This window comes from Halioglobus maricola, from assembly GCF_009388985.1.
In the GTDB taxonomy this organism is placed as follows: domain Bacteria; phylum Pseudomonadota; class Gammaproteobacteria; order Pseudomonadales; family Halieaceae; genus Halioglobus; species Halioglobus maricola.
In genome coordinates, this window is sequence record NZ_CP036422.1 from 172,166 (window position 1) to 229,836 (window position 57,671).

The 57,671-nt window shown below is 54.5% G+C and carries 51 protein-coding genes (2 of these 51 running past the window's edge); 29 read left to right on the top strand and 22 right to left on the bottom strand.

Annotated elements, in window-relative coordinates; genetic code table 11:
* Nucleotides 1-180: the beginning of an alginate export family protein gene (locus EY643_RS00785; protein ID WP_152660408.1), read on the bottom strand. The gene continues 1,056 nt to the left of window position 1, outside the view; the window shows 180 of its 1,236 coding nt (coding positions 1-180); its start codon is at nucleotides 178-180; its stop codon lies off the left edge, out of view.
* A 399-nt stretch (nucleotides 181-579) separates the two neighbouring features.
* Here EY643_RS00785 and EY643_RS00790 point away from each other — a divergent pair, with 399 nt between their 5' ends.
* From EY643_RS00790 to EY643_RS00800, 3 genes are read left to right on the top strand one after another with little or no spacing between them, the layout of a single operon-like run.
* The gene (locus tag EY643_RS00790; protein ID WP_152660409.1) at nucleotides 580-2,547 is read left to right on the top strand and encodes a TonB-dependent receptor plug domain-containing protein; all 1,968 of its coding nucleotides are present in this window, start codon (nucleotides 580-582) and stop codon (nucleotides 2,545-2,547) included.
* Complete coding sequence (locus tag EY643_RS00795) at nucleotides 2,547-3,149, top strand: YfiR family protein (RefSeq protein ID WP_152660410.1); 603 nt, start codon at nucleotides 2,547-2,549, stop codon at nucleotides 3,147-3,149. The genes EY643_RS00790 and EY643_RS00795 overlap by 1 nt, the downstream gene beginning before the upstream one ends.
* Complete coding sequence (locus EY643_RS00800; protein ID WP_152660411.1) at nucleotides 3,146-5,221, top strand: sensor histidine kinase, YfiR-like protein-associated; 2,076 nt, start codon at nucleotides 3,146-3,148, stop codon at nucleotides 5,219-5,221. Before EY643_RS00795 ends, EY643_RS00800 begins: the two co-directional genes overlap by 4 nt.
* Here the strand turns inward: EY643_RS00800 and EY643_RS00805 are convergent.
* Nucleotides 5,214-6,974, bottom strand: coding sequence for a bifunctional protein-serine/threonine kinase/phosphatase (locus tag EY643_RS00805; protein WP_152660412.1), 1,761 nt, complete (start codon nucleotides 6,972-6,974; stop codon nucleotides 5,214-5,216). The two genes, EY643_RS00800 and EY643_RS00805, sit on opposite strands and share 8 nt — an antisense overlap.
* A 9-nt stretch (nucleotides 6,975-6,983) precedes the next feature.
* Nucleotides 6,984-8,450, bottom strand: a complete 1,467-nt coding sequence (locus EY643_RS00810; RefSeq protein WP_152660413.1) for a NarK family nitrate/nitrite MFS transporter — start codon at nucleotides 8,448-8,450, stop codon at nucleotides 6,984-6,986.
* 371 nt (nucleotides 8,451-8,821) lie between these two features.
* On the opposite strand from EY643_RS00810, the gene nirB reads away from it, so the two are divergent.
* From nirB to EY643_RS00830, 4 genes are all read left to right on the top strand, one after another.
* Nucleotides 8,822-11,356, top strand: a complete 2,535-nt coding sequence (gene nirB / locus EY643_RS00815) for a nitrite reductase large subunit NirB (RefSeq protein WP_152660414.1) — start codon at nucleotides 8,822-8,824, stop codon at nucleotides 11,354-11,356.
* Between the two features lie 14 nt (nucleotides 11,357-11,370).
* Nucleotides 11,371-11,700, top strand: a complete 330-nt coding sequence (gene nirD, locus EY643_RS00820) for a nitrite reductase small subunit NirD (RefSeq protein WP_205743114.1) — start codon at nucleotides 11,371-11,373, stop codon at nucleotides 11,698-11,700.
* Nucleotides 11,701-11,717: 17 nt separating this feature from the next.
* Nucleotides 11,718-12,926 carry an NnrS family protein gene (locus EY643_RS00825; RefSeq protein WP_152660416.1) on the top strand — a complete coding sequence of 403 codons (1,209 nt, stop codon included), beginning with the start codon at nucleotides 11,718-11,720 and terminating at the stop codon, nucleotides 12,924-12,926.
* Nucleotides 12,927-12,998: 72 nt separating this feature from the next.
* Nucleotides 12,999-14,087 (top strand): AI-2E family transporter, encoded by a 1,089-nt coding sequence (locus EY643_RS00830; protein ID WP_152660417.1) that lies wholly within the window; start codon nucleotides 12,999-13,001, stop codon nucleotides 14,085-14,087.
* Here EY643_RS00830 and EY643_RS00835 read toward each other — a convergent pair.
* Nucleotides 14,084-14,692 (bottom strand): hypothetical protein, encoded by a 609-nt coding sequence (locus EY643_RS00835; protein ID WP_152660418.1) that lies wholly within the window; start codon nucleotides 14,690-14,692, stop codon nucleotides 14,084-14,086. The genes EY643_RS00830 and EY643_RS00835 overlap by 4 nt on opposite strands.
* Before the next feature lie 12 nt (nucleotides 14,693-14,704).
* A complete protein-coding gene (locus EY643_RS00840; protein ID WP_152660419.1) occupies nucleotides 14,705-16,222 on the bottom strand; it encodes an AbgT family transporter in 1,518 nt (505 codons plus the stop codon).
* 82 nt (nucleotides 16,223-16,304) lie between these two features.
* On the opposite strand from EY643_RS00840, the gene EY643_RS00845 reads away from it, so the two are divergent.
* Nucleotides 16,305-17,357 (top strand): hypothetical protein, encoded by a 1,053-nt coding sequence (locus tag EY643_RS00845; RefSeq protein WP_152660420.1) that lies wholly within the window; start codon nucleotides 16,305-16,307, stop codon nucleotides 17,355-17,357.
* Here EY643_RS00845 and EY643_RS00850 read toward each other — a convergent pair.
* Genes EY643_RS00850 through EY643_RS00860 form a run of 3 tightly spaced genes read right to left on the bottom strand, consistent with a single transcriptional unit; the run spans nucleotide 17,347 to nucleotide 20,557 of the window.
* Nucleotides 17,347-18,099, bottom strand: a complete 753-nt coding sequence (locus EY643_RS00850; protein ID WP_240732786.1) for a DUF4956 domain-containing protein — start codon at nucleotides 18,097-18,099, stop codon at nucleotides 17,347-17,349. The genes EY643_RS00845 and EY643_RS00850 overlap by 11 nt on opposite strands.
* Nucleotides 18,096-19,355 (bottom strand): MFS transporter, encoded by a 1,260-nt coding sequence (locus EY643_RS00855; RefSeq protein WP_152660421.1) that lies wholly within the window; start codon nucleotides 19,353-19,355, stop codon nucleotides 18,096-18,098. The genes EY643_RS00850 and EY643_RS00855 overlap by 4 nt, the downstream gene beginning before the upstream one ends.
* A gap of 59 nt (nucleotides 19,356-19,414) precedes the next feature.
* Nucleotides 19,415-20,557 (bottom strand): aromatic ring-hydroxylating dioxygenase subunit alpha, encoded by a 1,143-nt coding sequence (locus EY643_RS00860; RefSeq protein WP_152660422.1) that lies wholly within the window; start codon nucleotides 20,555-20,557, stop codon nucleotides 19,415-19,417.
* A 165-nt stretch (nucleotides 20,558-20,722) separates the two neighbouring features.
* Between EY643_RS00860 and EY643_RS00865 the strand changes: the two genes are divergently transcribed.
* The 3 genes from EY643_RS00865 (at nucleotide 20,723) to EY643_RS00875 (ending at nucleotide 25,559) form a co-directional block, all read left to right on the top strand.
* Nucleotides 20,723-21,706: an alpha/beta hydrolase gene (locus EY643_RS00865; protein WP_205743115.1), complete on the top strand. Its 984-nt coding sequence runs from the start codon at nucleotides 20,723-20,725 to the stop codon at nucleotides 21,704-21,706.
* A gap of 192 nt (nucleotides 21,707-21,898) precedes the next feature.
* Nucleotides 21,899-24,376 (top strand): TonB-dependent receptor, encoded by a 2,478-nt coding sequence (locus EY643_RS00870; RefSeq protein ID WP_205743116.1) that lies wholly within the window; start codon nucleotides 21,899-21,901, stop codon nucleotides 24,374-24,376.
* Between the two features lie 70 nt (nucleotides 24,377-24,446).
* Complete coding sequence (locus tag EY643_RS00875; protein ID WP_152660425.1) at nucleotides 24,447-25,559, top strand: cobalamin-independent methionine synthase II family protein; 1,113 nt, start codon at nucleotides 24,447-24,449, stop codon at nucleotides 25,557-25,559.
* Between the two features lie 210 nt (nucleotides 25,560-25,769).
* Here the strand turns inward: EY643_RS00875 and EY643_RS19610 are convergent, their stop codons facing one another.
* Complete coding sequence (locus tag EY643_RS19610) at nucleotides 25,770-25,985, bottom strand: hypothetical protein (RefSeq protein WP_205743117.1); 216 nt, start codon at nucleotides 25,983-25,985, stop codon at nucleotides 25,770-25,772.
* A gap of 102 nt (nucleotides 25,986-26,087) precedes the next feature.
* Between EY643_RS19610 and EY643_RS00880 the strand changes: the two genes are divergently transcribed.
* Genes EY643_RS00880 through EY643_RS00895 form a run of 4 tightly spaced genes read left to right on the top strand, consistent with a single transcriptional unit; the run spans nucleotide 26,088 to nucleotide 30,538 of the window.
* Nucleotides 26,088-28,178 carry a hypothetical protein gene (locus tag EY643_RS00880; RefSeq protein ID WP_152660426.1) on the top strand — a complete coding sequence of 697 codons (2,091 nt, stop codon included), beginning with the start codon at nucleotides 26,088-26,090 and terminating at the stop codon, nucleotides 28,176-28,178.
* Between the two features lie 6 nt (nucleotides 28,179-28,184).
* Nucleotides 28,185-29,351: a glycosyltransferase gene (locus EY643_RS00885; protein ID WP_152660427.1), complete on the top strand. Its 1,167-nt coding sequence runs from the start codon at nucleotides 28,185-28,187 to the stop codon at nucleotides 29,349-29,351.
* 60 nt (nucleotides 29,352-29,411) lie between these two features.
* On the top strand, nucleotides 29,412-30,167 hold the full coding sequence (locus EY643_RS00890; RefSeq protein ID WP_152660428.1) for a glycosyltransferase family 2 protein: 756 nt from the start codon (nucleotides 29,412-29,414) through the stop codon (nucleotides 30,165-30,167).
* Nucleotides 30,164-30,538 (top strand): DUF2304 domain-containing protein, encoded by a 375-nt coding sequence (locus EY643_RS00895; protein WP_152660429.1) that lies wholly within the window; start codon nucleotides 30,164-30,166, stop codon nucleotides 30,536-30,538. Before EY643_RS00890 ends, EY643_RS00895 begins: the two co-directional genes overlap by 4 nt.
* 10 nt (nucleotides 30,539-30,548) lie before the next feature.
* Here EY643_RS00895 and EY643_RS00900 read toward each other — a convergent pair whose 3' ends face one another.
* A complete protein-coding gene (locus EY643_RS00900; protein WP_152660430.1) occupies nucleotides 30,549-31,097 on the bottom strand; it encodes a hypothetical protein in 549 nt (182 codons plus the stop codon).
* A gap of 187 nt (nucleotides 31,098-31,284) precedes the next feature.
* Between EY643_RS00900 and EY643_RS00905 the strand changes: the two genes are divergently transcribed.
* Nucleotides 31,285-32,307 carry a glycosyltransferase family 4 protein gene (locus EY643_RS00905; protein WP_240732924.1) on the top strand — a complete coding sequence of 341 codons (1,023 nt, stop codon included), beginning with the start codon at nucleotides 31,285-31,287 and terminating at the stop codon, nucleotides 32,305-32,307.
* Here the strand turns inward: EY643_RS00905 and EY643_RS00910 are convergent.
* Genes EY643_RS00910 through EY643_RS00925 form a run of 4 tightly spaced genes read right to left on the bottom strand, consistent with a single transcriptional unit; the run spans nucleotide 32,288 to nucleotide 36,356 of the window.
* A complete protein-coding gene (locus EY643_RS00910; RefSeq protein WP_152660432.1) occupies nucleotides 32,288-33,358 on the bottom strand; it encodes a sulfotransferase family 2 domain-containing protein in 1,071 nt (356 codons plus the stop codon). The genes EY643_RS00905 and EY643_RS00910 overlap by 20 nt on opposite strands.
* A 4-nt stretch (nucleotides 33,359-33,362) precedes the next feature.
* On the bottom strand, nucleotides 33,363-34,820 hold the full coding sequence (locus tag EY643_RS00915) for a glycosyltransferase family 4 protein (protein WP_170287217.1): 1,458 nt from the start codon (nucleotides 34,818-34,820) through the stop codon (nucleotides 33,363-33,365).
* A 10-nt stretch (nucleotides 34,821-34,830) separates the two neighbouring features.
* The gene (locus tag EY643_RS00920) at nucleotides 34,831-35,580 is read right to left on the bottom strand and encodes an ABC transporter ATP-binding protein (protein WP_152660434.1); all 750 of its coding nucleotides are present in this window, start codon (nucleotides 35,578-35,580) and stop codon (nucleotides 34,831-34,833) included.
* Nucleotides 35,577-36,356, bottom strand: a complete 780-nt coding sequence (locus tag EY643_RS00925) for an ABC transporter permease (protein WP_152660435.1) — start codon at nucleotides 36,354-36,356, stop codon at nucleotides 35,577-35,579. The genes EY643_RS00920 and EY643_RS00925 overlap by 4 nt, the downstream gene beginning before the upstream one ends.
* Nucleotides 36,357-36,570: 214 nt before the next feature.
* Between EY643_RS00925 and EY643_RS00930 the strand changes: the two genes are divergently transcribed.
* Complete coding sequence (locus EY643_RS00930; protein WP_152660436.1) at nucleotides 36,571-37,848, top strand: sulfotransferase; 1,278 nt, start codon at nucleotides 36,571-36,573, stop codon at nucleotides 37,846-37,848.
* Nucleotides 37,849-37,852: 4 nt separating this feature from the next.
* Here the strand turns inward: EY643_RS00930 and EY643_RS00935 are convergent, their stop codons facing one another.
* From EY643_RS00935 to EY643_RS00945, 3 genes are read right to left on the bottom strand one after another with little or no spacing between them, the layout of a single operon-like run.
* Complete coding sequence (locus tag EY643_RS00935; RefSeq protein WP_152660437.1) at nucleotides 37,853-39,601, bottom strand: CRTAC1 family protein; 1,749 nt, start codon at nucleotides 39,599-39,601, stop codon at nucleotides 37,853-37,855.
* Nucleotides 39,602-39,636: 35 nt separating this feature from the next.
* Complete coding sequence (locus EY643_RS00940; protein WP_152660438.1) at nucleotides 39,637-40,425, bottom strand: cyclase family protein; 789 nt, start codon at nucleotides 40,423-40,425, stop codon at nucleotides 39,637-39,639.
* 12 nt (nucleotides 40,426-40,437) lie between these two features.
* Nucleotides 40,438-41,985 (bottom strand): CAP domain-containing protein, encoded by a 1,548-nt coding sequence (locus EY643_RS00945; RefSeq protein WP_152660439.1) that lies wholly within the window; start codon nucleotides 41,983-41,985, stop codon nucleotides 40,438-40,440.
* 244 nt (nucleotides 41,986-42,229) lie between these two features.
* Here EY643_RS00945 and EY643_RS00950 point away from each other — a divergent pair, with 244 nt between their 5' ends.
* On the top strand, nucleotides 42,230-43,897 hold the full coding sequence (locus tag EY643_RS00950) for an ATP-binding protein (RefSeq protein ID WP_152660440.1): 1,668 nt from the start codon (nucleotides 42,230-42,232) through the stop codon (nucleotides 43,895-43,897).
* Between the two features lie 21 nt (nucleotides 43,898-43,918).
* Here the strand turns inward: EY643_RS00950 and EY643_RS00955 are convergent, their stop codons facing one another.
* Nucleotides 43,919-44,461, bottom strand: a complete 543-nt coding sequence (locus tag EY643_RS00955; protein WP_152660441.1) for a hypothetical protein — start codon at nucleotides 44,459-44,461, stop codon at nucleotides 43,919-43,921.
* 192 nt (nucleotides 44,462-44,653) lie between these two features.
* On the opposite strand from EY643_RS00955, the gene EY643_RS00960 reads away from it, so the two are divergent.
* On the top strand, nucleotides 44,654-45,265 hold the full coding sequence (locus EY643_RS00960) for an OmpA family protein (protein ID WP_152660442.1): 612 nt from the start codon (nucleotides 44,654-44,656) through the stop codon (nucleotides 45,263-45,265).
* On the opposite strand, the gene EY643_RS00965 is transcribed toward EY643_RS00960, so the two are convergent.
* Nucleotides 45,266-45,754, bottom strand: coding sequence for a DUF2846 domain-containing protein (locus EY643_RS00965; protein ID WP_152660443.1), 489 nt, complete (start codon nucleotides 45,752-45,754; stop codon nucleotides 45,266-45,268).
* 97 nt (nucleotides 45,755-45,851) lie between these two features.
* Between EY643_RS00965 and EY643_RS00970 the strand changes: the two genes are divergently transcribed.
* The 5 genes from EY643_RS00970 to EY643_RS00990 are packed head-to-tail and all read left to right on the top strand — an operon-like array spanning nucleotide 45,852 to nucleotide 50,324.
* Nucleotides 45,852-47,081, top strand: coding sequence for a glycosyltransferase (locus EY643_RS00970; protein ID WP_170287218.1), 1,230 nt, complete (start codon nucleotides 45,852-45,854; stop codon nucleotides 47,079-47,081).
* Nucleotides 47,078-47,644, top strand: a complete 567-nt coding sequence (locus EY643_RS00975) for a cupin domain-containing protein (protein ID WP_152660445.1) — start codon at nucleotides 47,078-47,080, stop codon at nucleotides 47,642-47,644. The genes EY643_RS00970 and EY643_RS00975 overlap by 4 nt, the downstream gene beginning before the upstream one ends.
* Nucleotides 47,645-47,655: 11 nt before the next feature.
* The gene (locus EY643_RS00980) at nucleotides 47,656-48,993 is read left to right on the top strand and encodes a hypothetical protein (RefSeq protein WP_170287219.1); all 1,338 of its coding nucleotides are present in this window, start codon (nucleotides 47,656-47,658) and stop codon (nucleotides 48,991-48,993) included.
* A complete protein-coding gene (locus tag EY643_RS00985) occupies nucleotides 48,990-49,721 on the top strand; it encodes a 3-keto-disaccharide hydrolase (protein ID WP_240732787.1) in 732 nt (243 codons plus the stop codon). Before EY643_RS00980 ends, EY643_RS00985 begins: the two co-directional genes overlap by 4 nt.
* A 54-nt stretch (nucleotides 49,722-49,775) precedes the next feature.
* Nucleotides 49,776-50,324 carry a DUF2058 domain-containing protein gene (locus EY643_RS00990; protein WP_152660447.1) on the top strand — a complete coding sequence of 183 codons (549 nt, stop codon included), beginning with the start codon at nucleotides 49,776-49,778 and terminating at the stop codon, nucleotides 50,322-50,324.
* A gap of 66 nt (nucleotides 50,325-50,390) precedes the next feature.
* Here the strand turns inward: EY643_RS00990 and EY643_RS00995 are convergent, their stop codons facing one another.
* The gene (locus EY643_RS00995) at nucleotides 50,391-50,861 is read right to left on the bottom strand and encodes an NADAR family protein (RefSeq protein ID WP_152660448.1); all 471 of its coding nucleotides are present in this window, start codon (nucleotides 50,859-50,861) and stop codon (nucleotides 50,391-50,393) included.
* Between the two features lie 147 nt (nucleotides 50,862-51,008).
* Between EY643_RS00995 and gad the strand changes: the two genes are divergently transcribed.
* From gad to EY643_RS01020, 5 genes are all read left to right on the top strand, one after another.
* On the top strand, nucleotides 51,009-52,406 hold the full coding sequence (gene gad, locus EY643_RS01000; protein WP_152660449.1) for a glutamate decarboxylase: 1,398 nt from the start codon (nucleotides 51,009-51,011) through the stop codon (nucleotides 52,404-52,406).
* 94 nt (nucleotides 52,407-52,500) lie between these two features.
* On the top strand, nucleotides 52,501-53,325 hold the full coding sequence (locus tag EY643_RS01005) for a DUF302 domain-containing protein (RefSeq protein ID WP_170287220.1): 825 nt from the start codon (nucleotides 52,501-52,503) through the stop codon (nucleotides 53,323-53,325).
* A gap of 29 nt (nucleotides 53,326-53,354) precedes the next feature.
* Complete coding sequence (locus tag EY643_RS01010; protein WP_152660451.1) at nucleotides 53,355-53,747, top strand: DUF4345 domain-containing protein; 393 nt, start codon at nucleotides 53,355-53,357, stop codon at nucleotides 53,745-53,747.
* A gap of 163 nt (nucleotides 53,748-53,910) precedes the next feature.
* Nucleotides 53,911-55,068: a GGDEF domain-containing protein gene (locus EY643_RS01015; protein ID WP_170287221.1), complete on the top strand. Its 1,158-nt coding sequence runs from the start codon at nucleotides 53,911-53,913 to the stop codon at nucleotides 55,066-55,068.
* Between the two features lie 100 nt (nucleotides 55,069-55,168).
* Nucleotides 55,169-55,987, top strand: a complete 819-nt coding sequence (locus EY643_RS01020; RefSeq protein WP_152660453.1) for an SDR family NAD(P)-dependent oxidoreductase — start codon at nucleotides 55,169-55,171, stop codon at nucleotides 55,985-55,987.
* A 90-nt stretch (nucleotides 55,988-56,077) separates the two neighbouring features.
* Here the strand turns inward: EY643_RS01020 and EY643_RS01025 are convergent, their stop codons facing one another.
* Both EY643_RS01025 and EY643_RS01030 read right to left on the bottom strand, forming a co-directional pair.
* Complete coding sequence (locus tag EY643_RS01025; protein ID WP_152660454.1) at nucleotides 56,078-57,481, bottom strand: glycosyltransferase family 2 protein; 1,404 nt, start codon at nucleotides 57,479-57,481, stop codon at nucleotides 56,078-56,080.
* On the bottom strand, nucleotides 57,478-57,671 hold the 3' end of the coding sequence (locus EY643_RS01030) for an FAD-dependent oxidoreductase (RefSeq protein WP_152660455.1). The gene runs 1,000 nt beyond the window's last position; 194 of the gene's 1,194 nt are visible here — the last part of the coding sequence; the start codon falls outside the window, past its right edge; the stop codon is at nucleotides 57,478-57,480. The genes EY643_RS01025 and EY643_RS01030 overlap by 4 nt, the downstream gene beginning before the upstream one ends.

The following is a 57,671-nucleotide window of genomic DNA, read 5'->3' on the forward strand; positions in this document are numbered from 1 at the left end:
GCGATCTATTCCATCCTGATCGACATATTCGTAGCGATAACGGAAATTGAAAGACGCCTTTCCTTCCGTGAACATGCTGGTGAAGGATGTGGAATCTGCTTCTTCGGCGTATGCGGGTGCTGTCATTGCACCGGCCACAGTGGCTGCCAGAATCGAGCGTCTCATGAAAGATACTGCCATTTTTCTACTCCTTAAAAACGACAAAAGCCCATGCGCAGCTCCGGGATTTCTCTCGGTATGCGCACAGGCTTCGTTGCCAGAAAAGTCAAATTGTTGGGACGCTCGTGCATTGCAAACTTCGGGCCAAATCTTGTAAACCTTGATTTTACACGGGTTTCGGGAGGGCGTAGAGCGGGCCGCAGGGCCGTAGTGCACCTGTGCCGGGCGTGGCTGCACTCAACTGGTTCGCGCGCTATCCGTCACCTGTAAGCACAATTTTTGTGTAAATTGCGACCTTCGGCACAGAGTTGCCCAATAACGGGTGCTTGATGTGTAGTATCCTCGCTGCTCGTTAAGGAGTGACGATCAGGGCCCGGTAATGCCGTTGGGCTAAAGAATAAAAAAGCGAAAAGAGACTCCATGGTTTTTTACAAGCGCGTGTCGATGGCCTCCAGTGCCCTGATATTGTCTGGATTGGCCTCATCAGCCTCCTATGCAGAAGATATTGTGGATATGTCTCTGCGCGATCTCATGGATCTGCAGGTGTTCACCTCGGCGACACGTGTTCCGACCCAGCTTACCAAGGCACCAGGAACGGTATTCAGGTTTTCACGCCAGGATTTTGCCCGTTTCGGTGCTCGCAACGTCACGGACCTGCTCGAGTTTGTGCCCGGCGTGCAGATTAACCAGTATCGCAAGCGGCATCGCTCCATCTGGGTGCGTGGACTGCTTGATCGCTACAATTCAAAAATGGTGCTCGAGGTAGACGGTGTTCGCACTCGCAGCCTCTACTACAATCACTTTTCACTCGACGATGCCTTTCCACTGGAGCAGATCGAGAGTGTCGAGGTGGTCCTTGGCCCGGTATCCAGCCTCTACGGCGCCAATGCATTTGCGGGTATTATTTCGATCAAAACCCGGGATTTTTCCGCGGATTCCAAGCTGCAAATGACCGCTGAAGTGGGCGACCATGAGCGGCGCAAGGTCTCGGGTCTTTACAACAGTGAGAAATTCCAGGCTTTCGGTAGCTATCTGGAACAGGACGCGCCGTTCAGGGAAGACCGAAAGAGTTTTATCGGCAGTGATGTACTGCAGCCTCTGGATGAGGACTACCAGAGCCTTCAGTTAAAATTGCGCCCTCTCGATGGACTCACACTGAAGCTGGATTACAAAAAAAGCGAAGTCCCGTTCCTTTTCATTCCTCCCACCCAGGATGGATTTATCGAGGAGGAGTCGACCCAGTTTACCGCGGCCTATGAAGTGGGGTCACTGGAGAGCGGTCGGCTGGAGGTGCATGCCTATCACAACAATCTCAATGCGCACGAGCATGAGGTTGAGCAAGAGACCCGTCAGCTGGGTTATCTGGAACATCAGGATGCAACGATGGCGGGCGCTTCTGCACTGTTCTTGCGCAGGTTCAGTGAACACACTCTGGCAGGCGGTGTGGTTTGGGAGCGGGAGGCTGCCGACAATACCAGCTATACCCGTTACTACTATTTCGCCGATGGCTTTCTGGACCCTCCGGAGCAGGGCAATCTTCTTTCTGAGCCTGATTTCGAGGCCGATAACCTGGCGGCGTACGCCCAGGACGTCTGGGTGCTTCCGTCGAAACTGGAACTCACGCTGGGTGTGCGCTACGACGACTTTGAGCACTACGGTGATCATCTGAACTACCGCGCCGCTCTGGTGTATGAGCCCAGCGAGCGACATACCGGAAAGTTGATGTACGGTACAGCGATTCGCACGCCAAACCTGCGTGAGTCGCTGAAGGTGCTTGAAGGGAATACTTTTGTGCCACCGGAACTGGAACCAGAGGAAATAAACTCTCTGGAGCTTGCCTATCTCTACCAACTGGATTGGGCCAACGTTAGCGTCACCCTGTTCCATAATGAGCTGGATAATTACATCCGTGAGGTGCCGTCGCCCGAGGATGAGTACTTCGCAAATATCTCGGAGACAGTGACCTTCGACGGAGTTGAATCTGTTGTAAACCTGCGCCCTCACGAGGCACTGGATATTCGTTTTGGGGTCAGCTACCTGAATACGGAAGATCCGGACGGGTACGACTTGCCTTATCTTTCGGAGTGGAACTCGAATCTGAAGTTTGAGTATCGGCTGAGTGAGCGGCATACACTCGGAGCAGCGTTTATTTATGGCAGCGACCGCGAAGATCTCAACTTCTTTGATGATGACGACGCGGACGCATTCGTCATCACCAATATTTTCGCCAGTGGCCAGATATCCAAAGGTCTTAGCTATTCCCTTGGCGTCGATAACCTCTTTGATGAGCGTATCTACGACCCGGCTGCTGATTTTGGCGGCCAGCACAACACCGAGCGCGCAGAGCGGGAGGTTTGGGCCCAGCTAGCCTGGACTCTGGATCTCTGATGTTCGCGATGATATCCCGGTCAGTGAGGGCAATGGCAGGGTACTGTCTGAATGCAGTGCTGCTGTGTCTGTTGGCAATATCTTCAAATGTCAGCGCTGCGGAAGCTGCGCCGGGACAGGTGGATACTGTATCCCGCGTTAAAGCAGCGTTTATATTGAATATCGCCAAGTTCGCAAAGTGGCCGGAAGCGCCCTCGCTAGACGTCGAAGAGGATTTCACCCTCTGCCTGTATCAACAAAACTCGCTGGGATCCGCAATTGAACTGATTGAGGGCCGAAGTGTGGGTGCTTTAAGTTTGCGCAGCCGGGTAGTGGATACCTTGTCTTACGAGGATCAATGCCATCTCCTGTTCGTTGCTGCAGCAGACCTTCCGGCATTCCATGAAGCCCTGCCTGCGGTCGGCTCGCTTCAGTCGCTGACCATCGTCGACCAGACCGCGTCGGATAACGGGGGTCCTATCCCCGAGGGTGTCGTGCTTGCACTGAAACGCCGGGGCGAGCGCATCGGCTTTGCGATCAATCTGGATACTGCTTCGCTGGCGGGCATCAGGTTCAGTTCCGAGCTACTGAAGTTGGCCGAGATTGAGGTGCGTGAACCATGATTGGTTCCTGGAGTGCCCAATCAATTCGCAAAAAATTGATACTGGTGATGCTGTTGGTAAGTGGCAGCGTACTGGTGTTGGCTTCACTGGCCTTTTCCATCTCAGACTGGATGACATCGCGTGGGCATCTCAATGAAAAGTTGCGCGCTGAGGCGGGCATCATTTCCCGTAATGTTGTTTCTTCTTTGGCGTTCAGTGATCCTGCTTCAGCCGGTGAAACACTGGCGAGCCTTGGTATAGAAAGGGAACTGGTTTTTGCGGTTCTCTATGACGAACAGGGCGAAGTGTTCGCGAGTTTTGCAAACGCAGATGCAGAGTATATGGTGCCATCGGCGCGGGATCTACAGATTCCCGACGGTGTGCTCAGCGTCACTGAACCCGTTTTGCTTGATGGTCGGACCATTGGCACTGTTGTGCTGGTATCCGAAATGAAAATCTGGCAACAGCAGCAATTGCGCAAAGGTCTGTTGGCACTTCTCGTTTATGCGGTCGGCTTGCTTGTGAGTTTGTTGCTGGCATCGAGACTTCATAGGCTAGTGACGCGTCCGATCATGGAGCTGGCAGCGACTGCAAAGAAAATCACCGCGACGCGAGACTACTCCCTGCGCGCTGCACAGCAATCCGAGGATGAGACGGGTAGCCTCGTTTCCAGCTTCAATGAAATGCTCGGGGAGATTCAGGCCAGAGATAACCAGTTGCTGGAAATTCGAGAGAAGTTGGAGCAGAAGGTCGAAGAGAGAACAGCTGAGCTGCGGCGCCTTGCCGATGAATATGCCCACCAGGCTTCGCATGATGCGCTGACCGGGCTGGCCAACAGAATCACATTTGAAGATCGTTTGCAGATGGCACTTTTGAATGCTGAACGCTATAAGCACTCGGCTGCTGTTTTGTTCCTCGATTTAGACCGATTCAAGACGATAAACGATACGCTGGGGCACTCGATTGGAGACCAGTTACTGCGGCGTGTAGGTGAAAACCTGGCAGAATGTATTCGCGAGAGCGATACGCTTGCTCGTCTTGGCGGTGATGAGTTCGCGCTATTATTGCCTCAGGCAGAGCCTGATTCGCTGAGCGATGTTGCCGAGAAGGTTATCGCTGCAGTGAACACGCCCGTTGTTATTGATGGGCATGGTCTACAGGTAAATACCAGTGTTGGCATCAGCCAGTTCCCCGAGGATGGGTGCACAACGGGAGAAATTATCAAGAATGCCGATACCGCTATGTATGCGTCCAAAGCGCTCGGTGGCAATCGATTTGCATTCTATTCCAGCGCAATGAATCAGCGAGCAGAGCGGCGTCTGGCTCTCGAGGTCAAACTTCGCCAGGCCTGGAGTGATGGGCGTTTCCACGTCCACTATCAGCCAAAGTTTGATGTCGCTTCACTGGAAATGGTTGGGCTGGAAGCTCTTGTGCGTTTGCATGACGAGGAAGAAGGGGACATTCCTGCGTCAGAGTTCGTGCCACTTGCAGAAGAGGTGGGCATGATCAAGAAAATCGATCTTTGGGTGATCGAAAAAGCCTGCGATGAGGTGTTGTCCTGCGGTGGTGGGGAAGTGCCGATCAAGCAACTGTCGGTAAACATTTCCCCGGGGCATTTCGTCGGCGATGAATTGTATGACGAGCTCGCCAGTATTCTCGAGCGCACCGGATTCCCGGGGGACTATCTCGAGCTCGAGATTACTGAATCTGTGATTGGCACACAGTCGACAGATATTCACCAGCAGTTACAGCGAATCCGAAGCCTCGGTATTGAGATTGCGATTGATGACTTTGGTAAGGACTACTCGTCACTGAGCCGGCTAAAGCAGCTGCCATTGAATACGCTAAAAATTGATCGTTCGTTCATTAGCGATGTGTGTGAGACTCAGGACAACGCGACGATCGTCAGCACCATTATTCTGATGGCGCACAATCTGAATCTGAAGGTTGTTGCTGAGGGGGTTGAAACGCCCAGCCAGTACGCATTCATCAAACAGCACAACTGTCATTCTTTCCAGGGCTATCTTTACGCAAAGCCGATGGCCATCGAAGGCATTGTGGCACTCGTAAAAAAAGCTGGTTTGGCTAGCTGAACAGCAACATGAATGTTGCCAGCTGGCTGAGGGCGAGAATGCCTGCTATCAACTTCCAGGCTCTCACCGGATCGCGGTCCATCAGGGGCCGCTGGCGATACTCAAGGTACAGCGGATTCGGATGCTTTAGCTCGTAGGCGAACTCCATTACATCGGCGTGACGACGCTCAGGCTGGTAGCGCAGGCTTTTTCGCAGCGCGCCATCAATCCAGTGAGGCACCAGCGGGTTGATTCGATAACTCTCTGTATAGTGGGTGTTGAGGAAATCCCGTGGGCTTTTGCAGTTCTCCAATTTTCCGCTGAAAGGCAACTCACTGGTTAGCATTTCGTAGCTGATGACGGCCAGCGAGAATTGATCAGCCTGATAGTTGGGTTTGCGGCCGACCGTGTATTCGGGCGCCGAGTACTGTGCCGTGCCCAGCGCAATATCTCTCGTGATTGCTGTCTCTATTTCGCTCAGCCCCGCTGCGTGGCATGAACCGAAGTCAATGATCTTTACCTGGCCGTTGCGGTCGATCAGGATATTGTCTGGTTTGATGTCCTGATGCAGGGTCTCGCGGCGGTGAAATGCGCGAATGCCCTTGGCAATCTGGTCGATCAGATAGACAGCCTCTTCAACCGCTGGCCGGGGGTGCTCCAGCATCCAGCGAGACAGGGTGATGCTCGGTATATATTCGGTCAGGTAGTAAAGGCAGCTTTTAGGCCGGTCAGTTTCCACCACCTTGATGACATAGGGGCTATTGATGCGATTGCCTATCCAGCTCTCCAGCACGAATCGTTCGATGTAAGCCGGATCGTCGTCAAAATTCACCGAGGGCGTCTTCATGCAAAACTGCGCCCCGGATTCAACATCCTCTACCTGGTAGATCTGGCTGCGATTGCTGGCGTGTAGCTCGCGCACAACCCGATAGCCATCGAGAATCATGCCCTCCTCGAGAAAGGGCGGAAAACTGAGCTCCGTCAGGCGCTTCACAACGTCATCGATGCCCGCCGCGGGTAGCTGATCCACACGTATTAGCTGGCAGCTCAGGTTATCTTTGCTGCCCGCTGCAAAAGCGGCGTCAGCCAATGCCTTGCAAGCGAGATCGAGATCGAGATCGGCCGTTAGCTCGCGCAACATATACTCCATGCGATCGCGCCCCAGCACATCGTGAATGCCGTCTGTGGTCAGCAGATACAGGTCGTTGGTTTCGATGCTGAGACTGCGATAATCCATTTCCAGATGCACATCCAGCCCAAGCGCTCGGCTCAGGTAGCTGTGTTTCTCTGACACTCGGGTGGTGTGGTCGTCTGTGATTTGCTCTAGCGACCCGTTGCGCATCTGGTAGATGCGGCTGTCGCCGGCATGAAAGAGGTGCGCTTGTTGAGATTTCAGCACTAAAGCGCTGAAAGTAGTGACAAAGCCGCGGGTATTGTCCGCAAAACTTCGGCCGCGGCTATAGAGCCAGCGATTGAGTGCGGTGAGCACCTGTTGGGCCGATTTCTTCACACTCCATGACTCCGGGGTGGAGAAATAGTCTGATAGGAAGTTGGTCACTGAGGTCTGGCTGGCTTCCTTGCCGGCCTCGGCAGCGCTCACGCCGTCAGCGATGATGGCTACAGCGCCCTTCGTTGTCAGTAGATTGCCATCTGGAATACGGATACCTATAGCATCTTCGTTCTCGGCTTTGCGTCCGGCCGCGGAGTACTGGCCAACCCTCAGGGCGAGGTCTCCGCTTAGGTGCTTTACCTGACTTGCGTCGGACGCCGTCATGCTCTTCCTTTATGCAACATCGATCAGTTGTACTGTGCCGTCGGGTAGTACTTCTTGCATCTGGCCGGCGGGTTCGTCGATGAATTGTACGATGACAAAGCATACCGCTGCACTGGCTGCGATAATGGTGAAGAACGTCGAAGCGTCAACAAAAGACAACACAGTGAGGTAGGTCACTGCACCGACGTTGCCAAATGCGCCCGCCATGCCGGCAATCTGTCCGGTCATCCGGCGTTTGATCAGAGGCACCATGGCAAAAACCGCGCCTTCGCCAGCTTGCACGAAAAAAGAGCAGCACATGGTGGCGAGCACAGCCAGCGGAATCATCCACGTGGCGTCGACTCGGGCCATGACCAGATAGCCCACAGCAAGGCCGGCAATGAGGAATGACAGGGAGCGTTTTCGTCCAAAGCGATCGGAAAAATAACCGCCTGATGGGCGCGCCACCAGATTCATAAAGGCGAAGCCAGAGGCCAGCAGGCCGGCTTTAACTGCCCCCAGTTCAAACGTTTCCATGAAAAAAAGCGGCAGCATGGAGACCACTGCCAGCTCTGAGCCAAAGGTGACAAAGTAAGCCCAGTTGAGAGCAGCTACCTGCTTGAACTTGTACTTCTCAATCTCGGGCACGCCGTCGCGTAGATGCTCCTTGTTTACTTTCCAGATCTGGCTGGTCTGGAAGATGAACAGGCCAATCAGGATTGCGTACATCGAGTAAGTTGCTGATGCCGACAACAGCCCCAGATTGGTAGGTGACAGGCGCCAGCTAAGTATTGCCAGGGCGAGGTATAGCGGTACGGTCATGCCGATATAGAAGTACAGATCCCGGTAGGAGCTGACTTCCAGTCCACCGGTCTTCTTTGGTTTGAAGTAGGTGGAACCTTTGGGCGTATTACGCGCGCGCCAGTAATAGATGATGCCATAGCCAAAGGACATCAGGCCGGCCATGGCAATGGCGTAACGCCAACCGTCCTCGCCTCCCACCATCAAGGCAACGGTGGGTAAAGTCATCGCGGCTGCGGCGGAGCCAAAGTTGCCCCAGCCGCCGTAGATGCCCTGTGCCATGCCTACCTGCTTGGCAGGAAACCATTCGCTTACCATCCGGATCCCGATGACAAACCCAGCGCCAACGAATCCGCCGAGAAAGCGGAACAGGGCGAGCATTTCGTAGCTGTCCGCAAAGGCGAACCCCCAGCAGAAGAACGAGGAAAGGATGAGCAGCGAGCTGAACACCACGCGTGGGCCGTACTTATCGACCAACATGCCAACCACGATGCGTGCAGGAATGGTGAGCGCCACATTGAGCATGAGCAGCGCTTTCACCTGAGGTGTGGTGAGGTCGAAAGCTTCCTTGATGTGTGCCATCAAGGGTGCATGGCTGAACCACACGACAAAGGTGATAAAGAATGCGAACCAGGTCAGGTGCAGGGTGCGGATGGATGGGTTGGCAAAGTCGAGGACTTTGACGGGGCTGCTCATGACAGAGCCTCCTTGGCAGTTAAAAGGGGATTCGAAAATTACTCGAGGGAATCTTGCTGGGTTACAACCCGCCGTTGGGTCGAATAGGCATGGGATTTGCAATGAATATGCCAAGCGCGCGGATTTTCCGTCGTTGTGCCCCGAAACCGTGCGGTTTCGGGGCTTATCAGCGACAGCGTGCACTAAAATCAGGATATGACTCCAATGGTGGATGCGCGGAAAAGGTGCGTGTGCGCCTCTTTTACGCACCATTTAGGTGCTCTTCCGCTCCTCTTTTCCTACGCAGTCTTGCCCACCGGGCAATCCTTTTCGCTTTGAAAAAAGCCAAGTTGCGGTTTAGGCCGCCCAGACGAAATGACAGGCAGAACCATATGACACAACAACTGGTAGTAGTAGGTAACGGCCCCGTGGGGCACCGGGTGGTAGAGCAGGTGGTCGCCGCCGGTGGGGATTGGAGTATCACGGTTTTCGGGGAGGAGCCGCGGGTCGCCTATGACCGGGTACATCTTACGGGATGGTTCGAACAGCGCAGTGCAGAGCCACTGAATATGGTTGCGCCCGGCTTCTATGAGGAAAACGCCATTAGCTGCCACGTCGGCGACAAGGTTGTCGCTGTGGATCTCGCAGCGAAAACGGTGACGTCTGCAAACGGCGTGGTCGTGCACTACGACAAACTTGTGCTGGCCACGGGCTCATTTCCCTTCGTACCACCTGTCCCGGGGCATGAACGTGACAACTGCTTCGTCTATCGCACCATCGAAGATCTTGAAGCGATTACTGCTGCTTCCGAAGGCGCGAAGATCGGTACCGTGGTTGGCGGTGGCCTATTGGGCCTTGAGGCAGCCAAGGCCCTGCATGATCTCGGCTTGGAAACACATGTTGTTGAATTCGCCCCCAGGCTAATGGCCGTGCAGGTGGACGATGGCGGTGGCGCACTGCTGAAGAAAAAGATTGAAGAGCTCGGCGTGTGTGTGCACACGAGCAAGAATACCCAACAGATCACTGACGGCGATGGCGCGGTGCACAAGATGTGCTTTGCCGACGAGACCGAGTTGAATACGGATCTCATTGTGTTCTCGGCCGGTATCCGCCCGCAGGATGAGTTGGCTCGCTCAAGCGGCCTGGCCATCGGTGAGCGCGGCGGTATTGAAGTCAACAATTTCTGCCAGACATCCGATAGTGATGTTTATGCTGTTGGTGAAAACGCCTTATGGAATGGCCGAATTTTCGGGCTTATCGCGCCGGGAAATACCATGGCTCAGGTAGCCGCTGAGCATATCTGTGGCACCGGCGTCACCGAGTTTACCGGCGCCGATATGTCGACCAAGCTGAAACTCATGGGAGTGGACGTGGCTTCTGTCGGCGATGCCCATGGCAAAACCGAGGGCGCTCTGAACTACACCTATATCAATGAAGTTGAGCAGGTATATAAAAAGATAGTTGTATCCGCGGACAAGAAACATCTGCTCGGTGCGGTATTGGTTGGGGATGCAGAAGAGTACGGCAACCTGCTGCAGTTCGCCCTGAACCAGATTGAGCTCCCCGACCAGCCTGACGCGATGATACTTCCAAGCGTCGATGGTGCGGCCTCCGCGCTTGGCGTCGATGCGCTGCCGGACACTGCCACTATTTGCTCCTGTAATAATGTGAGCAAGGGCGATCTGGTTGCGGCAGTGGCTGGCGGCTGCTGTCAGTTGGGTGATCTAAAGAGTGAGACCACTGCAGCGACGGGCTGCGGCGGCTGCACCGCACTGGTAACCCAGGTTATGAACGCAGAGCTCGAAAATCTCGGCTATGAGGTGAATACCGATATCTGTGAGCACTTCCCATACACTCGCCAGGACCTCTACAGCCTGATCCGGGTGGAGAATATCCGCAGCTTCGATGAATTGCTCGACCAGCATGGTCATGGTCAGGGCTGTGACATTTGTAAACCTGCTGTTGCGTCCATTCTGGCTACCTGCTGGAACGACTATGTCCTGGAGAAAGAACATCAGGGGTTGCAGGACACCAATGACCGCTTTCTCGCCAATATGCAGAAGGACGGCACTTACTCGGTGGTGCCTCGCGTGCCAGGCGGAGAGATCACACCGGACAAACTCATCGTGCTGGGTGAGGTCGCCAAGAAATACGATCTTTATACCAAAATCACTGGCGGCCAGAGGGTGGACTTATTCGGTGCTCGCATGGAGCAACTCCCGGTGATCTGGGCCGAACTTATCGATGCTGGATTTGAGACCGGCCACGCCTACGGCAAGTCACTGCGGACTGTTAAATCCTGTGTCGGTTCTACCTGGTGTCGCTACGGAGTGCAGGATTCTGTAGGTATGGCCATTGACCTGGAAGACCGCTACAAGGGGCTGCGCTCACCGCACAAACTCAAGATGGCGGTGTCCGGCTGTACGCGAGAGTGTGCTGAGGCACAGTGCAAGGACGTGGGGGTGATTGCCACCGAGAAAGGCTGGAACATGTATGTGTGTGGTAACGGCGGCATGAAACCTCGTCACGCCGACCTGTTCGCTACCGATCTGGATGATGAAACCCTTGTCCGTTATATCGATCGCTTCTTCATGTTCTACGTACGGACCGCGGACCGGCTACAGCGTACGTCGGTGTGGATGGAGAATCTCGAAGGCGGCCTTGAGTACCTGCAAAAAGTCATTATCGAAGATAGCCTGGGGATAGCCACAGAACTGGAAGAGCAGATGGCCGCGGTGGTCGGTACCTACCAGTGTGAATGGAAGACCACTATCGAAGATCCTGAAAAGGTAGCCCGGTTTAATCATTTCGTGAATTCCGACGCCACTGACGACAATGTGGTGTTCGTGCGTGAGCGTGAGCAGATTCGTCCAGCCACGGCAGAAGAAAAGTGTGACCCGGCCGATGTGCTGGCGACTGCGTCCTAGGAGAGGTGGATAAAATGACTAACTGGACTGATATCTGCGATGTGAACGACATACTTCCCAATAGTGGCCGGGCCGCTTTGTATGGAGGTGAGCAGGTCGCTATCTTCCGTATCACTCGCAACGGCAAGGATGCGTACTTTGCAGTGGGAAACTATGACCCCTGTAGTGGCGCCAACGTGATGTCCCGCGGCATCGTGGGCAATATCGGCGATAAAACCGTTGTCGCCTCTCCTGTCTACAAACAACACTTCTGTCTGGATACCGGTGAGTGTCTGGAAGAGGGGCAGAATCTCAAGACCTGGCCGGTGCGAGTTGAAGGTGATCGTGTATTGCTCACAAGCTAATGTGATACCGTGGGTGAATGAGTGTATTGCTAAGCGATGGGCGCGTCGGCGAACCACCGGAGCCTGATGACAGCCTGCCATTGCTGCGCCTGGCGTTTCGCCCGTTCTTTTTGTTCGGAGCCGGGTTCAGCGTCATTGCCGTGTTGCTGTGGGCGTCGCTTGTCACTGGACTGAACAGCAATCTGGTTTTTGGCGGTCCGCTATGGTGGCACTCCCATGAAATGCTGTTTGGTTTTGTCGCCGCGATCATCGTTGGCTTCCTGCTCACAGCAGTTCAGACCTGGACAGGACAACCCGGGATTAAAGGAGCGAGCCTGGCTGGCCTGGTCCTGCTCTGGTTGGCCGGTCGGATGCTGCTTCTGGCTCCGCAGGTGGCCCCAGCCTGGTTCGTCAGTGCAGTGGATCTGCTGTTCCTGCCCACAGCCGCTTTCATTCTGGCGTTGCCGATCATCCGGATCAGGCAATGGCGCAATATTGTGTTTCTGCCGATTCTCCTGATGATGACGGTAGCCAATGGCTTCTTCCATTACAGTGTTCTTAACAGCACTGCGTCCAATTCTGCGGTTTCGGCATCGACACTGATGGTGATGTTGGTGACCATTCTTATGACCGTGGTCGCAGGCAGAGTGACTCCCATGTTTACTGCCAATGGTACAGGCACCGAACGCGTGCCACCGCTGGCCTGGCTCGAAAATCTGAGTCCGGTAGTGATGTTGATGGCGTTGGGGGCTGCAATGGCTCCAGCGGGAGTCTGGGCTGCCGCGATACTGGCGGTGGCAGCGCTTTGCCAGGGGTTGCGAGTAGCGCGCTGGCGTACCTGGGTCACGTTTGCAACACCGTTGGTATGGTCATTACATCTCGCGTACTGGGCGATACCGGCGGGGCTGGCGCTCCTAGCGATCGCCAAGCTGGGTTTGGGCTTTAGTCATAGCGAGGCCCTCCATATGTTGACGGTTGGTGCGATGGGCACCATGATTTTGGCGATGATCTCCAGGGTGTCGCTGGGGCATACCGGACGAAAAATTATTGTCGGCCATCTGATGGCTTTCGCGCTGGCAGCGATTTTCTGTGCCGCGCTGGTCCGGGTTTTCGGCAGCAGCGTTGGCCTTGAGTACCGCAGCATGATCTGGCTGGCGACCCTGTTATGGGTGATCGCTTACGGCGCATTTATTATGCGTTATATGGCGATTTTGTTGCGCCCCAGAGTGGATGGCAGGTCGGGTTAAAAAGCCTCGATCCGCCCCGCGATGTCCCAGCCTGTGCTATTTTCTATGGCACTTACTTAACGGGTCCGAAAAATGCCTGAAACCACACCTGCTGTTGCCCGCACCAGCATTCGCGACTCCCTGTTGGTGTTTGCGTCGATTGTTATTATTCTCGCCGGCGCTCGTTATTCTGCCAACGTGCTTGTCCCTTTCCTGCTGGCGGTCTTCATTGCGGTGATTTGTTCTGCGCCGATCCGGATGCTGGCGGCCCGGGGGATGCCACGGAGCCTGGCGGTCACCCTGGTAGGTTTGGCCGCTGTCGGCCTGTTGCTCGCAGTGTTTTTCCTGATCGGTTCTGCAGCAGACGATTTTGCCGCCGCGATGCCTGGCTATGAACAACAGTTCACGGCTCTCGTTGACCGGTGGGCGGCGCGGCTGGAAGGTTGGGGTGTCAGCGTCAGTGAAGAGGGTGTAGCACGAGCACTCGATCCGGCGGCGGTGATGGGATACTTCGGTAGTTTTCTCGGCGGCCTCGGTGATGCACTCGGCAATTTTGTGCTGATTCTGTTCACCGTGCTGTTTATTCTGGCGGACGCTTCCAGTCTACCGGCGAAAATGGCCGCCATGTCCAATGGGCGCGAAACCAGCTATGTGGAGCCAGCGACCGTTTTGCTCTTATCGATGAATAACTATGTCCGCACCAAGGCTTTGGTCAGCGCGCTTACAGGCGGCATCATCTGGGTAGGATTAATCTTGCTGGACACTCCTTTCGCTGCACTCTGGGGCTTCCTCGCATTCCTATTGAATTTTATTCCCAATGTCGGCTCTATTATTGCAGCGGTGCCGCCTGTTTTGTTGTCCCTGCTTGAGGGCAGCCCGCTGTTGACAGGTTCGCTAGTGGCGCTCTATGTCGTGGTTAACATGGTGGTTGGAAATGTCATTGAGCCCCGGTGGATGGGACAGGCAGTCGGGCTATCAACTTTGGCTGTATTTGTATCGTTGGTGTTCTGGGGGTACATGTTCGGTGCTGTGGGTATGTTGTTGTCGGTGCCCTTGACGATGGTGATCAAATTCCTGACGCTGTTGCATCCGCGCAGTGCCTGGTTCGGCATTCTGCTGTCGAACTGGCCACCCAGCGATCAAGCCGCGACGGCGGGTGGCGAAGAGTCGCCCCGGGTCTAGGTTTGAGGGAGGACGGTAAGCGGGCAGCCGGTCTCGACAATCCTCAGGCTCGGATTACGCGCCTGCAATGAGCCGCCGGCCTGATGCATGATGCTCACCCTCAAGAAATCTGTGCGAGGCGGAATTTCCGCAACGACTCGCGCGGTGAACCAATCGTGAGTGCCCATGTGAGGTTCATGTGGGAAGTGTGCTCGCAACACATTCTTGTTGTACTTCTTACCTAACAAGGCGAGCCCACCGCCCAGCTTGAACTTGTGGGGGTGCGTGGACTCGGTGAGATCGAGCTTAAGCTCGGCTGTGTATTCGATGGTCTTTCCCGCCAGGGCTGCCATATCGGGGCTCTGGCTTAACAGGAACCACGGCTCTGAGCCGACCTGAGTGATCTCGAGTGTTCCATCGTTCGCTGAATAGCTGAACGCCTCGCTATTGGCGTGGCCGGATGCACTCCATTTGCGTTCCCGGCGCGGCGCGGCAAGTGTGCGAAACCCCGTATCTTCCAGCAGGTTGCCACTGGCGTAATCGCAACTGGCTGAGGGCGTTGTTTCTGAGCCACAGCTGGCGATGGTGACTGTGGCGATGGCGGCGCACAGATGTTGAACTTTCATTAGCCAGGTCTCCTAGTAGTTATAGCTCGCTTGCAATCCGAGGGGTAAACCCAGTGCCCAATAGGCAAGCAGGAAGCAGGTCCACAGTGTGATAAAAACCACGGAGTAGGGCAGCATCAATGCAGTGACCGTGCCGATACCTGCATTCTTCATATAGCGCTGACAGTAGACAACAACCAGCGGGAAATAGGGCATGAGCGGGGTAATGATATTCGTTGTGGAGTCACCTACCCGATAGGCCGCCTGGGCCAGATCTGGCGAAATGCCCAACTCCATCAGCATGGGTACGAGGATTGGTGCCAGCAGCGCCCACTTGGCTGAGGCTGAGCCGATAAACAGATTCAGAAGACCTGTGAGGACCACGACGCCGGTGATGGTAAGCCCCGCGGGAAGCGCGAGCGCCTTCAGCATCGCCGCCCCCTCCAGTGCCAGCAGAATTCCCATATTCGACTGCGCGAATGAGTACAGGAACTGGGCGATAAAAAACATGATCACCAGGTAATAGGCCATGCTGTGCATCGCCGCGGTCATGCCTTCGATAATATCTCGCGAGGACTTTACGGTGCCGGCCTTCACCCCATAGACGATTGACGGAAGCAGGAAGAAGACGAATATCAGCGGTACGATCGAGCCCATCAGTGGCGCGCCGCGTTCCGTGAGAGAGCCGCCCGCCCCGCGCCATGCCGAACTCTCTGGCCACGCAGATGCTACGAGCGCGACAATACACAAACCCATGGTCCACAGTGCCGCCCGCAGGCCGCTGCGTTCTTTGTCGTTTAGCGCATCCATCGAAGGTAGGCCCTCCAGGTCGCCATCCAGGGGCTGATGTGCCAGCCTTGGCTCGACGACCCGGTCGGTAATAATCCAACCCAGCCCGATGATTACGATCGAGGATGAAGCAGTAAAGAAAAAGTTGTTCAATGGATTGAGTGTGATATCCGGATCGAGAATCTGGGCAGCGGACTGACTGATACCTTGTAGCATCGGGTCAATAGCAGAGGGAACGAAATTGGCAGAGAAACCTCCCGACACGCCGGCAAAAGCGGCTGCGATGCCCGCCAGGGGGTGACGGCCAGCAGCGTAAAAAATGACACCACCCAGCGGAATGACAAGTACATAGCCTGCATCGGCAGCGGTGTGACTGACAATGCCAACCAGAATGACCATGGGCGTGAGCCACGCCTTGCCGGTGACGTTCATCATCGCCCGCAGACCTGTATTGATGAACCCGGTATGCTCGGCGACGCCGATTCCGAGCATCGCAACCAGTACCACGCCTATTGGGTGGAAGTGGGCAAATGTCTTCACCATGCTGGCGAAAAACGCCGTGAGGCTCGCTGGGGCTAGCTGATTGATGATCTTTAGAGGCTCGCCGCTGCGGGGGTCGGTGAGCCCGAAATCGATGTAGCTGAGGCCCCAGGAGAGAAGCCAGGTCACAAAGAGTAGGCCCACGAAAAGCATAGTGGGGTCGGGCAGGCGATTGCCGATGCGTTCGATAGCGCCTAGGACTTTGCCACTGCCAGTGTTCATTTCCTGCTCTCCCTGAGATTTGCCTGAGCGGCACTCTAGCACAGCTGGTCTATACTTGAAGCGACGCAAAAGGAGCATGGCCATGAAATCTGCCGTACTCACGGGGGTAATGGTTTGGCTGGTTGCAAGCAGCACTATTGCGGCACCGCCACCACTCTTTTCCAGTGACAATGCATTCAAGGCGACGCTGACAGCGCCGCTCAGTCAGGCCTATGCCCAGAAGGGACAGGAAAAGCGCCTCTATCTAGATGGGAGTTGGTCATACCTCGAAGATGGGGAGACCGTACGCCTGCCGGTAAAAATTCGCACCCGCGGCAATTATCGACGCAAGGTGTGCAAGTTGCCGCCACTGCAGCTCAACTTTCGCAAGAAGGAATTGCAGGACACTTTGTTTGATGGCCAGAACAAGCTGAAAATGGTCAGCCCCTGCCGTTCCGGCGATAAGTATCAGCAGTTGGTCTATTTGGAATATCTGCTTTACCAACTGTATGCGCTGTTTACTCCCCATTATTTCGAAACACGTATGGTGGAGGTGGGCTATTCCGATCAGGGTGTTGATGGTGCGCACTGGAGCAGCGTTAACTTCCTACTCGAAGATGTAGATGACATGGCCGCTAGATCCAATATGGAAGAAGTGGAAATCGTTACGCCAAAACGGCAGCAATTGGATCTTGGCGAGACAGCGTTGCTTGAGCTTTTTCAGTATCTCATCGGTAACGCCGATTACTCCAGCCTCCGCGCCGCTCCAGGCGAAGACTGCTGCCATAATGTAAAACTAATTGCGCCTGAAGGAGCCGACAGCGGGTTTATACCGGTCGCCTACGACTTCGATTCGACCGGGCTGATCAATGCGCCCTATGCGACACCTCCCGAGAGCTTGCCCATTGAAGAGGTGACCCAGCGCTACTTCACCGGTTGGTGTAAGGAAGAGGCACGATTTATCGAGGCGCGTGCGCGATTAAACGCCGAGCGAGAAGCCGCGCTGGCGCTGTTCTCTGAGTTCGAACTGCTTGAAAAGAAGTACCGCAAGCGAGCAGTCAGTTATTTGGAAAAATCCTATAAGACGCTCAACAATGAGCGGATGTTCAAGCGTTACATCCTCGAGCGCTGCCGCGGGGATGTGATCAAGGGCTGATGTCAGTTCCCGGAGTGCTTGCCTGTGCTTCGGCTTCCTTGCGTGCCCGCTTCTCCCGCTTGCGCCTGGCCTGATGGTGGGAGTCGAGGCCGTCGCCGAACAGGCACACCAGCAATGTGGCGTAGTTGAAAAACAGAGTCAGGACGAACGCGATATCCAGCGCCTTTATGCCGGCGGCAATGCCGACCGCGATTGCTACGAAGATGAACAGTGTGTCGAAGGTGTCGCTCAACGCGCGGCGAAACTGCACCCCAGCGACGATGCCGGCGAGGCTGAAGGCGAGTGCGAGACTATGTTGTACCACCATTACGATCCCGGCGACGACAGCGGGTAGGATGAGAGTTGTCTCATCGAGGGACTGGTCGTGCTCACCCTCGGTATGAATACCTTTGGATAACCAGGAAACCGGCAGCATCAGTAATACTGCGCCCAGCATGGAGAGGAAAAGGGCGCGAGCGTCGCCGAAACGAAAGGCTCCGGTAGCAACTTGTTCGCGCAGCGTGTCCTCTACCTCGTCCATGTCGTCGTTGAGGAAGGCGTCCTCGAATTCACGAGCGCCAGGGTCGTGCACGCCCGACAGGTCGGCGACCCCGCCCACTGGCAAGTGCTGCATTAAATCCGGTTGAATGACGGCGAGCGCATAGAGCAGGCAGCCCAGTACGACGTAGTAAATACTGATGCGCGCCATGAGTCGCCACAGCAGTCCTTTGCTCGGGGGATTTACCGCGTCTTCATCGTTCACAACTTGCCCTCAAACGGCGGGTGGGTTCTCCCAATGTAGCGGAACGCGGCAACCCCCGCCAGCCCACTCGCTGCCAGGGTATAGCCGAGGCCGCCAAGTGCCATGGCGTTTATGGAAACACCGGCATCGATCATCCAGCCCATGGCTACTGGTGTGACAGCCGTGGCGAAAACCATGGTAAAGGTGGTGACGGACTTGATTGACCCCAAATGCAGGGTGCCGTACATGTCGGCATAGAAGGGTGAAGACACAGTGGAGTAGAAGCCTACACTGATTCCCATCAGGCACATGAAGACGATGGCAGCAGTAAATTGGTCGGTCATGGCGATTGCCAGAAGACCAAATCCCAAAGGAAGACAGACCAGCGGCACCATTCGCACGGCGCCCCAGCGGTCAACCACAACGCCGGCAATGAGCTTACATCCGGTGGAGGTCAGGGCGTAAACAATATACAAGCTTGCCCATGCTGTGAGGTCCCACGCTTTCGCCTCAACAAGGTGAACCTGGTGGAACATAAACCCTGTGAAAAGCAGCGGCTGGGCCAGCAGTGCAGGAAGGAACAGGTAGAAGGCGCTATCGCGCAACACTTCTGCCCGGGTCCACTGGCGGCTGGCGACTCCGTCGCTGGCGCCTTGCCCGGTGCCGATCGACGCGAGGTACTTGTCGTGTCGTTCGGTGTGCTCATGCAACATGAAACGGGTGATGAGGGGTACGGCAATTAACAGAGCACAACCCCAGAATATCCACGAGAGCCGCCAGCCGAGGATCGCCATGAGCGCGATAACCAGCGAGGGGAGTATGGCCTCAGACAGGGAATAGCCTATGCCACTGATCGCGCTGGCTTTGCCCCGGTAGCGATCCAGGTAGCGCACCATGGTGGTGGACCCCGCCATACTCATCAGGCCCTGGCCGAGGTGACGCAGGGTCAGAATGGCCACAAAGAGCAGCGCAACGCCATTCGTCCCGGCCATCAACAGGCATCCCAACGCAAGGCCAACGGCGACCGCGTAGGCGTATTGGCGAAGGTCCAGGCGATCTATCAGCGACCCTGTCTTCAGCAGGAGCAATGCGCTTGCGAGTGTGGCAGCAGAGTAGATGCCGCCAAACTCGCCGTGGCTCAACCCGATTTCGTCCCGGATCTCACCGCTGAACAGCCCTATAAAATAGGTTTGTCCAAGGCTGGAACCAAACGTCATGGTGAAGCCGAAGAGCAGCAAGCGCCACTCTTCGCGGATCAGTGGGAGGAAGGACTTCATTGGCCGGATTATGACAGGGCGGCTAATGATTACCCAGTGCTACAGCGGTTTACCGGTATTCAGGTGCCGGTAGCTTGCGCCGGTTTGCGGATGGGATCGATAAGCGGCACGGTGTCTATTACCCAGTCCAGGTCGTCGCGCTCGCGTCGCAACGGCGAGGGAATCACCAGCGCCTTGCGGCCGTCGAATTTCTCTGCCGCCTCGCTGTCGATTTTCCAGCCCTTTTCTTCGATCAGTTTGCGACGGGCAGAGCGGAAACTGGACATGAATTTGTCGTCCTTGACCGAGAGTTCGTTGGCCAAGCTGTCCGGCAGGTAGTTCGGTGAGGCGGCTTCTACAATGGCGGTGTCTTCGGCGAGAATTTTGCGAAGGCGTTTGCGAGAGCCTTTGTCGAATATGTTCTGTTTGAAGAAATTGCGAAACTGCAATGCAAAGGTGCGGGTGGTGTGTTCGTCAATAGGGGTGTTGGCGTCGAACATGATCAGCGACATCTTTTCGTTGAGGTCGATCTGTATTCGCACCAGCATGCCGGACAGATTCCACTCCGGCTTGGTGACCGTGGGTTGTCTGTCCTTGCGGATTCGCCTGCGCAGGAAATTCTCCTTCATTTGCGGCGGGTACTGCACGTTCTCTGAATAGCCCCAGTGCTCTCCCTTCTCAACTTTGACAATCTGATTTTCCTGGGCGGTGGCCTCCATGCCGAAGATAGGGTGCACGAAGGATGCGTGGGCAATATCAATGCCGTTCTCAACGACCCGGGCGGCCTCTGCTTTCCAGGTCCACTCATCAGAAATGAGCTTCCAGTTGTCGTCGCCGTACTCCGGGAGTTCAGGAATGGGGAAGCGCTCTTCTTCCGGCTGGTCGCCCAGGAACACCCAGATCATGCCGTAGCGCTCTTCGGTTGGGTAGGCATCAATGCGTGCCTTATCGGGAATGTTGAAATCCTCACCTTCCGACGGGATGTGTTCAACCTTGCCCTCGCCACTGAAACGCCAGCCGTGGTAGGGGCAGGCAACACAGTCGCCTTTGGTCCAGCCGCCGCTCAGGGAGCCACCGCGGTGCAGGCAGATATCGCTGAGGCAATTGACCTTGCCCCTGGTGTCACGGAACAGAACGAACTTGCGCCCGAGCATTTGTACTTTAACGGGTTTATCGGTAACCGCGTGCGACCACTCGGCCACGTACCACAGGTTGATCAACACGGTTGATATCTCCAAGTTTTCATGGGGTATGGCTATTTAGGCTCACTGTAGAGATTTGGCTCAGCCAGTTCCTGACAAAAGTCAAGATTCTCGCTGATAGCCGCGACGTATACTGGGGCATCTTGAAACGCCGCGCCCTGCGCGGATGCTGGACTGACAAATAATATGAATCCAAAGGTGAGGGCTTTTTTTCGTGTTGCCGCCGTGCCGGGGGCAACGGCCCCCTATGATCGGGTGAGCATGAAAATCTACTATCCCTGTACCTATGGGGATACGCCCGAAGAACGGAATAGTGGTGTGGTGCCCGCGGCTGAAGATTCGGCGCCCTATCCAGTCGTGATTCTGCTCCCCGGTATCAACCTCGGTCCAGAGGGTTGTGCCTGGCTGGCCCGGCAATTGGCGCTTGCGGGAGCGATTACTGTCGCTTGCACTGCGATAGCTGAGGAGATGCCTGGATATATCAGCATCAGCCCCGGTTTGTTGTTTGAGCAATTGTCACCGGGCGGATTTGGGCGTGCCCCGAGTTGTTCGCTGCTACAGCCGGTGATGGATGAATTGGCCGCAGTGCAACAGGCATCTGTGCTCGCGGGATTGCTCGATCTTGACCGTATTATTCTCGGAGGGCATTCAGCGGGAGGTACTGCTGCATTGCTGAATGCTAATCCGGAGTGGTTCCCGGGCGTGTGCGGGGTTTTCTCGTACGCGGCTCATACCGGTGCTTCTGTCGCTCTGGGCTGGCCGGCGGAAACTGTACTGCGGTTGCCCGCGACGCTTCCCACGCTGTTACTTGCGGGCGACCGCGATGGGGTGATAGCAGCCTCTGCCCATCGTTACGGCAGAGAGGGCGCCGACCCGTTACATACTGTTTGCCGGACCTTCGATGAGGGCGTCCACGACTGTGGTGGCCGCAGTTACCTCATGGTGCTGGCCGGGGCGACACACTTTACCTGTGCCGACCCTCATGATGGGACCACCGGGCGCGAGTTCCTCGATTGGGACAGCGATGCAGACCAGGCAGAGTTGCGCGGATTGATGGGCCAGCTGATAGCAGATTTTGTTGCCGCAACTGCGCGCGCTGACGAGCGTGCTGTAAGTCGCTTGCAGGATGCGCAATGCGACTCCCGCCTGGCGCTGGTGAAAAGTCGCTGATGAGGGAGCAGGACATTTTACCCGGCGAGCAGACTAGTCTGTGCGCCCCAATATCAACCAGGTTCAGTATTAATCAGTTTCGCAGAACGAATCCTTTGAGTATCGACATCTATTGAGATACGTTTGATTTTGCGAGTGTGAATAGCCGTGATAATGCGGCTGGAAAAACGACGACAACGCGAGTAGTGAATGATGAAAAACAAACTTTGGGTGGCTTTATCTCTGATCGCAACAACAGCTGCGCCTGGCACACAGGTATTTGCTCAAGACGTGCAGTTGGAAGAGATCCTGGTAACTGCGAGGAAGCGCCTGGAGAACCTGCAGGATATCCCGGTTTCAGTGTCTGCCTTTACCAGCGAGACGATCACAGCGCGCGATATTCGCACTCTGGAGGACCTGGCCGGAGCCACCACCGGTCTCGTGTTTGAAAATTATGCCACCTCGGGCCTGTCTGCTGCGCCGATTATTCGTGGCATGTCTCTGCCCTTCACAACGGCCCGAGAGCAGAATACAGCGGTATTTCTCGATGGGATCTACTTGCAGCGTCAATCTATGTTGAACCCCGGGTTGGTTGAAATGGAGCGAATCGAGGTCGTCAAAGGCCCGCAGAGCGCGGTCTATGGCCGTAACGCGTTTGCCGGCGCGATCAACTATGTGACGAAGGGCCCTACCGACGAGTTGGAAGGTTTTGCAGGGCTGACCTATGGCACCGATGATCGTTTCGATTACTCGGCGGCAGTCGGTGGCCCAATTATAGAAGATCGCTTGCTGGGCCGAGTGTCCTACAGCGCCAGTGAATTTGACGGTCATACAGACAATGAGCACCCCTACGCAGGTATCGATCCCAGCGGCGACAATACCGAAGATAAACTAGGTGGTTGGGATGACGAGGTTTTTTCCGCCGCGCTGCAGTATAACGCTGGAGACACACTCTCTTTCGAAGTCAGCTATTTCAAGAACGAGTCAAAGCGTGAACCACAGGCGTTTCACAACCTGGATGGCGCGCGCCAGTTCGATGGTACTGACCCGGAGAATACGCTCAATTGCCTCGATTCCACAACGACGACCAGCAGCGGTGTTCTCCCGGTCGAAGTGAGCGGCTATCACGCGTATTGCGGCGAGATTCCTTATGAGCCGGTATATCGCGATGATCTCGCTGCTCTGGGTTATGAAAACGATATTATCGTCGACCCTCGCAGTTTTGCCGTCCATTCCGAAACTGAGTTGTTTACGGCTCGCATGGAGTGGGATTTTAGCGCCAACTGGTCGATGAAGTACCTGTTCGGCTATACCGATCACTCCGGGGGTGGAACGGGCACTCAGGCTGATCACAAGAGCCTTCTGGGAGAGGGTATTACCACCGGTGTACTGGGTTTTGATCCTGAAACCGGCATCATCTTTGACTACACCGATTCAACTATTTTTAATTCCAACCCTGAAGAAGAGCTTGAGGCATCTTCCCATGAGGTGCAGCTAGCATGGGACGGTGGCGGTGATTGGCAGTTCCGCGGTGGCCTCTACTATTCTGAAATTGAGGACGCTAACTGGAATCGCTTCTTTTTCAGTGAGCCGTGTAATTCCCAGGAGAGTTGTCAGGCAGGAGTCGAGGATGGTGACCCTGCATTACCCGATAATTTCCTCCCTGGTTCCGGGCATGCGCTACGTGGCTCCGAGACCTACTATGAAGATGATATTTATGCCCTGTTTGCTGAGGCTGTCTGGAACGTCTCAGAGCAGTTAACGGTAGGTGTTGAAGCTCGCTACACTTATGAAGACAAGACATTCGAGCAGATAAACGGTGTTTTTGGAACTGAGGCCACTGCCGATGGCGGTGAAGATTTTAACTACTTCACGCCTCGTTTCACGGTCCAGTACCAGTTGAGCGATTACCGCATGCTTTACAGCACGCTGGCCAAGGGTGTCAAAACAGGCGGCTTTAACCCGGTAGATCCCGAGGTCAACCCTCAGCAGCAAGTCTATGATGAGGAAGAGAACTGGACGTTGGAAGCAGGTAGCAAAAACACTGTGCTCGATGGAGCGCTTCTACTCAATGTCGCTGCCTACTATATCCAGTGGTCTGACCAGCAGGGGATTGAAGCCGCTGCCGATCCGGATGGCTTTGCTCCGGATGTGATCGGCAATATTGGTGATGTAGAGATCTGGGGCCTGGAACTCGAGACTGTTTATAATCTCAATGAATCCTGGGCGATTGATGCGGGCCTCTCTTATACCGATCCCGAGTACGATGAAGCCATTTATTCACCAGCAGTAAACGACGCCAACTCATCCTTCGGTTGTGACGATATCACCTGCCCCTCAGATGGCGATGTCAGTGGCAACGTGCTGGCTCGGACGTCTAAAGAGCAAGCTCAGCTCGGTATTACCTATCGCGCAGAAATGAGCGGCTGGGACCTGAGCGCGCGTCTGGATGCTAACTATCGCTCCAAGATGTATGCAACGCCGCTCAATCTGGCTGACAACGGCAGCCGCACTCTCGCCAATTTGTCGGTGAGCTTGCGCGATGAACACTGGGACCTGACGCTTTGGGGCAAGAATATTTTCGACGAGGAATACGTGGCTAACTCCTTCGTGCTGCCCTCTTTCAGCGGCTATATCGTTGGCCTTGGGCCGAAAGCGACTTGGGGCCTGAACGCGCGATACAACTTCTAGGCTCAGCTAGCCTGCATGAAAGATACGACAGGGTGCTTCTCTGTTAGTACCGGGGGACAGGAAATCAAGTATGTGGGACAAGGAACTCTTTGCTACCCAACTGGTAGGTAGCTATACCAAACCCGCTTGGCTGGCTGATCACAACAAGGTCTATGCCCGCGAAGGCACCTGGTGGAAAATTCCCGAGGAAGATCGCGCCATGGCGATCGATGACGCGGTTCGCCTTGCGGTGTACGACCAGAATGCCGCCGGGATGACGTTCGCCACCGATGGCGAGATTCGTCGTCAGACCTTCAGTGGTCACTTCTATAGCCTGGGCGGGCTCGATCAGGACAATCCCGCCGAGTTTACTAACTTCCACAACGACATCACCGCCTATCTGGAGATGAAGCGTAAGGCAACCAATGTAGGCGCCGACCTCGAGAAAGATGACGCGCCCAAGGAGTCACCGAAGGTGCTCTTTCCGGCGGTGCGTGACAAGATTTCCTGGCCTGGCCCGATGGTGGTGGACGACATTCCTTTCCTCAAGCGGTATGCAACTAACAAGACCAAGATTACTGTGATCGGTCCGGTGACCCTGTCTTATCGTGTTGTCGATACGGGTGTTTATGGCAGTCATCAGGAGTTGTGCTTTGCAATTGCAGATGCCTTGAATCAGGAGCTGAAAGCGCTGGCCGCCGCGGGCGTTGATCTCATTCAGATAGACGAGCCGGAAGTGCACTTTCGCTACAGCCAATGTAAGGAATTTGCAGTCGAGGCGATCAACCGTATGGTACGAGGTGTCGAGAGCATGACCTCGGTGCACGTGTGCTATGGCTACTCCAAGAATATTGCACTCAAGGAGCCCAGCCCAATTTATCCCAAGGCCGTCAGTTTGATCGCAGAGTCGGATGTGGATGCTCTGCACACCGAATATGCTCAGCCTGGTCACACGCCTGACTTTCTCGAGTCGGTGAAGGGCAAGCCAGTCGCGATCGGTGTGCTCAATCTCGACCCCGATGGGGAAGTGGAGCAAACTGCATCCATCGTCGAGATGATCGAGGGCGCCATGCAGGTGGTATCCAAAGAACAAATCAGCCTTGCCCCGGATTGCGGCATGTGGTTTCTGCCGCGGGAATTCGCACTGGCGAAACTCAAGTCGATGTGTGACGCCGCGGCGCTATTGCGCAGTAAGTACGCCTGATACAAAGGTCAATTGTGATATTCTTGACATAGGTGTCGGGGATATAACGTGTTGAAGTTTTTGCTGGTCCCGGCCTTGCTGCTACTGCCATGGGTGGTGGGAGTCTTGCTGTTGCGAGGTGTCTCCGCCCGGTTCGGAAATTCCCAGCTCCACTGGGCAAGTCAGCTAGGCTACGGGTATTTCTTGGGGGTCGCAGGCCTCACAGTGCTTTTACGCGTTAGCGTATGGGCCATTGGTGGATTTGACCTTCCAGCCGTTTTGTTCGCGCTTGTCGTTTTGGCCGTGGCCGGATGCGCTTTGGCGCGCAACGTCCCTCAGCCTGCCCGACCTGTTGTAGCGCTTTCTAGTCGACTGGATCATTGGGAATTTCTTCTCCTTTGTTTGATCGCTTGTCATCTCCTGTTGTCTTTCATCGAAGTTCTGCATTTGCCTACCTACCCGTGGGACGCTTGGCTCAACTGGGCCTACAGGGCCCGAGTTTGGGCTGAGGCCGGCACCCTGATTCCTTTCGATTCACCGGAGACCTGGGTGACTGGAAGTGGATTAGCCAGCTACAACGTAGCGGGCCATCACTACCCGTTGTTTGTATCACTGATGGCGGTATCGATTGCCCTTCCCGCCGGCGATTGGAATGACTCCCTGGTCCATCTGCCGACCCTGCTGTGCGGCACAGCATTGCTTTTGGGTTGCTACGGCCAGTGCCGCGAATTTGGTATTTCACGGCGCAACGCCCTCGTGGGTGTTTATCTTCTCATTTCGATTCCGCTTTTAGCTGCTCATATGTCGCTGGCCGGTCAGGCTGACATCTGGATGGCCGGCTATGTAGGGCTAGGTCTTGTCTGTTTGTTATTTGCCTATGTGCGGGAAGATCGACGGCAGCTCTTGCTGGGCCTTGTGATGATGCTGCTCGCGCTCCAGGTGAAGCGAGAGGCACTTATCTGGTTGCCGTTGGCGGTTGCTGTGCTCGGAATCTGCTGGCGTCCCCGGCTGGCTTTGGCCGTGTTTTTGAGTGTCTTATTGCTGGCGATTCTCGCCGGCGTATCGGGTATTACCTATGTCGATATCCCGGGCCTGGGCGCAGTAGGCGTTGAGGGTGCCATGCTCCGCCTGCCGGGTATAGGCGTCTATCGGCTTAGTGAGTTCGACTTGTTGGATGACTACTGGGACAACTTCTTTGTGCTCGGGAACTGGCATTTGCTCTGGACGCTATTGGCGTTCACCGTTATTGCCTTACCGTGGCTACCCTGTGCGCGTACGCGTACGTTCCTCGCTGCGTTTTATTTGTCTCTGGCGTCGTGTCTGATCGTAATGTTCCAGTTCACCAGCGCGGGGCAATGGGCTGAGGACTGGACCGCCATAAATCGATTGCCGTTGCAGTTTCTGCCGCTATTTGTGGTCGCGATTATGTTGATAGCTCAAGACTTTGGGGCAGTTACTTTGCGAAAGCCCGTGGTGAGGGACTACATAGCCCCAGCGCTTGGAGTTGTCGCCATGGGTCTGGTTCTATTCTGTGTGGTTTATTTGCCAGGCGACGGCAAGGCCTCCAGACCCATTTTCGCCCAGGGCAGTGACATGAATATCGTAGTGGGTGCTGGCTCAAGCAATGGCCAAAGCAGTAGGGTAGAGGAGTTTGCCAATGGTGTGGCAATCGTTTCTTCCGGGGCCAGGTTGATAGATGCAGGACAGTACGATTTGGCGAAAGTCACCCTGTCTGGAAATAATCGAGCAGAGCCGGCATTTTTTTGGCGGAATGGATATTCAGAACAAGATCTGCATTCGATTTGGCTGCCCGGCCCCGGGGAGCACTGGGTTGATCTATCAGCTAATAGCAACTGGCGAGACAGGGTCCGTGAGTTTGGTGTCATTTTTTATGCGGACGGGGGTCGTTCTGCGCAGCTGGAGTCGGTAGAGCTTTTCTCGGCCTCTACTCTTTTACGAGCTCAAAAGCTGGTCAGGGACTGGCGACAGCCTCAGTATTGGACCCAAAGCTCTCTCCATTTCCTCCGCGCCGGGTCTTCAGAAAGTGCGGTCTCACTGCCGCTTTTAGCGGCTATCATCCTGGGGGCAGCCTTTATTTCGCACCTGCTATTGCGGGGAAATCCTGTGGCCAACCCAGTGCTGGTATTGTTGGCCCTGGTGGTATGGCTAATCTTGGATGCACGCTGGCTTGAAAATCGAGTGCATCAGGCTATGCGCACCGTCGATGTCCAGAGCTTGCTCTCGTCGCGACACCTGGATACTGAAGGTGACCGCTTGGCCTGGACTCTGGTGGACGGTGTTAAGGATAAGTTGGCGCTGCCCCCTGCTCGAATTTTGGTGATGTCCGAAGATCCTTCTATGCGTTTTGAAATGTTACGCGCCAAGTACCACATGCTACCTGCAGCTGCCTGGGTACATGAAGGAGACCTGGCAACCGCACCTTTACGGCATATGGATCAACTACTGATTCTTCGTCGTCATCGCGCCGCCACGGATTATTTGCCGTTGCAGGCGGATGAGTTGCTGCGCCGGATTGAAAACCCAGGCGGTCAAAAAGCGACATTGATCCAGGACTTGCCCGCGGCGATGCTGATAGACTTGCCGAAAAATGCTCGCGTTAAGCGAGTGTTTAATGAGTAGAGCGGTGTGAAAGTCCTTCATATCGGCAAATACTACCCGCCGTTCAAAGGCGGTATGGAAACCTATTTGCAGGGTCTGGTGCAGGCTTTGGCAAAAAGGGGAATTGAAGTACAGGTATTGGTGCATCATGCCAAAACATTGCGCCGCTCCTCTGTTGAACCTGATGTTACGGGCCCCGATGCGGTCTCTGTTACGCGGGCCGCCATCCTGGGGCGTTTGCTTTTCACCCCAATCAGTCCTGTTTTTCCGTTGTTGGTTTGGCGCTTGTTGAAGGACCATCCACCGGATGTGTTGCACGTGCACTTGCCGAATGTTTCTGCGTTCTGGCTGTTGTTGGTGCCGGGAGCGAAACGGGTACCCTGGGTGATTCACTGGCACTCGGACGTTCCTCTGGATGCTGCGAGCAAAGGTATTCGCTGGTTCGCCGGTCTTTACGCCCGGCTCGAACGCCTACTGTTGCGCCAAGCGAGCGCGGTTATCGCCACCTCGCCGCCTTATCTGGAAAGCAGCCGTGCCCTGCAACCCTTTGCGCAAAAGTGCCACATGGTGCCGCTAGGTATTGACCAGTACCGCCTCTGGCGCTTGGTGGCACCGGACCCGGTGTCAGTATCGGGGGCACAATTCAGCGTCTTGCTTGTAGGGAGATTGAGCTACTACAAGGGCTTTGATGTTGCGATCCGGGCGATTGCCAGTCTCCCAGGAGTAAAGCTTAATATCGTCGGTGAAGGGGACCAGTGGGGGTTGCTTCACGCGCTAGTCGACGAGCTGGGACTGAGTGAACGAGTTACATTCTTCGGTGCATTGAACGATAAAGAGCTGGCACAGCAACTGCACGCCTGCGATTGCTTGTGTCTTCCTTCGGTAGAGCGGACCGAGGCTTTTGGTATGGTTTTATTGGAGGCGATGAGCTACCGCAAAGCTACGATCGTATCTGACGTTCCTGGATCAGGGATGGGTTGGGTTGTAGAAGATGGTGTAACAGGGATCAAGGTGCCGCCGGGTGACCGTCAGGCACTCATCAAAGCCATAGCTTGGCTCAGAGAGAATGCTCAAGAGATGGTCCGAATGGGGGCCGAGGGCGAGCGGCGTGGCAGCGAAGTCTTTACCATAGTAGCATCGGCTGAGGCCGTACAGTCGCTGTATGTGGAGGTCGTAGCTTGCGAGGACTCCTGATGTCGGACGGTCCATGTTAGACTATGTCGATCGTTTTGCCCCTGCAAGGACCGAATAAAATTGAGTACAGCTGCCCGGAACTCTGGGGGTTTTACTGAGGTCGACACCGACTCAGTTCTTCTTGTTATTCCCGCCCATAATGAGCAGGCCAATATCGGCATTGTGCTGGAGGACATTCGCGCCTGTTTTCCTGCGCGGGTAGTTGTGGTCGACGACGCTAGCCAGGATGCGACAGCAGACATTGCCAGGGCTGCCGGTGTACAGGTTATTCCACTGGCTTCACAATTGGGCGCCTGGGGCGCTATTCAGGCGGGGCTTCGCTATGCCAAGCGCCATGGATATGAATACGTTGTCACTATGGACGCGGATGCCCAGCACGAGGCCCGATGGATTCCCGCGTTGCTCGAACCTTTACTGATGGCAGAAGCCGACGTAGCAGTGGGCGCATATACCTTGCGAGGATCGATCCTGCGCAAGATCGCCTGGTACTGTATCCGAAAAGTGTCTGGGCTTAGTCTGGACGACATCACCTCTGGTTTTCGAGCGTATAACCGGGCTTCGATAGAGGCTCTTGCTGGATGGAGAGCGAGCGCGTATGAGTATCAGGATGTTGGTGTTTTGATGCTTCTGGCCGGACGTAATCTCAAGGTGCTTGATGTGCCGGTCAGTATGAAACAACGCGCCTATGGTAAATCGCGGATATTTCATTCCTGGTTGGCTGTCGCCTACTACATGTTTCACACGCTACTGTTAGGCTTTTCCAAGCGTAAGCTCCTCTGGAGCCGTCGCCCGGTCAAGCCGGAATACGATTTATGACGGCGCTGGTCACGGGTGCTATCGGCCTGTGTGCTGCCGCAGTAATCATATTTTTACTGCGTCGTGACCGCCTGCGTTCGAACCATGCCGTGGTTTGGCTGTTTGTGGCGGCGGGATTTTCGCTATTGGGGCTGGCCCCGGGGATCGTTGATGAAGTCGCCGGAGCTATTGGTATTGCTTATCCCCCAGTGCTGGCGATTATTCTGGCGCTTATCGCGGTTATCATCAAGTTGCTGACCCTGGATATAGAACTTTCCCATTTGCAAATCAGGTATAAGCGTGTGGTGCAGCGTATGGCTCTGCTAGAAGCAGAGCTCGAGCAAATGCAAGACAGGAAGGCCGAGGCTACCCAGCACGAAGCGGACGACTAGCCGAGGGCTGTTACGCCTGGGTTTTGTTTGCAGGTTTGTCGTCGTTGGTGCTCTTATTTCGCAATTCGTCCCATTGTTGCTTCTGTTCCTCGGTGAGAACTTTGCGCATGCCGCTCAGGCTGCCATTTTGTTCGATCAGGCTTTCCAGTTCAGCGATCTGTTCAGCGCTTAGCTCGAGTGAAGATATGGCATCTTCGAGCCGTTTGGCTACCCTTTTTGCCACACGCTGCTCGTCCACATAGGTTTTTTGGTTTGGCGTCAGAAGGGATAGGATCTCCTCTCGTGAAGCGTCGTTCTGGCGCGCTTCGCGTATTTGTTGTTTTTGCTCCGGTGTGAGGGCAAGATCTCCACTCAGACTTGAAATAATACCCTTCTTCTGCTTCTGTCCTTTCATCTTAGCCTTCTCGGTCCCTTCTTTGAGGGTGGTTGCCAGTGGCAGGGATTCGGCCGCGTCAACAGTCTCGACCCGAGTCGAATGTGTTGAAACCTGAGCCCTGTAGGCGAAAAATACCACTATGAGAATGACTACTAGTGCGGAACCGAGAACGAGCTTTTTCACGCTTAACAACCTTGTCTGTAGAATGCAGGAAATACTAGCATAACTGCTGGCGAGTTCCCGACTAATCAAGAGAGGCTGCGCAAGATTGAAAATCGCTATCGATGCCAGACCACTGGCTCAACCGTTCTCAGGTATTGGGCGATACACAGCGCAGTTGGTTGAGAGTTTCGCAGCCGCGGGTCACGAGTTGCAACTTTACACAATAGACCCACTACCGCTTGAGTGGATGGACCAATCGAATGTAGAGAATCGTGCGAGCGGGCGAAGAGCAGGGGCCTTGGGTGAACTTTTTGCATCGCAGTATCAGTTCGCCGCCTGGGCGAAGCACGATAGGCCGGATCTCTATTGGTCGCCGCGACATCATCTCCCGGGTGTGCTGGAGAAATCCATGCCAGCTGTGGTAACCGTCCATGATGTTGTGTGGAAAAGCCTGTCGCAAACTATGTCACGCCGTGGGCGAATCGCCGAGCAATTACTTATGGGTCGCTCTCTTAAGAGGGCCGATCAAATCATTTGCGTTTCCGATTTCACGCGCCGTGCTGTTCAGAAACACTGGCCGCGTTACGCGGAGAAAGCGACCACAATCTATTCAGGTGCCGATGGGCTTGTCGCCGACCCCATCTTGTCTGACTTGCCATGTTTGCCGGACAAGTTTTTCCTGTTCGTTGGAACACAGGAACCACGGAAAAATATCGACACATTACTTGCCGCATATGCCAACCTTGCTGCTGTGGAAGCGGATGTGCCCGATCTAGTGCTGGTTGGGTGTTCAGGCTGGGGTGGCGTGGACGCGCGGGACCTGATCCGGAAGATGGGGCCCGAGCTGAAAGTGACTTTGCTTAACGAAGTTACTGATGCAGAACTCTCCCGTTTGTACCAGGGGGCTTTATGCCTTGTCCTGCCATCCTGGTTGGAGGGCTTTGGGTTGCCGGTGGCTGAGGCTATGCACTTTGGATTGCCTTCTATTGTGTCCTCGACTGGAGCACTGCCCGAAATTGCAGGTGATTCCGCGCTTTTGATAGAGCCGGGCTGCGTTGAGTCGATATCCTCGGCGTTGGCTCTATTCGCCAAAGACAGCAACTTGCGAGAGACGTTGGCTGAAAACGCAAAACGGCGAGCGGTACTTTTTCAATGGGGTGACTGTTCACAAAGAACCCAGACCTTGTTTGCGTCCGTGATCTCGGCCCACGTCAGTTCTGTTGCGCCTTGAATGGGGAAAAATCGAAACCCGGCGGAGCGCTGCAGTACACCTCTTCTGTTCGGATGAAGTCCACTAGCTTGTAGTCCTCCTCGTTGTTTTGAACAAGGATATCTAGTAACTCACTGTCGTTTTTGAACTCATTCATATAACCAGGGTCGCTCGCGACGTTGATCTGCGGGAGCGTTGAGTCTTGCCAGCTGAGTTTTTCACTCAGGAACGCGAGCCATTGATCGATTTTATCGAAGCTCCCCACGATGAAAACATCGTTGCTGAACGCATGCCTCACGCTTGAGTAGCGGTGCTTTCCTGAAAGATAGAGGCATTGGTAGTTGTCGATGAATTCCCTGCGAAAGCCACTGTCTCGAATCGTGTTCTTCAGGCTTTGGTGGTCGAACTTCCGTTCTACCCGGCGTTCGTATCCGGCCTCACGATCGCGATAGTAGTTAAATCTCGAGATCGCACGGTCTACAGGATCACGCACGACGCTAAGGAAGATCCGCTGCCCATGCATGCTGTCATACATGGATTGGAAGAAGTGGCCACCGATCAGTTGTGCGCTCTCCCAGTGTTCTCGGGAGAAGTTCCCTGTCGTGGACAGCGAGCATCCATCGCCGTAATTTTGCTCGGCCAGTTTCTCAAATGCCTTACCCGCCGTTTTAGGTATGTGGAGATATACTGTCTTGGGTGTTGAGTTGAACTTCTCAGACGACACAAAGTCCCTCAAATCAAGTTTGCGGAGAAACTCCTTGGATTTGATCATTGCGGTGACGAGATGCCACTGAGATTTGACGTTTTTCACCTTGCCTTCGATGACTTCGGGATTCTCGGGAGTGCGTCCGAGAATCAGTCGGAATGCCTCGACAACGAGTTGTTCTGTGACTGCATTCGCCTGCAGCTTGCGCTTGCAATGGGGAGTGTTGAACTCCTTGGACTGTGCCAGAGCCTGAATCAGCTCGGGTACCGAGCGGAAGTTTCGCAGCTTTTCTTCAATGACTGCTTCCTTAACCGGGGTACGATCGAAAAACAGTCGATAAGCGGAAAATAGATCTTCGCGTTCCACCGATTTACTCGCTCTCTGCAGGTGATAAGCCGATCGCACTGTTCCACTGTGCGGCGATGGTAGATTCTGAATACCGTTCACTATTGGTCAGACCAACGTTTACTCTTTCGCTGCGCTCTTTATCTTCGACCGCTATGAGTTCTTGCATGCGGACGGTGAGCTCGGCGGGGGTATAAGGGTCGAAGTAGGTAGCGGCAGATGCATAGACTTCCCGGTGACACTCGATGTTAGAAGCAATTACTGGTGTGCCGCATTTCATCGATTCAATACCGGAAAAGCCGAATCCTTCTGCATAACCTGAAGCGACCGTCGCGATGGCGTTGGAGTAGAGCTTCCTGAGTTCGAATAATGGGACATTCTTGAGCAGGTAGACGTTACCGTTGGTGAAGTGTGAGGCGATTCGTTGCTCTGTTTTGCCACAACCCCAGCCCCTGTTCGCTACTAAAACCAGCTTGATGTCGCGGCTGCTGCTGGCCCGCAACCTCTCCCAGGCTGAGATTACCGCGCCGTAGTTTTTTCTCGGCTCCATCGTTCCTACGGCCAAAAAGTACTCTGGACTAAAGCTTCCTCTAAGGCTCTCCTTGAGTAGCATCAGATCCTCCAGCGACTTCACACCCGGTATGATATCTGTATTGGCGCGGTTCAGGAGTATGTTTTCCAGGTCGATATCATGGTCTGGAAAAAAAGCATCAGGTACGCAGCAGTGGACCACGTGAGTACGAGAGCCAATGTCGGGGTATAGACCGAGCAGGGCGTTGCGCGTGGCCTCCGAGTTACAAACAAAGTCGGCGTGCTCGGCGTTGCGCCTGAGAGCTGAATAGTGAATTTTCTGCGCCAATCTGGGGCTTTTGATCGTATGCGGATGCGTCATCGGAATTGCATCGTGATAACGCACCCACAGTCGAGTGTTATCAGACAGCCTGGCATTTAGAGGCTTCTGTGAAATGAAATCGTCCCATTCACTGGTGTTGATTACGACTGGAGGTAGTCCCATTGCAGCGGCAGCGAATGCCTGGTGAGCGGAGACAGCGGTCCCGAGGAATTGCGACGATAGTACAGCTTCCCTTGCCGTCGCTGGTAGGGTTTTGGCGAAGAGGGTGCTCCAGAGATAGTCACTGAAGTTGTCTGCATCAAGGTCGAAAATGTCTCGACCTAAACCTAGTAGATTGAACAAAACATGCCATGGCATCCCCGCACCCGTCATGACCTTACTCAGGCGCTGCCCCAGGTCACCTTCATTGTCCTGGTCTTTCTCTGCAATGGCGATGATATAACGGGAAATCTGATCAATCTGCCGGTCCCTACTTAGGCTTGGCTTGTAGCGGAAACCAGAAGTGCCAGCGCCATTGTCCATCACCAGGCCAGCAACATTTGCGGCCGTATTGCGAGAAAGTAGGTCGTAGCTAATACGGGTATCCTGGGGGATTCCCGCAAATCCTTCCAGGCAGGCGGTCAGCTCCATTAGTACATTTCTAGTCATTGCGAGCAGCCTTTCTGGATAACCGTTTTTGTCTTTTCTCTTCCTCGGTGTATTCGAAGTAGTTCGGAAGGACGTCTGAGGGGAGACCTTCAGCCGCTACAAGCCCATCTTCTATCCACACGACTCTGTCGGCGAGCTCCTCGATTTGCCTGGCGGAATGAGAGACTAGTACGACCGTCTGCTTACCCTTTATGCGGTCAGTCATTGCTTTTTTAGCTTTTCTTTTGAATCTGGCGTCGCCGACGCTGAGTGACTCGTCGATTAACAGGATATCTACATTCGAAATGAGTGCTGTCGCGAACCCCAGCCTTGACTTCATGCCCGAAGAGTAGGTTTTTACCGACTCTTCAAAGGACTCTCCAAGTTCCGAAAATTCCTTGATGTCTTCCAGTATCAAGAGGGCTTCTTCGTATTCCCGCCCCTGCAACAGGCAGGCTACAATAGCGTTGTCCCGTCCGGATAAGTTAGGTTTGAAGCCCAGGCCTATTGAGAGTAAGGCGGCGCTATGGTGTTGTGCCCGAATAACCGTACCTGCATCGGGAGTGAGAATGCCCGCCAGCAACCTCATGATCGTAGTTTTACCGCAGCCATTTCTACCGATAATGCCAAGTGTTTCGCCCCTGAAGACATTCAGTGAAACCCCTCGCAATATGTGGTGGCGGCCGTGATCGAACAAATTCTTGCCAGTTTTGAAGCTCATAGCGACGTCGCGCAATTCGAGTACGGGCTGTTCGTTTGTCATGCGGTCAGCGCCTTTAGCGCCAGGCGGGAATTAAGCTTTCGCATCAACCAAAGGTCGCCGGCAATGCCGACAATAAATATTAAGGCGAGCGTTGAAAGTAGCTTGAAATCGGGATACTCCGAGTACATAAGCACCTGCCTGAATGCATCTAGCAGAAACGCCATGGGGTTGTAGGTCAGAATGAAATCGGTCATCGCGGGATCGGGAAGGGATCTGATGTCCCAAAAAATGCCCGAGGTAAACATCAGGAAGATCATTCCCAAGGATATCAACAGGCTAATGTCCCTGATATAGCAGACAAGAATCGACCCCAATAAGCCGAAGAAAAGAATCATCAGGTATAGCACAAGAATAACTGGAATGATGGCGAACCAGACACCGGTGACGGGGTGACCGCCGTAGAAGGGTACTACGCAAAGCAGGAAGGCGAATACCGCCGACTGGCGGTAGACGCCTTCCTGAATCACTGTGAGGGGGAAGACCGCTTTCGGGATATTAGCTTTGCCGATAAGACCCGCACTGGTGACAATGCTACTCGAGGCTTGGGTGACACTTTTGGTGAACCAGAGGAATGGGAGTTTTCCGCACATGAGAAACACCAAAAAATCGGCGCGTTTCCGTTCCAGCACTATGTCGAAGACTACATAGAAAACAAATACATAAAGTAGTGGCTCCAGAATCCACCAGATGTACCCAAGATAGTATTTGGATGCGTCTGATTTCAGGGACAATTTGGCCTGAATGTCTATGAGTCGCAGCGTTTGTCGTAGAGTCATAGAGGTATACAAGCTGTCCGTTGTGGAGCTAAGTGCGTTGTTGAATCGACAAGGATTATCCCCTATGTGCCTGCAACAACCAAGTTCAAATCTTTTGTGCGAACTACACGTTTCGTGGTCAACATCGAAGACAGTACGGTAAGATGAGCGTCGAAAAATAGCCTTTGTCACCGAATGTCAGCTCGGACATTCGCTTTCTACGGAATAGCGCTCAATGAAGGAAGAAATCTGCAGTCTGCCAAGGATCTATGAAGATATTGTGGAGCTTGGTCCGGTATACCGTGTGCGGATTACCCGCGGAAAGAAACTACTGTGGAAAAGACCCTTCTATAGCCTGACCATCCATCAGTGGCTAGGCAGTATTCATTTTCAGTTGGATAAGCCGCGATATCTTATAAGCGGCACAGCATTGCCAAAGCTGGCAGAGCAACTCGATCATATCGTTGCGGTGGAAACGAAGACAAGAGTCGAGTATCAGGCTACTCTCGGGCTTTCTTCAGCGAATCTTGGCAAACGATTTTCCGATGTCGCCGGCAGTGACAGCGGCCGCTGGGTGTGCCGTGTACCGCCCCCGGAGGGCGGCGGTGAATTCGATCTGATAGCGCGCCTCAAAGGGGGCGGGGAAGTCGCTATTGGATCGATTGAATTTAGCCTCTTGCCGCCCCAGGCCTCTGCCTCGGTCGTCGAGGAGTTGCGGCCGCAACTCGAGAGTATCGCCGCAAGCCGTAAGAAAATGCTTGATACGATAGCCGGTGGGCGGGATTACATTATGGCCGGAGGCAATGCCCGGTCTGGTACAACTGCCTTGGGTTTACTGATTCAGGCCAGCCCTGACATTTCGATGGGTCTTGAACGTTTCAACGGCGCTTATGAAGCGCATTTATTTGAGCCAGACATCTTCTTTCAGAAATTGTCCCGGCAATTGGTTAAGTCCGGTTTTAGCCACGAAGAGTTAGCAGCGAAACACGAGAAAGCGCGTTATATTGGCGACAAGAAGCCGAATATGGTGCAGAAGGGCTGGCGAATGTCCCTGCTTAATATTCCCGCCTTCAAAGTTATCTACATCTTCCGGGAGGTGGAAGGCGTAGCGGCCTCTTATGAGGCGAGAGCCAAGAAGAACGAGCGCGGTTGGGCTGCGGACAGGGGCTTCAGGTCAGCGGTCGAGGACTGGAACAAGGAGTTGCGTGGTGTTCCGGCATTGGCTCAGGCGGCTGCGAGCATATACTTCCTCAAGTATGAAGACATCTACGGCAGCCGACCACTGATGGAAGCACTTTTTCAGTATCTTGGGCTGGACCCGGCGCAAGAGGAAATTGATAGGGGGATTGAACAGACACTGACCAAAAATGCCGAGCTGCGAGCTAGTCCACATCAATTGCTGCCTGAACAGCGAGAGTTTGTCATGAAACACGCCGATCTTGCGGCTTATGACGCCGTCCATGCTCTGTATCAGGCGCAGCGACAGCGCCAGGGCCCTGCGGCAATAGAGTGAGTATTCATCGGGTGTTTGATTCTGCTGGCTCTAGCACCTCTAGCGTCTGATTAGGTTGGACTGTTGGTATCTGTTGCACAATGCCGCTGGGCCAAGCGACCTCTACCGACAACGTTTCGTCCGCTGCAAGTTGTCCCAAGCCGAAATGTATGCGCGTGTCGTTCTGGGTCATCGCGTGGAGCCCGTGCGCAGCGAATCGTACCTGGGTACCATGATGGCTGGTGACGCGGATAGTGGCGCCTATGCCCTCAATATTAGAGCTAGTGCCTGTCAGGCTTATAGTCAACCAGCCATTGTCGGCTTCGTTTCTACCGAGAAACAGGTCGTATGTACCTCGCCTGAATACATCCTTTAGCTTTGCGCCTTTTGAACCGTTGGCGACCAAAAAGTCCAGGTTGCCGTCGTTATTAAAGTCAGCTAGAGCCACTGATTTAGCGCGCCCGTTGTCTTCGCTCGGAGCAAAACCGTCACCTGTGAGTGGAGTAAATTGGGGTACTGCCAGCCTAGTGCCTTTCACTTTAAGCATTTTGTTTCCCCTGTTTTCCCAAACCGCATTAACTTCATTTACGCCGATCTCGGCTGGGGTGTAGTCACTGTTGACTGTGTAGACATCCAGATCGCCGTCATTGTCGAAGTCGCCTGCCACGGCATTGAGGCTGTTGAAGCGCTCGGCCCTGATTCCTGCGGCCTTGCTGACTTCGATAAATTTATCGCCGTCACGTAAATAGAGACGATCGGCTCCTGGATCGCCGCGCTTTTTCGCAATTGCCAGCCAAATGTCAGCTAGCCCATCCCCGTTAAAATCTTGTACCAGTACGTCTTTCGCGATGGATTTACGAAGGGATTTGGGTATTCGAAGAGTGTCGCCGGGCGCCAGGTAGCGGCCGTCACGCCAAAGTACGATTTCATTGCTTAAGTTACTATCGCGGAGTAGGAAGAGGTCAGTATATTTGTCGCCATCAAAATCAGCGGGTACTGCGAGTACCGCTCCTTGAGAAAACTGCCCGAGGGCGTTCTTTGCTAGTTCAAACTGGTTGCCTTCCTTTTGAATGAAAATAGCCGAGGGGTACTGCCCGTCGTCTCGGGCGGAGTTGCCGATAAAGAAATCCAGACGTGAGTCGTTGTTGATATCCAGCGGGGTGGCGAGCCGGCCGCGGCCGTGCGCATATATTAGTCCCCGCGAGTTGGCGCCACTTGGAGTTGCTTCTGGGAAATGCAATTGGGGCGCGCCATTGTGCAAGCCCGCGTTGATGAATAGCTGGTTGCCAATGCGTTCTATCGGTTTCGTGACTTTTCCGCCTTTGCCGCCGCCTTGAAGCTGAAGTAGATCCTTGTCGCCATCGCCATCGAAATCTACCCAGACAGCGCCATGCTGATCACCGCCAGGAGGCATATTGTGTACTACGAAGGCCCCTGCACCCTCATCCAGACGGTTAAGCAATAAGGCAGCCTCGTCGTGCGTATTATTGTGATGCTGGCTCAGCCATATGTCCATGTCGCCGTCGTTGTCGACATCGCCTATGGCCATTCCCCACGAGCCGATTTTCCGATCGTAGGCAAGCAGCTTATGACGAGCATCGAAATGGATCTTGCTTGTGTGGCCGCGCGATATTTCCGGCGAATGGACGTTATTGGCTTGGTCGTGAGTCGCTACCTGTTCGATAGAGGGTTTTTCGCATCCAGCTGTGAATGTTGTCAGGGATGCTAATAGAAATACGGTCGCTGGGCGAAATCGTATGTAATAGCTGATCATGTGATGGCTTCGAGAGCTTGCTTGAAGGTAGTAGTTTACCTGACCTCCGCAATAATGCGCAGTGGCCCGCCACTGCCTCCGCGAATCTTTGTCGGCAGCGCGATCACATAAACGCCAATAGCCGGTAGCTTGTCCAGGTTCGCCACGTTCTCAAATGCAGGGATGTTGTGGGTCATCAAATTGACGTGGGCGGCGAAGTCCTTGGAATCGCCATAGTCGATGCTGGCGGTATCGATACCCACGGCGTGGACGCGTCGCGCTTCGGCGAGCAGGGTAGCCGCATCAGGTGCCAGGCCAGGGAAACAGAGCTCAGCTACCCCCTCAGCACCACGTTTTGCTGTGCCCAGGTATTTCTCTGCGTCGGGCCAGTAGGCGCCGAAGCCGGTTCTGAGTAGTACGATCGTCCCTGCTTTTATCGTGCCGTATGAATTCTCCCAGCTTTTGATGTCGGCGATGGACACCTGATAGTCGCAGTTGTCCCTGGCTCGCTCGCTGACGTCGATTACCACGGCATCGCCGATCAATTGGTCTAGCGGGATCTCGTCGACGTGTCGTTTTCCCTCAGCGAAGTGGATAGGGGCATCGATATGAGTGCCGCCGTGCTCTGCCGTGGTGAAGGTGTATGCCGAGTAATACCAGCCACCGTCAGTGTGACCTTCAAAGTCTGTGCGCAGTTCGAAACGTTGGGCAGTGGGCCAGAATACGGCTTCATCCGAGAGGTCGTAGGTCAGGTCGACCCACTCGCCCGCAGCGGCGGGCCCTTGCAGAAGCATTGTGCCTGCAAGGGAAAGTCCTATCAGGGAAGGGAATTTGAATCTGCGCATACCATCACGGCTCTAGCGGGGTTGGGCGAATACCTGTGTCCAATAGTAAGTATAGGTGCTGCTGCCATTGGAGACACGCGAGCTGCCGAACTGGGTGAAGCGAGACGTCATCATGTTGGCGCAGTGGCCATCGCTGGTCGCCCACTGGTCCATAGCGCCGTCGACTGAGCTACGGCCAGCGGCCAGGTTTTCGCCGTAGGCACGCCAGTTGTAGCCAGCGTCATCGATCCTGTTGCGAGCGCTGGATTGGTCAGAACCTGTGTGGGAGAAGAAATTGTTCTCGGCCATATCTGTCGAGTGCCTGACCGCGGCGGCTTTGAGTTTGCAGTTCCAGCTCAACGCGCCTACCGCAGGGAATATGCCCTCGCTGCCGCAATCCTGTGTCTGGGAGCGGAATGCATTAACCGCGTCCAGCATCTCCTGGTCGAGCGAGGTTTTGTCGCAGTCTATGGGTTCAGGGTCCGGCGCGGGATCAGGTGTTTGGGAGTTGTCCGTCTCATCGCAGGCATCGCCGTCGCCGTCGCCATCCGTGTCAGCCTGGCTTGGGTTGTAGGTGTCCCTGCAGTTGTCATCTCCGTCTGCTACGCCATCGTTGTCCCTGTCGGTAAAGTCGTCGCAGGAGTTACCGATGCCATCGTTATCAGAATCAGCTTGAGCGGGATTATATACCGCGGGGCAGTTGTCGCCGTCGAGGTTGGCATAGCCGGAGGGGCGGAGTACGGCAAAGATGCTGTTGTCGGCATCGCCGAAGCCGTCGCTGTCGATATCGCGGAAAAACTCGCGCTCTTCAAAGCCCTCGTCGACTTCGCCATCACAATTATTGTCGACGCTGTCGTACTCTTCCACTGCTCCAGGGAAAATCTCGCCGTTGTTGTCGTCGCAATCGCCCGCGTTCGCAACATAGCCATCTTGCGGCTCGTCAATGCTGATGGTGTCTGAATTCACCCCAAAACCATCGCCATCGACATCGCGGAATAGCAGATCGGCAGGGTCTACGGTGCCGAGGCCTTCGTCAATTTGCGTGTTGCAGTTGTTGTCGATGCCGTCGTCAAGCTCGTCGCGCCAGGGATAGATGGCTGGATTGCTGTCGTCGCAGTCGCGGTTGTTAACCACATAACCCAGAGGCCGTTCAGCGCTGGTCAGTGTGTCTTCGGGGGAGCCAAAGAGGTCACCGTCGGCATCTCGATGCCAGGTGCGGACAAACGATTGGTGCTCGAATTTGGCCCACAGGCCAATGTCGATGTCCTGCTCCTGGTCGGCGAATTCTTCTGGCAATGGGGCTACGGTGGCCTCGCAGATGTGAGTGACTGAGCGGGCGCAGATGCCCTGCCAGCGAACAAACCGATATCCCTCTGCAGGGACAGCGGTGAACGTGTCGGATATTTCCTCAGTGATCTCGAACGCGCAGCTGGGCTGCTCGCAACTGTATAGATTAGAGGCGGACTCGATATGGCCTTTTGCGTCAGTAGTGATAACCAGGCGACAGCCACCCAACAGCAGTGCCACTGTGGCGTAGGCTGCAAGCCGTGAAACAGTTTTCGTCGATATGTGTTGTCGCATGGTACCTGGCTATTTTTTGAACACTCGCAACCGATGATTTAAGGCGAAACGGCGGTGTCAGGCCACGAAAAACTCCAGAAATCTCCAGATAGCCGCGGAAATGAGAACCATGTCTCAAGTTTTGACCTCTTCATTGCTGATCCAAAGCGCTTGTAAACTGTTTAAAAAACAAACTTTTGCTGTACGATGAGGTTAAAAATAACAACACTTATAACGAATCAGAACGACGAGAGGCAGGGGCATCATGCTTGAGACGGTCGATACCATTCCCCCCAAACCGGAGGGCACGTCCTCCGGGGATTTCCGGGTGGGCGTGTTGGTTGAAGTTACAGGGGATTCTTTCAGTGCACGGCTGGATAATGCGGGCACTGAAGCGGCGGCAGCCGAAGGCATAATTGCCGGTCAGGTCGGGTCGTATCTCAAGATCCGCAATGCCGGAATGGACACCCTGGTGATGGTTGAGCGCTGCTGGATGGCGGATAAACAGGGCGTGTCGGAGCAGATGGTCCAGTTGAGTCCGCTTGGGGAATTGCCTCACAGCGGCGGGTTTCAGCGGGGTGTGTCCCAGTACCCAGCCAGTGATGCTGAGCTGTATACCATTCAGGAATCCAACCTGGAGGGTATCTTCACTACCCACAGCGATGCAGAGTTTCACGTTGGTCAGTTGTCATCGTTCGACTCTATCGACGTCCATCTGGATGCCTCTGCGTTTTTTGGTCGGCACTCCGCGATCCTCGGTCAGTCCGGTTCGGGTAAGTCATGGACAGTGACGAGCGTCATTCAATCGGCGCTCCGCAGTATGCCCCAGGCACATATTATTTTGCTGGATATGCACGGCGAGTACTGCGACAAGGAAGTGAATGGCATAGTCAGCCGCGCTCCCTTCCCCGCGGACCTCTGCCGCAGCTTCCGGGCCGAGGAGCTCGAGTTTCCCTATTGGCTGCTATCGTTTTCAGAGTTCTGCGAACTGGTGATAAACCCGGAGGACGAACATGCTTCGGTGCAGATGTCGTACCTGCGGTCTGCTCTCACCCGTTTGAAAGAGGAAAGCAATGAGCACCTTGAATTGGGCCACATTACCGTAGATTCGCCTCTCTACTACTCTATCAAGGAATTGATGGACAACATCAAGGCCGCCAACCGTGCCGCCACTGATTTTGGCAAAAAGAAGTCGCCTCTCAATGGCAAGTTCGATCAGGTAATGGTGCGCCTGGAGGGATTAATCAACGATACGCGCTATGACTTCATGATGAAGCCCACCAAGCGCAATTCTACCGAGAAGTTGCCAGACCTGATGCGCGATCTGGTTGGGCTGGGTAGCCCAAGTGCGTCCATCACCATTCTCGATCTCAGCTCGGTGCCCTTCGATGTGGCGCCGCTGGTGTGCGCCCAAATTGGCCGGCTCGCCTACGAATTTAATTTTTGGAATCCCCGCTGCACGGAATTCCCGATCTTCCTGGTCTGTGAAGAAGCCCACGAGTATATTCCGCGCGAAAGCATGGCCAGGTTTAACGAGGCACGCAGGGCGATGGAGCGCATCTCCAAGAACGGACGTAAGTACGGTGTTGGGCTGTGTGTTGTGAGCCAGCGCCCGGCAGACGTATCTGAAACAGTACTCGCCCAGTGCAGTTCCTTCCTGTGCCTGCGTATCTCCAACCCGGACGACCAGGACTATGTGCGCGCGATGGTGCCCGACGCCGCACGCGGCACGTTCTCCGCATTAACCTCGCTGTCAAAAGGTGAGGCAGTAGTGCTCGGCGAAGCGGCGCCTATGCCGGTGCGGCTCAAGGTGCGCCGGCCTGATCCACCGCCTAATTCAACTGATGTGGATTACGCCGGGAAATGGCGTGATGGTGGCTTGCCGATTGACGTCGACCAGATGGTGGCTAACTGGCACGCGCAGGAGCGCTAGCCAGGCTGCGATCGGTGTCGTCTAGGCTGTGACGCTGAGTATCGCTGCGGTGTAGACGGCGAAGACGACGGCGGCCGCCTTGAAGGTTCGTGGAGCGGCGATGATGAGTAGCATCAGCAAAGCGCCGGCTGCCGGCACACCCAGAGAGGGCAGCATTTTGTTGCCGAACATGGTGATGTTCACGTAGGGTCCGATGCCGAAATAGAGCAATAACGAGAGTGCGGACAAGCGTCCCAGGCCCTGGCTGTGCTCCAGAAAATTCAACTCGCCGCCACCCTCTGGCACCGGTAGTGCCATTTCTGCGGCACCGTAGACGCAGATAGCGCCTGCTGTCAGCACGGCAAAATCCGGGAAGCTCCAGTCCGAGATCTCTCTTAGCCCCCAGCCCACCCACCAAAATTGCAGGGCGTAACTGAGAACGCACACGGCCCACAATGCTGTAGACCAGTGAAAGCTGACGTCGCGGTGGGCGCGAATGAGCATGCCCATCGTATGCAGAAGTCGGGTGATTGCCAGGCCCAGGATGATGGAGATGGCGACAAAGACGTATTCGTGTTGGGTCACGCCGGTCGCGCCTTTTTCCCGTGATTATTGATGGCGAGTGTAGTGCGATTGCCGAATATAGTCCATTGGGTGGGCAGCCGAGGAATCCGATAGGCGACCAAGGTCTTATTGCTTCAGTCTGGCGGCGGGAGTGAAATAGTGCTCTGGATATTTGCCACTGAATCCGTGAATTCAGCTACAGGAGCATTATAAATGACAACACATCCGCTCAAGACCGCAACCTTACTACTGGCGACCAGCGTTGTGCTGGGGTGTGCCGGCTCAAGCAATAGTTATGATTCACAGCCTTATGTGACGAACGGCGGCGATACCGTGGTCAGGGTTAAGGACCGTGAGGGCCGCTGTATTCGCACGCCAGCCTGGACGGAAGAAACTGCTACCAGGGAGTGTGATCCTCAGTTGTTCCCTGCGGAAACGGCTGTAGTGGCTGCTCCTGTTTATGAAAGCCTCACCCTCTCCGCCAATGCCCTGTTTGGGTTCGACAGTGCCGTGATCAAACAGGAAGGTCTGGCGGCGCTGCAGCAACTGGGCGACAAGATCGAGGCCAAGGGCGCAGAGGTTGTGGATATCGACATTATCGGGCACACCGACAGCGTCGGCGCTGAAGATTATAACCAGCAGCTGTCCGAGCGCCGAGCATCAGCCATGCGCGATTTCCTGGTGAACGAGCGCGGTATAGATAGCAGTATTATTGACGTGAGCGGTATGGGAGAGAGCTCGCCTATTGGCGATAACGGGACCGCCGAGGGCCGCGCCCAGAACCGTCGGGTTGAAGTGCGTGTGGGAGTCAAGGCGCCCCAGTAGTCAGCTCTCGAGGTCGTCCCTGGTCTCCCTGATCTGGTATATGGCCTCTTCGGGATCCATCGCATGCAGGAAGATGAGATACTGCCCTCGGAAAGTACCGATACTCATCTTGTCGGTATCGTACTCGACTCGCAGTCTCAGGTAGTAGGTTTGACCAGCCTTCATGTTCAGGATGTACTTGCGGTCAGTCTGCTTCCAATTGGCGCTTTCGGTAAGCCCGGTGGCCACGAATTCGTGTTTGCCCGCTGGTAATTCCAAGCGGAAGTGCCGATTGTATTTCAAGAAACCAGAACCCTCGCCATCCACCATTATCTCTGGGTATTTGGTGCGCAGCGGTTTCTTGCCAGGGTTGCTCGCTGCCGGGCGATAGACATACACCACGGCATTGGTTTCTAGCTCAGGGCCGCGGGGTGAGAAATAGTCTGCGTGCACGTTTGTCGTCATCAGGCAGGCGAGCAGGGCAGCTACGCGGGGGATTCTGTACGACATTGATGGCCTCTCCTGATGATGTGTTATCGAGTGTACCCTCCGCGCTATAGATTGCGATATGATCTGAACGTCATTTTTGCAGTATCGAGTTTGTCTGGTGCCCCAATTCACTATCCTGATTCCAACTTTCGATCATCAGGACACGATTGAGTGGGCTATTCGCTCCGTATTGGACCAGCGTAATCAAGACTTTGAGCTCTTTGTCGTTGGTGATGGTGCGCCTCAAAGGACCACCGAAATAGTGAATCGCCTGATGTGCCGCGATGCAAGGATTCGTTACTTTGCTAATCCAAAGGATCCTGCACAGGGAGAGATCTACCGTCATCATGCGCTGGCCGAAGCCAAGGGAGAATATGTGTGTTATCTCTCCGATGACGATTTGTGGTTGCCCGAACACCTCGATGTCATGGCTGAGGGGCTCGCCGATAGCGACTTTGTTCATACGATCCATACCGGTGTGTCGCCCGAAGGGGAAATTTACGCCCTTAGCGGAGACTACGCTCAGGTAAGCTGGCGCAAGCGCATTCAAGCGAAAAACTACACTCTTCATGGGCTCAGTTTTGCTGGGCACAAATTGGCGAGCTATCATGAGCTGCCATACGGCTGGCGACCCCGTCCACTGGGAACACCCTGCGATGTCCATATGTGGCGCCAGTGGTTGGCTCAGCCGGATGTGAAGTTCCGAACGGTGTCTAGAGTCACCGGTCTACATTTTGATGCTCCGCCGAGGCGCGATTGGTCGGTAGAAAGACGTGTCGACGAGCTTTGTGCTTGGTTTGGCCGCTCTCGAGAGAGCTCCTTCGCTAGTTGGTTAGGGCAGCAGGTCCTGGCCTTTCATCAGCGTCACTCACGGCGAGAGGAGCAGATACTCGAACTCGTAGATGTCTGCAGCGAGGCTGGTGCATTGGCTAAAGCAGCTGAATTGTTGGAAGAGATAATCGAATGCAATCAACGAGAGTGGCGTCATTTCAAGAGTCTGGCTGACATTTACCTGACGCAGGGAAGGGTAAGCAGGGCCCTGGCACTGCTTGACCAGGCGCTGTGCTTGTTTCCGGCAGTGCGTCATGTCTATTCGTTTTATGGTGAAGTTTTATTCACACACGGGCGGCACCAGCAGGCACTGTCGATCTTCGAAAGAGCAACCGAATTGCCCAATACGGACTATGACGATTTTTTGCGTCTCGCCAAGGCGCAGATCGAACTTGGTGCAGACCATGATGCTATCGCAGTGCTCAGTATCGGGGGGCGGAAGTTTCCGGAAATCGCGGATTTCGCCGATCTCTTGTCTCGTTACCAGATAAATTCGCCAGATGAGGATGGACTATGATTAATGAAAATGCTGTTAAGGATGGAGCCGTCATTACCCAGGATTGGCAGGTAGAGCGCCAGGATATAACCGGGGTTCACTGCAAGGAAGTACTCCATGTGCCACGCGATCACGGCGTCATTACCGAAATGTATCGCCCGGAGTGGGACCCCACCGGCTTGCCAGTGGGGCACTGCTACCAGTCTCGACTTTTTCCGGGCGCTATCGGCGCTTGGAGTTGTCACGCAAAACAGATAGATCGACTATTCGTTAATCAAGGTCACATGAAAGTAGTCATGTACGACGGCAGAGAAGATAGCCCAACCTTTGGTACGGTGAATGAGTTCCATGTAGGCGATACTCGGCCTACGTTTTTGGTGATTCCGACAGGTGTCTGGCATGGCGTGCAGAACCTGGGAGCGGGTGATGTCCTGATGCTCAATTTCCCAACCATTGCCTACCAATACCATGATCCAGATCACTATCGACTTCCATTCGACAGCGACGAGATTCCCTATTCATGGGATATCGGCGTTCGCAACACTGCACGGTTGCGAGCAGATGCCAAGAAACCCAGAGTTTAAGCTGATAAGACATGAAGATTCTTCTCCATATAGGTTCGGGTAAATGTGGATCCACCGCCATTCAGGCGTGTCTTATGCGAAATCGCGAATTATTCGCCCAGAATGGCTTTTATTATCCCCTTCCTCTGAAAGGTTATGGTGAAAACCACGCAGGATACTTCATAGACGGCGCTGAAGATGACTTTGCGAAGCTGATCGATGAACTGGAGAACCTGGCATCTTGCGGCAGATATTCGTGGGCAATCCTTTCTTCGGAAAGCCTGTTTCGGCTGGATAGCGAGGAAATACTTAGCAAGTTAGGTGCGCTCAAAACCTTCGATATTCGGGTTCTGTTTTACGTTAGAGATCAAGCCGAGCTAATCCAGAGTGGGATGCTACAGAAGCTAAAAGGGAACCCTTCCACCATTGAATTCTCCCCTCGATTGTCCCCGACGAGGGATTTTTCCAAAATCGTAGCCAGGTGGGAGAAATTCTCAGGAAATCGAGCGCTAATTTCACGCTACGATCGCGACTCTTTTCCAAAGCGAGATGTTTTATACGATTTTTTCAGGGTTATCGGTTTTGAAGCTTTTGCCGGCTTGCAGATACCGCCGCGCGATCTTAATGATAGCCTAACTGTTGAGTCCGGATCTGCGCTTAGTATGTTGGCCGAAAGCTTTGAGGTTGATTCTGGCGATTGGAGCAATTTAGTGGAAGCGTTTTTATTGGCGCAAAGAAACTTTACACTAAACAAGTATTTCCTCAGTGAGGCCGAGGTAGAGAAAGTACGACAGCACTACCAGGCGGGGAATCGAGCGCTCGAACTCGAATATGGCCTCGCCCCCATTACTGGGAGTACCGCTTGCTGGCGCGACGAAACGACAGCCCCATCAAGTTTGCACCCACAACTTCTTGCTGCTGCACTAGAGATCTATGCCATTCCAGCAATAGGAGGAGAGCGATCGCTGTCAAAGAAAAAATTGTTGCGAATCCTGGGGTCCGGTTGGGGGCGGAGTCACCCGTGGGGAGTTTGGAATCACGGCCTTGAATCCAGCGTATGTTTCAGGGTGGGCAAAGTCAGAAATAGAACTCACTATCGCGCGGTAGAACTCCATTTCAGCGGGCGTTATGGTAAAGAGCAGAAGCGATGCTCTGACGTGACCATTAATGGTCAGGCATTTTCATCGGTAGACCTGTCCGATTGGTCCACAACCATTTTGATGGACGATCTGAATGACATTATGCTGATTGAATGTGAGATTCGGCATGATTCACTCGACCAGCGCAGGGTGTACGGTCTAGAGAATGTTGTAGTGAATTTTGTCCCGCGCTTACAAGCTTGCGCACCTTTAAAAGGTATAAAATCGTGAACAATTCTTTCCATATTCTGCTTGCCTCAATATTCAGCGTACTGGTCGCCGGGACTTTTCAGGCACACGCAAATGAAAATCAACTATCTGCAGAAGAGCAGGCCCAGGGCTGGGAACTACTTTTCAACGGCAGCGACCTCAGCCATTGGCGCAATTTCAAACAGAAAGACCTGAATGAAAAGTGGGTTGTGGTCGACGGCACCATGAAGCTGAGCGGCAAGGGTGGCGGCGATATTATGACGCGCAAGTCCTATCGCAATTTTGACCTGCGATTGGAGTGGAACATATCTGAGGGCGGTAACAGCGGCATATTCATTCTCGTCGACGAAGCCGGCGACAAAATTTACTCGCGAGCGCCCGAGATTCAGATACTCGACAACGAGCGCCACCTGGACAGAATGATCGATTCTCATCGGTCCGGTTCACTCTACGATATGGTGCCCTCACATCCTTCCTCCCACAGGCCCGCCGGGCAGTGGAATCAAGTCCGTATCAAGTTTGTGGATGGCTTTCTCGAGGTCTGGCAAAACGAGGTGAAGACGGTGAATATCACCCTGGGCGACAGCGCCTGGGAGACACTGCTGGACGCGAGTAAATTCGGTGGCGGCGTGATGGGGCTCTTCAGCGACTTCGAGGGCTTCGGGGAGGGCAGGGAAGGCCACATCGGCCTGCAGGATCACAGTGACCCGGTTTCATTTCGCAACTTGAAAATACTGCCGTTGGATTGATTGCTAAAACGTCTCGGGTAAAAATATACGCTGCGCTTTTACGAGGAAAACTTCATGGCAGGCTCACTTCAGGATCAGTTGCTCAAGGCCGGGCTAACCGACGCCAAAAAAGCCAAGCAGATGGCCAAGGACAAGCGCAAGCAAGCCAAAGTCGCGAAAAGTAGCGGCATCGAAGTCGTTGATGAGAACAAGCAGGCTGCCCGCCAGGCCATAGAAGATAAAGCACAACGCGATCGCGAGCTAAATCAGGTGCTCAACGATAAAGCCCGGCGCAAAGCGATCAATGCCCAGATCAAGCAGCTGATAGAAAGCAGCAAGCTGGAAAAAGGAAGAGGCGAGATCGGCTACAACTTCACTGACGGTAACAAAGTAAAGAAGATCTATGTCGCCGCTCTGGAGCAGAAACAGCTCACCGCGGGCGTACTCGCCATTGCCAAGCAGGGCGATCAATACGAGATCGTTCCGCGCCCGGTCGCGGACAAGATCGCCGAGCGCGACCCCGCCCGAGTGATTTTTAGCACAGAGGAAGCGGGAGCGGAACTCACAGAAGAAGAGAAAGATTGGTACAAGGACTATGAGGTTCCCGACGACCTCATGTGGTAGCGAGGCGGTTGAAGGTTGACTTTACTTACTTCCGGTAGGGATGGGGCAGCTACTTGCTGTATGTGCTCATTCGGTGGCGGGTTCTTCTCCCCTCAGTTTGTCACGCACATTCATTAGTACCTTGCCGTACATGTTTTCGCCGCGTCGGTCTCGGCCGCAACCCCAAAAATAGTCGTAGTTGCTGTTCTCGACGAGAGTTTTATCGCCAGTGTCGATCAGTGCCTGGCCGATCGCAGGATAGGTGCGGCACTTTGTATAAACGGCCCGTGTCATGTAGGTGACCTTCATTTTTTTCCAGTCCTCACGGCGTTTGCGCCAGCGTGTTCTCCCGAGTTTTCGTGCCCGCTTCGGATGCTCGGCAAGTCTAATCTGCTCCTGGTAGTCTTTGTCTCCAAACTTCATCGCCTGATAGTAGTGCTCCACCGATGGCCATTCGCGATCTTCCAGCAAAAAGCTGTGATGCGAGAAACTACCGAAGTCATTATTGACATCGCTGCGCGAAAAGAAATCTGCATCAAGTATATCGGGTGGAAACATAGGAGCCTTATCGTCGAATTAGTTTCAGCTTGAGGGACAGGGTACCTCGAACAACCTGCAGGACACCACTGGGCTACTTTCAATATATGCCAACTACGCTAGTCTGTAACAAAACACTCTTCGATACTTAGCCAGGGGAAATTCTCGATGGCGCTGCACAGCAAAGACAGAATTCGGGGCAGGATGGATGATGACATTTACGCCTCTTCGGACCTGAATGGGCCAGTGCCTAAATACCGGATACCCGAAGGCGAGCAGGACCCTCGCCATGCCTATCAGCTAGTGCATGACGAGCTGATTCTTGATGGCAACTCGCGCCAGAACCTCGCCACGTTCTGTCAGACCTGGTTAGAGCCTGAGGTGCACCAGCTGATGGATGAATGCGCCGACAAAAACATGATCGACAAGGACGAATATCCGCAAACGGCTGAAATAGAGGCGCGTTGCGTGCATATGCTGGCCGATTTGTGGGGCGCTCCGGACGTTCTCAACACTATCGGCTGTTCGACCACTGGCTCGAGCGAGGCGGCCATGCTGGGAGGGCTTGCCATGAAATGGAAGTGGCGTTCCAGACGCGAAGCGGCAGGGCTTCCTGCGGAGCGGCCCAATATGGTGTGTGGTCCGGTACAGATCTGCTGGCACAAGTTTGCCCGCTATTTTGATGTGGAGCTCAGGGAGATTCCCCTGGAAGGTGAGCGCTTGATCATGAGCGCGGAAGACGTGCTCAAACGCTGTGATGAGAACACTATCGGTGTCGTGCCCACACTGGGTGTTACTTTCACCTGCCAGTATGAGCCCGTGCAGGCGGTGTGCGAGATGTTGGACAAATTGGAGGCCGAGACAGGCCTGGATATTCCTGTCCATGTAGATGCGGCCAGTGGTGGTTTTCTGGCGCCTTTTTGCGCGCCTGACATCGCGTGGGACTTCCGCCTCCCCAGAGTGAAGTCCATCAATGCTTCCGGTCACAAGTTTGGGCTGGCACCATTGGGTGTTGGCTGGGCGCTTTGGCGGGAGGCAGATGATCTCCCCGATGATCTGGTCTTCGATGTTAACTATCTCGGCGGCAATATGCCGACATTCGCCCTGAATTTCTCCCGGCCGGGGGGGCAGATAGTCGCCCAGTATTACAACCTGATTCGACTCGGCCGCGAGGGCTATCGCAAGATCCACACGGCCTGTTATCAAACGGCCCAGTATTTGGCCAATGAGATCGCTGCGATGGGCCCCTTCGATCTTCTTTACGATGGTGATTCGGAAGCCGGGATTCCTGCACTCTGTTGGCGCTTCAAGCCGGGCTACGATGCGAGCTATTCGCTCTATGACTTCGCTGACCGTCTGCGCGGGCGCGGCTGGCAAGTGCCGGCCTACTCTATGCCGGCCAATCGCACGGATCTGGTCATCCAGCGTATTCTGGTTCGGCACGGTTTCAGCCGGGATATGGCAGAACTGCTGCTGGCGGATATGCGCCGCTGCCTCGCCCATTTCGAGGGGCATCCGGTAAGCACCCCGCTCAATCAAGCCGAAGCCGGTGGGTTTCACCATTAAGTGCGCAAATGATATTTGGAGCGATATGATGCGATGTGCCAGTGTTGTTTTTGTTCTTCTCTGGGCTCTCCAGGGATGTTCGGGCGGGGAGCCTGTGCCTGCTGAGAGGTACCAGCAAAGCGACGGATTTGTTACGAAGGCAATTGCCAATATTGAGAGCAACCCCGACCTTCAGCTCGTTGTCGATATCGATCACTCCCGTCTGGGACATGGTGCCGGATCACCCATGCCACCGTCTCGGGTGTTGATATTTTCTGACGCGCGCCTGGAGAGCGAACTTATTCAGCATAATCCATTGGTAGCGCTGGATTTGCCGCTCCGCGTATTGGCTTTCGAATCGTCTTCAAGTCAGAAGAGCAATGTCATCTACAACGCTTTCGACTATGTCGCCTCTAGACATCGGCTCACCGGCGACAATATTCCCGAGCTGGCCGAGCGCTATGGAGAGGCGATGAGCGCAGCTGTGGTTGGATTGCCCCAGGATGCGTTGGCGGTCTTTGCGAATGACAACATGCAAGCCGAGGGAATTGTCACTATCGAGAGCCCGTACGGGTTTAACGAAACTCTGAGCAGAGTCAAGACTGCGATAGAATCGCAGGATGACACAGTCTATTTTGGCGAGGTCGATTTCCAGGCCAATGCCGCTTCAGTGGGCGTCGACTTGATGCCGTCCCATATGATCTTGTTCGGCGGTCCCGGCCCGGGAGGAAAGGCAATGGCAAAGTCTCCGACGCTAGGCCTGGATGCTTTTTGTCAGAAGTTTCTGATCTGGCAAGACCAGGCTGGCGTCGTGCGGCTGTCTTTCAACGATCTGCTTGCGTTGGCTCGTAGACAGCAGGTCTCAATTGCGCCAGCACTCAGGGTTATCAATTTCCGCCTGAACAAGGTCTTCGAGGAGGCATTGCTCGCAGGCGAATAAAGCAAAAGAAGGGGAAAGAGGAAGCAATTATGACTAAAGAAAGTTGGTTTTTAATCGTCGCTGGGATTGGGCTGACGCCTATTGCACTGGCGTATGGTGCCGCTCCCTCTGTGAGCATGCCGATGCTGTATGGTGTCGAGGTCAATGATGTGAGCACGACGCATATCCTCCGAGCGGTGATGGGCCTCTATTTGATGATGGCGCTGTTCTGGCTAGCGGGCGCCCGGAACGCTTTGTTTACACTCCCTGCTTTGTACAGTGTGGTCGTTTTTATGCTTGGGCTAGCCGCCGGTAGGGCACTTAGCCTGATACTGGATGGGATGCCCAGCCCGATGTTGGTAGTGTATCTCTTGTTGGAAATAGGTTTTGGTGTGATCGGCACTATGCTGATCAGGGGGTACAGTGCCCGGCCAGCGGACTAGCCCTTCTGCGCCCGTCGCAGATTCGCTGCCGATGCAGCATCGGAGGCTAGTCTCTACTATAATATGGGTGTCGGTCGAGATGTATTGGTCCTCGGGACATTCACTTTAATCGGATAGAGCGTCAGCAGGGATGATGGAATCGGTGCCTGAACAACAGGGGTCAATGCTGACAGTTTATCTCGGCCTGTCTTTGCTGTTCCTGATTCTGTGTTTTCTCAGCCTCAGATTTCCTGCAGGCTCCCCCCATGAGCATCGTGCCAGACGGTTCATGGCTATTTTTCTGGGAGTTCAGTCTGCCTGGTATCTCGCGTTTTACGCCACGCTCGCCACCAGCGGGGAGAATCGGCTCTACCCGACCTTACAAGATGGGCTGGGCTTTCTGAGCTACACGCTGACCGTGCCCATGTTTCACGCCTTCGCCAATCGGGCAACTCCGAGCTACAACTGGTGGATCATGGCAGGCACCCTGATATTGGCAGTTCCAGTCACTGTCGCGGTCCCAAGCTACATAGATAAACTGCACATAGGTAATCTCGCCACTATCGCCATCATGGCGGTCAACATTAAGGCCATTGGCACGTATATGCGCGTCACCAACAACGTTGCGGCGAGTATTTTGTGGTATCTGGTTTTGTTGTTCGCGTCGCTGCTCTGTCTCCGCTCTCTCGCCCTTTTCGTTGATCCGGGTGTGGCGGTCTGGAACGAGAGTTTCCTCAGTTTCTTGCTGCCTCTGATGTCGCTGTCGGTTACGATTTTGATTCTGGCGTCGGTTGGCTTGACCGCGCAACAGAGCCTGATTCGGCTCGCGCTGCGTGATCAACTTACAGGGCTTCGAAACCGCCATGCGTTAATGGAAGACTACCAGTCCTTTATCAGTCGATTGAGTCGCAGTGGAAATGCTTTTGCGCTGTTGGTCTGCGATATTGATCACTTCAAATTGGTCAATGACAAATATACTCATGAGGCCGGTGACAAAGTTCTTAAAGCTTTTGCTCAGCGACTGAACCGGGTATTGCGTGAGGAAGATATCGCTGCGCGAGTAGGTGGCGAGGAGTTTGTGTTATTGGTGAGTGATGCCAGTCCACAAATTTTGGCGCGTATTTGCGAGCGCCTGCTGGAGGAAGTACGCAGCATGGCTTTCCCTGATATCAGCCCTGATCTTGTGATCACCACTAGTATTGGCGCAGTGCTGGTGGACGATGAGAACATCAAGTTTGAGAGCGCCTTCCGCGCTGCTGACGAGCAGTTGTATGCAGTGAAAGCCGGAGGACGCGATGCGTTTGCCCTGTCGCGCAGTCAGATCGAAAATTCTCAGGGCTAGTGTTGGCCAACCCGGTTCGCAGCGGAGTTAATCTCTACCGCACCAAAATCCTGTTCAAGGCGTATACTCTCTAACTTGTTGATCTTGGAGGCCAAACCACGTGGATCGAAATTTTAAAGACAAGACCATTATCATTACTGGCGCGTCCGCAGGTGTGGGTGCAGATTGTGCCCGAGCCTTTGCTGATGCTGGCGCCAATCTGGTGTTGGCTGCGAGAGGCCCGGAGGCGCTTGCGAACATAGAAACCGAGCTCAGTTCGCGCTGCAAAGTGCTGACCGTGGCGATGGATGTGGCTGACGACAATGCCTGTGTCGAGCTATTACAGCGCGCACAAGATCACTTTGGCAGTGTAGATGTCCTGATTAATAACGCTGGGATGCACGCCCGAGGCGATGTCGAGAAGGTTAGCGGCTCAGACATGGCGAGCATGGTGGATGTCAATTTGCGCGCACCCTTGTTTCTGACCAACGCGGCACTGCCATACATGAGAAAAGCCGGTGGAGGCGCAATTGTTATGGTGGGTTCGCTGGCAGGGCGGACGCCTATGCAGGGCGCTGCGACATACTCGGCCACGAAAGCGGGGCTACGTGCGTTCACCTATGGAGTGCACGACGAATTGCGGGGGAGCGGTATCCATGTGGGCGTTGTGTCACCTGGCCCGATTGATACCGGTTTCATAATGGATGAGATAGATCTGGTCGAAGATATCGTTTTCTCCCAGCCTATGAGCACAGCGGAGGAGGTGGCCGAGGCCGTGCTCAGCGTAGCCAATGGGGAGCAGGTGGAAATTTGCTTGCCTGCCTCGAGTGGCAGGCTGACGACACTGTCCTATCTGTTTGCAGGCTTGCGGCGCAAGATGCGACCCCGGCTCTACGAGATGGGGCGGCGTAATAAGGAAAAATATCGCCAACGCGGTTAGATTCATCAGACCGTAATCTGTGCAAGTATCTCTAACTAGGTATGACGTCACGACCTGTTGTGTACTGCTACTTTTAGCTTTGAATTTGCTTTAGTCACTGAAGAATTTGACTTGCTCAATGCCAAGACCAAGGTGGCGTTGGTCATCGGAAACCCCCTCCGCGGCAGGAGACGTCGCATCTGGCAGGCCGAAGCTAATTTTTGAAGTGTGCCCAGGCTCAAGGTCAACGAGAAACTCGGTGTTCTCACCCGCCCGTACTTCAATAGTTATTGCTGGGCCTTCGCCAGTTTTCACCACGACCCTTGATGGCCGATCCTTGGGGAAAGTAGATCCTTTAATTTCAACCCGACTAGCTGACTTTGGTAGATGCATTGTTGCTTCATCTGCGTTGGTCCAGACGCCCCAGTCCTCCTGATGACTCCAGCCATAGCCAAGAAGACCTGTCGCCGATATAGCCTCGCCAGTGATCGTGCTCTGGCCGTGGTTTGTAATTAACTGGTCTAGATCTTCAATGGCTCTCAGGGCTTCCCTGGCGTCGGCAATACCCTCCAACACCGCGGGATGAACAGGCCGCTCAAGACCTGTCGCCTCGGAAGGGTCGTAGTCAAGAGCAGTAGAATCGATTGAGGCCACAGCCAGGAATTCGCGCGCGAAATTGCGAATGCTGACGTCTGTCTGAGGGGTGTCGTAAAAAAACCCACGTTCGCCTCGTGCTACGGCTAGCCGGTCGATTAGCTGTGCAAGGACATGCGGTCGCAGCTTTTCTTCGGCCAGCTGCGAAGCAGTTTGCCACATACCAGCGCCCATCGACATCCAGCCACGTCGGCGCTTCCACTCCGGAAGTCTCTGCCAACGCATAAATGTGTTCGTATCGTGAAGTCGCTTGAAATACATTGCATCCGCAACGCGTATGAAGCTGCCCTGACGGGCCATTCGTGTGAGGAAAACAAATTCCTCTTGGTGGCTTTCGTGGCGAGTGACGGGGATTGGATCCTGGATGTCGGGGAGCCATATTGCTCGCATCACACCCCTTAATGGTTCGTAGCGAATTGCTTCTATATGCTGCATGACCCTGGACAACGGCGCGCCTTGGATGCTCGGAGTAGAGTCGCGTCGAAATTCTGCTCCAAACCATTGAACGTCTGTATATGCGACGGCGGCGTCAGGCCTTGCAGCCAAACTTGTCAGTAGCGCTTCGAGATAGCCAGTGGAAGCGAGATCATCTTGCTGCCAGTAACAGAAAAATTCCCGATCACATGCCTGCATCAGCCAGTTTAGGTTCCCGGGCCAACCAAGCCGATCAGTTTGAACAACCACGTCAATGCGAGGATCGGCGGCGAGACGCCTACAGACCGGAAGTGTTGGGTCATCAGCGCCGTCGACGCTCATAACGAGGTGAAAATCTCTATGGGTCTGCGCCACAATCGAGCGGACAGTCTCTTCGATGACATCGACGCCACGAAATACCGGCATGGCAATGAAGACCCCGCTCATAATGGAGAGATCCTGTCTGCAGTTTGCAAGGCAAAAAGAGGGGCAGTGGTGTACTTCCCCGTGTCGACTGAATGATACCAGCCGTCCATTGTTATAGGTCCGGTAGAGGAGCGCTTGTGTAATGTGCTTTCAGGGTCATCGACTTCAGTGCTGCCTAGTGCATAGATTACTCCGCCAGCCACTTCGCAGT

What these genes read in the sequence shown, in the direction of transcription:
- EY643_RS00790 (WP_152660409.1), top strand. Translation starts at nt 580, where the DNA reads ATGGTTTTTTACAAGCGCGTGTCGATGGCCTCCAGTGCCCTGATATTG.
- EY643_RS00795 (WP_152660410.1), top strand. Translation starts at nt 2,547, where the DNA reads ATGTTCGCGATGATATCCCGGTCAGTGAGGGCAATGGCAGGGTACTGT.
- EY643_RS00800 (WP_152660411.1), top strand. Translation starts at nt 3,146, where the DNA reads ATGATTGGTTCCTGGAGTGCCCAATCAATTCGCAAAAAATTGATACTG.
- EY643_RS00805 (WP_152660412.1), bottom strand. Translation starts at nt 6,974, where the DNA reads ATGACGGCGTCCGACGCAAGTCAGGTAAAGCACCTAAGCGGAGACCTC.
- EY643_RS00810 (WP_152660413.1), bottom strand. Translation starts at nt 8,450, where the DNA reads ATGAGCAGCCCCGTCAAAGTCCTCGACTTTGCCAACCCATCCATCCGC.
- nirB (WP_152660414.1), top strand. Translation starts at nt 8,822, where the DNA reads ATGACACAACAACTGGTAGTAGTAGGTAACGGCCCCGTGGGGCACCGG.
- nirD (WP_205743114.1), top strand. Translation starts at nt 11,371, where the DNA reads ATGACTAACTGGACTGATATCTGCGATGTGAACGACATACTTCCCAAT.
- EY643_RS00825 (WP_152660416.1), top strand. Translation starts at nt 11,718, where the DNA reads ATGAGTGTATTGCTAAGCGATGGGCGCGTCGGCGAACCACCGGAGCCT.
- EY643_RS00830 (WP_152660417.1), top strand. Translation starts at nt 12,999, where the DNA reads ATGCCTGAAACCACACCTGCTGTTGCCCGCACCAGCATTCGCGACTCC.
- EY643_RS00835 (WP_152660418.1), bottom strand. Translation starts at nt 14,692, where the DNA reads ATGAAAGTTCAACATCTGTGCGCCGCCATCGCCACAGTCACCATCGCC.
- EY643_RS00840 (WP_152660419.1), bottom strand. Translation starts at nt 16,222, where the DNA reads ATGAACACTGGCAGTGGCAAAGTCCTAGGCGCTATCGAACGCATCGGC.
- EY643_RS00845 (WP_152660420.1), top strand. Translation starts at nt 16,305, where the DNA reads ATGAAATCTGCCGTACTCACGGGGGTAATGGTTTGGCTGGTTGCAAGC.
- EY643_RS00855 (WP_152660421.1), bottom strand. Translation starts at nt 19,355, where the DNA reads ATGAAGTCCTTCCTCCCACTGATCCGCGAAGAGTGGCGCTTGCTGCTC.
- EY643_RS00865 (WP_205743115.1), top strand. Translation starts at nt 20,723, where the DNA reads ATGAATCCAAAGGTGAGGGCTTTTTTTCGTGTTGCCGCCGTGCCGGGG.
- EY643_RS00870 (WP_205743116.1), top strand. Translation starts at nt 21,899, where the DNA reads ATGAAAAACAAACTTTGGGTGGCTTTATCTCTGATCGCAACAACAGCT.
- EY643_RS00875 (WP_152660425.1), top strand. Translation starts at nt 24,447, where the DNA reads ATGTGGGACAAGGAACTCTTTGCTACCCAACTGGTAGGTAGCTATACC.
- EY643_RS19610 (WP_205743117.1), bottom strand. Translation starts at nt 25,985, where the DNA reads ATGCAGAACTTCGATGAAAGACAACAGGAGATGACAAGCGATCAAACA.
- EY643_RS00895 (WP_152660429.1), top strand. Translation starts at nt 30,164, where the DNA reads ATGACGGCGCTGGTCACGGGTGCTATCGGCCTGTGTGCTGCCGCAGTA.
- EY643_RS00915 (WP_170287217.1), bottom strand. Translation starts at nt 34,820, where the DNA reads ATGGAGCTGACCGCCTGCCTGGAAGGATTTGCGGGAATCCCCCAGGAT.
- EY643_RS00920 (WP_152660434.1), bottom strand. Translation starts at nt 35,580, where the DNA reads ATGACAAACGAACAGCCCGTACTCGAATTGCGCGACGTCGCTATGAGC.
- EY643_RS00925 (WP_152660435.1), bottom strand. Translation starts at nt 36,356, where the DNA reads ATGACTCTACGACAAACGCTGCGACTCATAGACATTCAGGCCAAATTG.
- EY643_RS00930 (WP_152660436.1), top strand. Translation starts at nt 36,571, where the DNA reads ATGAAGGAAGAAATCTGCAGTCTGCCAAGGATCTATGAAGATATTGTG.
- EY643_RS00935 (WP_152660437.1), bottom strand. Translation starts at nt 39,601, where the DNA reads ATGATCAGCTATTACATACGATTTCGCCCAGCGACCGTATTTCTATTA.
- EY643_RS00940 (WP_152660438.1), bottom strand. Translation starts at nt 40,425, where the DNA reads ATGCGCAGATTCAAATTCCCTTCCCTGATAGGACTTTCCCTTGCAGGC.
- EY643_RS00945 (WP_152660439.1), bottom strand. Translation starts at nt 41,985, where the DNA reads ATGCGACAACACATATCGACGAAAACTGTTTCACGGCTTGCAGCCTAC.
- EY643_RS00950 (WP_152660440.1), top strand. Translation starts at nt 42,230, where the DNA reads ATGCTTGAGACGGTCGATACCATTCCCCCCAAACCGGAGGGCACGTCC.
- EY643_RS00960 (WP_152660442.1), top strand. Translation starts at nt 44,654, where the DNA reads ATGACAACACATCCGCTCAAGACCGCAACCTTACTACTGGCGACCAGC.
- EY643_RS00965 (WP_152660443.1), bottom strand. Translation starts at nt 45,754, where the DNA reads ATGTCGTACAGAATCCCCCGCGTAGCTGCCCTGCTCGCCTGCCTGATG.
- EY643_RS00975 (WP_152660445.1), top strand. Translation starts at nt 47,078, where the DNA reads ATGATTAATGAAAATGCTGTTAAGGATGGAGCCGTCATTACCCAGGAT.
- EY643_RS00980 (WP_170287219.1), top strand. Translation starts at nt 47,656, where the DNA reads ATGAAGATTCTTCTCCATATAGGTTCGGGTAAATGTGGATCCACCGCC.
- EY643_RS00990 (WP_152660447.1), top strand. Translation starts at nt 49,776, where the DNA reads ATGGCAGGCTCACTTCAGGATCAGTTGCTCAAGGCCGGGCTAACCGAC.
- EY643_RS00995 (WP_152660448.1), bottom strand. Translation starts at nt 50,861, where the DNA reads ATGTTTCCACCCGATATACTTGATGCAGATTTCTTTTCGCGCAGCGAT.
- gad (WP_152660449.1), top strand. Translation starts at nt 51,009, where the DNA reads ATGGCGCTGCACAGCAAAGACAGAATTCGGGGCAGGATGGATGATGAC.
- EY643_RS01010 (WP_152660451.1), top strand. Translation starts at nt 53,355, where the DNA reads ATGACTAAAGAAAGTTGGTTTTTAATCGTCGCTGGGATTGGGCTGACG.
- EY643_RS01015 (WP_170287221.1), top strand. Translation starts at nt 53,911, where the DNA reads ATGCTGACAGTTTATCTCGGCCTGTCTTTGCTGTTCCTGATTCTGTGT.
- EY643_RS01025 (WP_152660454.1), bottom strand. Translation starts at nt 57,481, where the DNA reads ATGAGCGGGGTCTTCATTGCCATGCCGGTATTTCGTGGCGTCGATGTC.